50 protein-coding genes and 1 pseudogene (1 of these 51 running past the window's edge) are annotated in these 57,671 nt (G+C 63.4%); 24 read left to right on the top strand and 27 right to left on the bottom strand.

Annotation, left to right across the window (positions count from 1 at the left end; translation table 11 throughout):
• The 8 genes from NKJ11_RS23745 to NKJ11_RS23780 all read left to right on the top strand — a co-directional run.
• On the top strand, positions 1–888 hold an 888-nt coding region (locus NKJ11_RS23745; protein WP_352794373.1), incomplete at its 5' end, for an ROK family protein.
• Between the two features lie 135 nt (positions 889–1,023).
• Entirely contained in the window at positions 1,024–1,716 is a 693-nt protein-coding gene (locus tag NKJ11_RS23750; protein WP_023809406.1) for a helix-turn-helix domain-containing protein, read from the top strand.
• Between the two features lie 3 nt (positions 1,717–1,719).
• On the top strand, positions 1,720–2,799 hold the full coding sequence (locus NKJ11_RS23755; RefSeq protein ID WP_023809407.1) for an extracellular solute-binding protein: 1,080 nt from the start codon (positions 1,720–1,722) through the stop codon (positions 2,797–2,799).
• Positions 2,800–2,823: 24 nt separating this feature from the next.
• Entirely contained in the window at positions 2,824–3,732 is a 909-nt protein-coding gene (locus NKJ11_RS23760) for an ABC transporter permease (RefSeq protein ID WP_023809408.1), read from the top strand.
• On the top strand, positions 3,729–4,517 hold the full coding sequence (locus NKJ11_RS23765) for an ABC transporter permease (protein WP_023809409.1): 789 nt from the start codon (positions 3,729–3,731) through the stop codon (positions 4,515–4,517). The genes NKJ11_RS23760 and NKJ11_RS23765 overlap by 4 nt, the downstream gene beginning before the upstream one ends.
• A 1-nt stretch (position 4,518) precedes the next feature.
• On the top strand, positions 4,519–5,628 hold the full coding sequence (locus NKJ11_RS23770; protein ID WP_352794375.1) for an ABC transporter ATP-binding protein: 1,110 nt from the start codon (positions 4,519–4,521) through the stop codon (positions 5,626–5,628).
• A gap of 29 nt (positions 5,629–5,657) precedes the next feature.
• On the top strand, positions 5,658–7,040 hold the full coding sequence (locus NKJ11_RS23775) for an NAD(P)/FAD-dependent oxidoreductase (RefSeq protein WP_023809411.1): 1,383 nt from the start codon (positions 5,658–5,660) through the stop codon (positions 7,038–7,040).
• A gap of 9 nt (positions 7,041–7,049) precedes the next feature.
• A complete protein-coding gene (locus tag NKJ11_RS23780) occupies positions 7,050–7,406 on the top strand; it encodes a cupin domain-containing protein (RefSeq protein WP_023809412.1) in 357 nt (118 codons plus the stop codon).
• Between the two features lie 17 nt (positions 7,407–7,423).
• Here NKJ11_RS23780 and NKJ11_RS23785 read toward each other — a convergent pair whose 3' ends face one another.
• From NKJ11_RS23785 to NKJ11_RS23830, 10 genes are all read right to left on the bottom strand, one after another.
• Positions 7,424–7,690 carry a BrnA antitoxin family protein gene (locus NKJ11_RS23785; protein ID WP_023809413.1) on the bottom strand — a complete coding sequence of 89 codons (267 nt, stop codon included), beginning with the start codon at positions 7,688–7,690 and terminating at the stop codon, positions 7,424–7,426.
• A gap of 99 nt (positions 7,691–7,789) precedes the next feature.
• Complete coding sequence (locus tag NKJ11_RS23790; RefSeq protein ID WP_023809414.1) at positions 7,790–10,666, bottom strand: nitrate reductase; 2,877 nt, start codon at positions 10,664–10,666, stop codon at positions 7,790–7,792.
• A 4-nt stretch (positions 10,667–10,670) separates the two neighbouring features.
• Positions 10,671–11,000, bottom strand: a complete 330-nt coding sequence (gene nirD, locus NKJ11_RS23795; RefSeq protein WP_352551520.1) for a nitrite reductase small subunit NirD — start codon at positions 10,998–11,000, stop codon at positions 10,671–10,673.
• Positions 11,001–11,005: 5 nt separating this feature from the next.
• Positions 11,006–13,456, bottom strand: coding sequence for a nitrite reductase large subunit NirB (nirB, locus tag NKJ11_RS23800; RefSeq protein ID WP_352610874.1), 2,451 nt, complete (start codon positions 13,454–13,456; stop codon positions 11,006–11,008).
• Between the two features lie 4 nt (positions 13,457–13,460).
• On the bottom strand, positions 13,461–14,258 hold the full coding sequence (locus NKJ11_RS23805) for an ABC transporter ATP-binding protein (RefSeq protein ID WP_023809417.1): 798 nt from the start codon (positions 14,256–14,258) through the stop codon (positions 13,461–13,463).
• Between the two features lie 10 nt (positions 14,259–14,268).
• Positions 14,269–15,159 carry a nitrate ABC transporter permease gene (ntrB, locus tag NKJ11_RS23810; RefSeq protein WP_352794376.1) on the bottom strand — a complete coding sequence of 297 codons (891 nt, stop codon included), beginning with the start codon at positions 15,157–15,159 and terminating at the stop codon, positions 14,269–14,271.
• A 67-nt stretch (positions 15,160–15,226) separates the two neighbouring features.
• Positions 15,227–16,543, bottom strand: coding sequence for a CmpA/NrtA family ABC transporter substrate-binding protein (locus tag NKJ11_RS23815; protein ID WP_352794377.1), 1,317 nt, complete (start codon positions 16,541–16,543; stop codon positions 15,227–15,229).
• 356 nt (positions 16,544–16,899) lie between these two features.
• Positions 16,900–18,138 (bottom strand): CmpA/NrtA family ABC transporter substrate-binding protein, encoded by a 1,239-nt coding sequence (locus tag NKJ11_RS23820; RefSeq protein ID WP_352551663.1) that lies wholly within the window; start codon positions 18,136–18,138, stop codon positions 16,900–16,902.
• 2 nt (positions 18,139–18,140) lie between these two features.
• Positions 18,141–18,743: an ANTAR domain-containing response regulator gene (locus NKJ11_RS23825; RefSeq protein WP_013530455.1), complete on the bottom strand. Its 603-nt coding sequence runs from the start codon at positions 18,741–18,743 to the stop codon at positions 18,141–18,143.
• Between the two features lie 82 nt (positions 18,744–18,825).
• Positions 18,826–20,895, bottom strand: a complete 2,070-nt coding sequence (locus NKJ11_RS23830; RefSeq protein WP_352794378.1) for an oxidoreductase — start codon at positions 20,893–20,895, stop codon at positions 18,826–18,828.
• A gap of 273 nt (positions 20,896–21,168) precedes the next feature.
• On the opposite strand from NKJ11_RS23830, the gene argE reads away from it, so the two are divergent.
• Positions 21,169–22,329, top strand: coding sequence for an acetylornithine deacetylase (gene argE / locus NKJ11_RS23835; protein WP_023809422.1), 1,161 nt, complete (start codon positions 21,169–21,171; stop codon positions 22,327–22,329).
• A gap of 6 nt (positions 22,330–22,335) precedes the next feature.
• Here argE and NKJ11_RS23840 read toward each other — a convergent pair whose 3' ends face one another.
• The 9 genes from NKJ11_RS23840 to NKJ11_RS23880 form a co-directional block, all read right to left on the bottom strand.
• Positions 22,336–23,292: a LysR family transcriptional regulator gene (locus NKJ11_RS23840; RefSeq protein ID WP_023809423.1), complete on the bottom strand. Its 957-nt coding sequence runs from the start codon at positions 23,290–23,292 to the stop codon at positions 22,336–22,338.
• A 151-nt stretch (positions 23,293–23,443) separates the two neighbouring features.
• Entirely contained in the window at positions 23,444–24,934 is a 1,491-nt protein-coding gene (locus tag NKJ11_RS23845) for an aldehyde dehydrogenase (protein ID WP_352441988.1), read from the bottom strand.
• A 21-nt stretch (positions 24,935–24,955) separates the two neighbouring features.
• Positions 24,956–25,630 (bottom strand): DUF1028 domain-containing protein, encoded by a 675-nt coding sequence (locus NKJ11_RS23850; RefSeq protein WP_352794379.1) that lies wholly within the window; start codon positions 25,628–25,630, stop codon positions 24,956–24,958.
• Between the two features lie 5 nt (positions 25,631–25,635).
• Positions 25,636–26,052, bottom strand: a complete 417-nt coding sequence (locus NKJ11_RS23855) for a RidA family protein (RefSeq protein WP_352794381.1) — start codon at positions 26,050–26,052, stop codon at positions 25,636–25,638.
• 49 nt (positions 26,053–26,101) lie between these two features.
• Positions 26,102–27,376 carry a flavin-containing monooxygenase gene (locus NKJ11_RS23860; RefSeq protein ID WP_352794383.1) on the bottom strand — a complete coding sequence of 425 codons (1,275 nt, stop codon included), beginning with the start codon at positions 27,374–27,376 and terminating at the stop codon, positions 26,102–26,104.
• 202 nt (positions 27,377–27,578) lie between these two features.
• Positions 27,579–28,280, bottom strand: coding sequence for an ABC transporter ATP-binding protein (locus tag NKJ11_RS23865; protein ID WP_352794384.1), 702 nt, complete (start codon positions 28,278–28,280; stop codon positions 27,579–27,581).
• Positions 28,273–29,058 carry an ABC transporter ATP-binding protein gene (locus NKJ11_RS23870; RefSeq protein WP_236382713.1) on the bottom strand — a complete coding sequence of 262 codons (786 nt, stop codon included), beginning with the start codon at positions 29,056–29,058 and terminating at the stop codon, positions 28,273–28,275. The genes NKJ11_RS23865 and NKJ11_RS23870 overlap by 8 nt, the downstream gene beginning before the upstream one ends.
• Positions 29,055–30,230, bottom strand: a complete 1,176-nt coding sequence (locus tag NKJ11_RS23875; protein WP_023809430.1) for a branched-chain amino acid ABC transporter permease — start codon at positions 30,228–30,230, stop codon at positions 29,055–29,057. The genes NKJ11_RS23870 and NKJ11_RS23875 overlap by 4 nt, the downstream gene beginning before the upstream one ends.
• Before the next feature lies 1 nt (position 30,231).
• Positions 30,232–31,149, bottom strand: a complete 918-nt coding sequence (locus NKJ11_RS23880; protein ID WP_023809431.1) for a branched-chain amino acid ABC transporter permease — start codon at positions 31,147–31,149, stop codon at positions 30,232–30,234.
• A gap of 193 nt (positions 31,150–31,342) precedes the next feature.
• Here NKJ11_RS23880 and NKJ11_RS23885 point away from each other — a divergent pair, with 193 nt between their 5' ends.
• The 6 genes from NKJ11_RS23885 to NKJ11_RS23910 all read left to right on the top strand — a co-directional run bounded on the left by NKJ11_RS23885 (position 31,343) and on the right by NKJ11_RS23910 (position 38,145).
• Positions 31,343–32,473 (top strand): branched-chain amino acid ABC transporter substrate-binding protein, encoded by a 1,131-nt coding sequence (locus NKJ11_RS23885; protein ID WP_352794385.1) that lies wholly within the window; start codon positions 31,343–31,345, stop codon positions 32,471–32,473.
• Between the two features lie 93 nt (positions 32,474–32,566).
• On the top strand, positions 32,567–33,661 hold the full coding sequence (locus NKJ11_RS23890) for an ABC transporter ATP-binding protein (protein WP_352794386.1): 1,095 nt from the start codon (positions 32,567–32,569) through the stop codon (positions 33,659–33,661).
• Positions 33,658–34,557: an ABC transporter permease gene (locus tag NKJ11_RS23895; RefSeq protein ID WP_352773635.1), complete on the top strand. Its 900-nt coding sequence runs from the start codon at positions 33,658–33,660 to the stop codon at positions 34,555–34,557. Before NKJ11_RS23890 ends, NKJ11_RS23895 begins: the two co-directional genes overlap by 4 nt.
• On the top strand, positions 34,554–35,342 hold the full coding sequence (locus NKJ11_RS23900; protein ID WP_128303911.1) for an ABC transporter permease: 789 nt from the start codon (positions 34,554–34,556) through the stop codon (positions 35,340–35,342). The genes NKJ11_RS23895 and NKJ11_RS23900 overlap by 4 nt, the downstream gene beginning before the upstream one ends.
• A gap of 104 nt (positions 35,343–35,446) precedes the next feature.
• Positions 35,447–36,478: an extracellular solute-binding protein gene (locus NKJ11_RS23905; RefSeq protein ID WP_023809436.1), complete on the top strand. Its 1,032-nt coding sequence runs from the start codon at positions 35,447–35,449 to the stop codon at positions 36,476–36,478.
• A gap of 56 nt (positions 36,479–36,534) precedes the next feature.
• Complete coding sequence (locus NKJ11_RS23910; RefSeq protein WP_352794388.1) at positions 36,535–38,145, top strand: GMC family oxidoreductase; 1,611 nt, start codon at positions 36,535–36,537, stop codon at positions 38,143–38,145.
• 144 nt (positions 38,146–38,289) lie between these two features.
• On the opposite strand, the gene NKJ11_RS23915 is transcribed toward NKJ11_RS23910, so the two are convergent.
• Complete coding sequence (locus tag NKJ11_RS23915) at positions 38,290–38,688, bottom strand: hypothetical protein (protein WP_352794389.1); 399 nt, start codon at positions 38,686–38,688, stop codon at positions 38,290–38,292.
• Between the two features lie 104 nt (positions 38,689–38,792).
• Between NKJ11_RS23915 and NKJ11_RS23920 the strand changes: the two genes are divergently transcribed.
• A complete protein-coding gene (locus NKJ11_RS23920; RefSeq protein WP_128303908.1) occupies positions 38,793–39,920 on the top strand; it encodes an NAD(P)/FAD-dependent oxidoreductase in 1,128 nt (375 codons plus the stop codon).
• On the opposite strand, the pseudogene NKJ11_RS23925 reads toward NKJ11_RS23920, so the two are convergent.
• The 6 genes and pseudogenes from NKJ11_RS23925 to NKJ11_RS23950 all read right to left on the bottom strand — a co-directional run bounded on the left by NKJ11_RS23925 (position 39,910) and on the right by NKJ11_RS23950 (position 46,310).
• Positions 39,910–40,727 (bottom strand): annotated as a pseudogene (locus tag NKJ11_RS23925) (carbohydrate ABC transporter permease). The gene NKJ11_RS23920 and the pseudogene NKJ11_RS23925 sit on opposite strands and share 11 nt — an antisense overlap.
• 2 nt (positions 40,728–40,729) lie before the next feature.
• On the bottom strand, positions 40,730–41,596 hold the full coding sequence (locus NKJ11_RS23930) for a carbohydrate ABC transporter permease (protein WP_352721143.1): 867 nt from the start codon (positions 41,594–41,596) through the stop codon (positions 40,730–40,732).
• 56 nt (positions 41,597–41,652) lie between these two features.
• A complete protein-coding gene (locus NKJ11_RS23935) occupies positions 41,653–42,948 on the bottom strand; it encodes an extracellular solute-binding protein (protein ID WP_352794391.1) in 1,296 nt (431 codons plus the stop codon).
• Between the two features lie 82 nt (positions 42,949–43,030).
• Positions 43,031–44,599 (bottom strand): putative N-acetylmannosamine-6-phosphate 2-epimerase, encoded by a 1,569-nt coding sequence (locus NKJ11_RS23940; RefSeq protein ID WP_031212571.1) that lies wholly within the window; start codon positions 44,597–44,599, stop codon positions 43,031–43,033.
• Positions 44,600–44,645: 46 nt separating this feature from the next.
• Entirely contained in the window at positions 44,646–45,395 is a 750-nt protein-coding gene (locus NKJ11_RS23945) for a GntR family transcriptional regulator (protein WP_023809444.1), read from the bottom strand.
• A gap of 129 nt (positions 45,396–45,524) precedes the next feature.
• Positions 45,525–46,310, bottom strand: a complete 786-nt coding sequence (locus tag NKJ11_RS23950; RefSeq protein ID WP_023809445.1) for an IclR family transcriptional regulator — start codon at positions 46,308–46,310, stop codon at positions 45,525–45,527.
• Between the two features lie 129 nt (positions 46,311–46,439).
• Here NKJ11_RS23950 and NKJ11_RS23955 point away from each other — a divergent pair, with 129 nt between their 5' ends.
• The 8 genes from NKJ11_RS23955 (at position 46,440) to NKJ11_RS23990 (ending at position 56,622) form a co-directional block, all read left to right on the top strand.
• Positions 46,440–47,507, top strand: a complete 1,068-nt coding sequence (locus tag NKJ11_RS23955; RefSeq protein ID WP_352794392.1) for a succinylglutamate desuccinylase/aspartoacylase family protein — start codon at positions 46,440–46,442, stop codon at positions 47,505–47,507.
• Positions 47,497–48,435, top strand: a complete 939-nt coding sequence (locus tag NKJ11_RS23960; protein ID WP_352794394.1) for a threonine ammonia-lyase — start codon at positions 47,497–47,499, stop codon at positions 48,433–48,435. The genes NKJ11_RS23955 and NKJ11_RS23960 overlap by 11 nt, the downstream gene beginning before the upstream one ends.
• A gap of 159 nt (positions 48,436–48,594) precedes the next feature.
• Positions 48,595–49,614 carry a sugar ABC transporter substrate-binding protein gene (locus NKJ11_RS23965; protein ID WP_023809448.1) on the top strand — a complete coding sequence of 340 codons (1,020 nt, stop codon included), beginning with the start codon at positions 48,595–48,597 and terminating at the stop codon, positions 49,612–49,614.
• A gap of 116 nt (positions 49,615–49,730) precedes the next feature.
• A complete protein-coding gene (locus NKJ11_RS23970) occupies positions 49,731–52,274 on the top strand; it encodes an ATP-binding cassette domain-containing protein (RefSeq protein WP_352551557.1) in 2,544 nt (847 codons plus the stop codon).
• Positions 52,275–52,285: 11 nt separating this feature from the next.
• Entirely contained in the window at positions 52,286–53,308 is a 1,023-nt protein-coding gene (locus NKJ11_RS23975) for a Gfo/Idh/MocA family protein (RefSeq protein WP_352551558.1), read from the top strand.
• Positions 53,309–53,318: 10 nt separating this feature from the next.
• Positions 53,319–54,293 carry an ABC transporter permease gene (locus NKJ11_RS23980; RefSeq protein WP_352551560.1) on the top strand — a complete coding sequence of 325 codons (975 nt, stop codon included), beginning with the start codon at positions 53,319–53,321 and terminating at the stop codon, positions 54,291–54,293.
• Complete coding sequence (locus NKJ11_RS23985) at positions 54,290–55,096, top strand: creatininase family protein (protein WP_352551562.1); 807 nt, start codon at positions 54,290–54,292, stop codon at positions 55,094–55,096. The genes NKJ11_RS23980 and NKJ11_RS23985 overlap by 4 nt, the downstream gene beginning before the upstream one ends.
• A complete protein-coding gene (locus tag NKJ11_RS23990; RefSeq protein WP_128303900.1) occupies positions 55,096–56,622 on the top strand; it encodes an aldehyde dehydrogenase family protein in 1,527 nt (508 codons plus the stop codon). Before NKJ11_RS23985 ends, NKJ11_RS23990 begins: the two co-directional genes overlap by 1 nt.
• Before the next feature lie 67 nt (positions 56,623–56,689).
• On the opposite strand, the gene NKJ11_RS23995 is transcribed toward NKJ11_RS23990, so the two are convergent.
• Positions 56,690–57,671 carry the 3' portion of a GMC family oxidoreductase gene (locus NKJ11_RS23995; RefSeq protein ID WP_128303899.1) on the bottom strand. 581 nt of this gene lie beyond the right edge of the window, so the window shows 982 of its 1,563 coding nt (coding positions 582–1,563); its start codon lies beyond the right edge, outside the window — the gene reads right to left on this strand; it ends in the stop codon at positions 56,690–56,692.

Raw genomic sequence — 57,671 nt, forward strand, 5'->3', positions numbered from 1 at the left:
TGCCGCCAGGGCGGGGCGCCGGGGGGCCGGGGCGGCCCGCCCCCAACCCGCCTTCCGCCCCCCCCGGGGGGCGCTTTGGGGGTGGGGGGGGGTTTCCCCCTACGCCGGATCGACATCGCACTCATCGATTTCATCGGCACCGTGCGCTTCCACACGCAATTGCCGGCGGATGAAGCCAATCCCTTTCCGCAAAGCGGCGATCTGTTCGGCGCGATCAGGCAAGCCATGACCAGCCTGCCGGTCGAGGCGCGCAGCCGGGTTGCCGGCATCGGCCTGGCCGTTCCCGACGATGTCGACACGATGGCTGCAACCCGCAACGGATCGAGCACCTCGCTGAAAGCCTTGCAGGGGGAGATCGAGGAACAGATCAAGCTGCCGGTTTTCGTGCAGAACGACATCACCGCGGCAGCTGGCGGCGAGAGCATGTTCGGCGTCGCAAAGCCGCTCAACGACTATCTGTTCTTCTATCTGGGAGCACGGCTGCAGAGCAGGCTCATCCTCAACCACCAGATCTACAAGGGAAACTCCAGCGCCAGCTTCGATCATGGCCTGATGCGCCTGGAGAGCGAACTGGCCATGCGCGGGCGCCCGTCCGAAATCATCTGGAGCAGCAGCCCTGAGTGGCCTGACCTGGGCGAGGCCTACAGCGCATGGCTGGGCGAGTGTTCCGACCGCCTGAAAGCGTCGATCTCCGCGCTGACCCAGTTTGTCGAGTTCAGTTCGGTCGTCCTGTCCAGCTATGCGCCGCAAAAGATCGCCGAGGCCTTGTGCGACGACATCGGCCGGGAATTCCCCGGCATCGAAGCGCTGCCCGCGCGGGTCAGCATCAGCCCGAAGGCCGTCGGCGCGGCAAGCCTGCCGTTCAGTTCGCGCTTCATGATCCAGTGATCGAGCCGAACCGGCGTTGCCGGTCTGCCGATCATGCACCCTCTGCAGGTCCATCGATGATTTTCAGGTGACCAAGCGAATCTACTTGCCAGGACGCCTCACTTAATAGCATGTTAAGTGAACCCTGAGATCGCCATGAAAATCGCTGCGGATCACGCACTCAATGACAATGCCGCAACCAGCGCCGAAGCGCGCCGCTCGACGGTATTGGGCGATCGCATCAAGGCCTATCGCACCACGCGGCGCCTGACGCTGCGCCAGCTCGGCGGCATGATCGGCACCACCGCCAGCTTCCTGAGCCAGCTCGAGCGCGGCCTTTCCGGCGCCAACACCAGCACATTGATGCTGATCGCCAATGCGCTCGGCATCAGCCTCGCCGATCTTTTCGACGACTGCGAAGTGTCGCCGCACGCGGTGCTGACACGCGCCGAGCGGCCGGCGCTGCCGACCAGCGAAGGCTACCGCAAGACGCTGCTGTCGCGCCGGCCGATCCGCGAGATGGAAGTCTATTGCGGCGAGTTCGCCGTCGGCGGCTCCACCGGCGACGTGCCCTATACGCATGGCAACGCGAGCGAGATGTTCCTCGTGCTGCGCGGACGCGTGCAACTGACGCTCGGCGACGAGAGCTTCACCCTCGAAGAGGGCGACAGCATCGAATATTCGACCTCGACGCCGCACCGGACGATCAATGTCGGCGATGCGGTGGCCGAGGTGCTGTGGATCATCGCGCCGCCGACAAGCGGCGCTGTCGACCTCGATCAATATGTAGCCCGGAAAACGCTCGCGCCCGGCCTGCCAAAATCAAACAGCGAGCCATCGGAGGGTTAGAAAATGGGAAGCAGATCAAGATTGGCCGGATTTGTCGGCGCCGCCGCACTGGCCTTGCTCGCAGCCGCCGCTCACGCGCAGAACGCGCCGCCGGCCGGAACCGTGGTCGACGGCTCGTTGAAGGGCAAGACGCTGACCTTCGTCTCCTATGGCGGCATCTACCAGGACGGCCAGGTTGCCGCGCTCAAGGAATTCGTCGACAAGAGCGGCGTCAAGCTTTTGAACGACGGACCGACCGAAATCGCCAAGCTTCAGGCGCAGGTCGAATCAGGCAATGTGACCTGGGATGTCGTCGACACAGACGATTTTCCGCCCTTCGTGCATTGCGGAAAACTGTTCCAGAAACTCGATCTGACCAAGCTCGACATCTCGCACATCCCGCCCGGACAGGTCGGCGAATGCAGCGTGCCGGCGATGAACTACGGCATGGTCCTGATGTACAAGAACGACACGTACAAGGACAATCCGCCAAAGGACTGGAAGGATTTCTTCGACACCGCGAAATTCCCCGGCACCCGTGCCATCGACGGCAGTGGCAGCCCGCTCGGCGGCCTGATCGAACAGGCCATCCTGGCCGACGGCGGCAAGGTCGACGCCATGACGCCTGCCGATATCGACAAGGGCATCGCCAAGATCAAGGCGATCGGCCCCGACACCATCTTCTGGAAGACCGGCGCAGAATCCCAGCAGCTTGCCGAATCCGGCGAGGCCGACATGATCATCATGTGGACTGGCCGCGCCATGACGGCGGTCAAGAATGGCGCTGCCTATACGCCGGTGTGGAAGGACTGGCTGGTCGTCATGGATCAGCTGACCATCCCGGTCGGCGCCAAGGACACCGATGCCTCCTACGCGCTGATCAACGCCTATCTCGGCAAGAAGTCGCAGGAGATCCTGACCGAGCAGACGTCCTACTCGCCGATCAACAACGAGGCGCAGCCCAAGGTCGACGCATCCGTCGCCGCCTTCCTGACCAACACGCCGGACCACGCGAAGCTCGGCTACCAGCAGAACATCAAGTTCTGGGTCGCCAATTTCGCCGCCGCGTCCGACAAGTGGACGGCGCTGATGGCCGGCAACTGAGCCGGCTATCACTGAGGTGACGGCGTGAGCCAGACATCGCATACGCCGACGGCCGGGGGTGATCATTCCCGGCCGTCAGGTGCCGTGCAGGGGCCGCAGCGGCGCCTGCGCCTTGCCGCCTATCCGTCCCTGCTGGCGATGCCGGCCCTGCTCCTGCTTATCGCGGCTATGGGCTATCCCTTGCTGACCGTCACGCTGCGCAGTTTTTCGGACCCGGCCTGGGGCCTGCAGAACTACGTCTGGTTCTTCTCCACGCCGGTGAACGTCACCGTCCTGTGGCGCACCTTTTCCATCGCCGCCTGGGTCACCATCGTCTGCGTCATCGCGGCCTACCCCTACGCCTATCTCATGACGGCCGTCGAGCCGCGCCTGCGACTCGTCCTCATCTTGTGCGTTTTGGTGCCGTTCTGGGTCAGCGGCGTGGTGCGCACCTTGGCCTGGGTCATCCTGCTGCAAGATTCCGGCATCATCAATTCGGTGATCAGGCTGCTCGGCTTTGACGGCGTGAAGCTGATCCGCACGCAGACCGGAGTCGTCATCGGCATGGCGCAGGTGTTGCTGCCGTTCATGATCCTGCCGCTCTATTCGGTCATGCGCGGCATCGATTTGCGCCTCGTGCAGGCGGCGCGCAGCCTTGGTGCGCGCCCGGCACGCGCCTTCCTGGAAATCTATCTGCCGTTGTCGCTGCCCGGCGTCTTCGCCGGCGCCATCATCGTCTTCATCCTGTCGCTCGGCTTCTACATCACGCCGGCCCTGCTCGGCGGCCCGCGCAGCACCATGCTGTCGACGCTGGTGCAGAGCCAGGTGCTCAGCCTGCTCAACTGGGGCCGAGGCGGCGCCATGGGCGTCGTCCTGCTGGTCGCGACCTTCGTGCTGCTGGCGCTCGCCGCACCGCTGATGCGCCAGCGCCACAAGCAGGCGTCCAGATCATGAGACAAACGCCGTTCCGCATTCTGCTCGGCCTGTTCTGCCTGCTGGTCGCCGTCTGGCTGGTGATGCCGACGCTGGTCATCATCCCGATGTCGTTCAACGAGAAGAAGTCGCTCGCTTTCCCGCCGTCCGGCTTCTCCTGGCAGTGGTACGCGAATTTCTTCACCAATCCCGATTGGCTGTCGAGCTTCTTCAATTCGCTCAGGGTCGCGGGCCTCGTCGCCGTTGCCGCCACGCTGATCGGCACGCTGGCGTCGCTTGGCCTCAGCCGCATGAAACATTCCGGCGCCGGCCTGCTGCGCGCCATCCTGATCACGCCGATGATCGTGCCCGGCGTGGTGCTGGCGATCGGCATCTATGCCGTTTACCTCGACTACCAGCTTGTCGGCACCACCACCGGCTTCGTCATCGCGCACACGATGCTGGCGATCCCCTTCGTCATCATCGCCGTATCGGCAAGCCTCGAAGTCTTCGACGTGCGGCTGGAAACGGCGGCGGCCAGCCTCGGCGCCAACCGCTTCACCACATTCCGCACCGTGACCTTGCCGCTGATCGCGCCCGGTATCCTGTCCGGGCTTTTGTTTGCCTTCGTCACCTCCTTCGATGAAATCATCGTCGCGCTGTTCATCACCAGTCCCTACCTCAAGACCTTGCCGGTGCAGATCTTCACCAGCATCACCCGCGACGCCGACCCGACGGTGACGGCCGTCGGAACCATCATCTTCATTGCCACGACGCTGATCATCAGCGCCGGGCTGATCATCAGCTCGAAATCGACGAGGAGTTGAGATGACTGCGAGGGAACGTGGCGCGGCCATCGACATCAAGGGCGCAACCAAGCGCTACGGCAATTTCACCGCGCTCGACGATGTCAGCCTGCATATCGAGCCCGGCGAGTTCATGACGCTGCTGGGGCCTAGCGGCTCGGGCAAGACGACCACGCTCAACGTCGTTGCGGGCTTCACCGACCTCACCGCAGGCGATCTTGCCGTCGGCGGCAACAGCATCGTCGCCCTGCCGGCGCACAAGCGCAACATCGGCGTCGTGTTCCAGCACTACGCGCTGTTTCCGCACATGACCGTCGGCAAGAACGTCGCCTATCCCCTCACCTTGCGCGGCATGGACAAGCAGGCGCGCGACCGTCTCGTCGTGCGAGCGCTGGACATGGTCAAGATGGCCGATTTCGCGCATCGCTATCCCTCAGAGCTTTCCGGCGGCCAGCAGCAGCGCGTGGCGCTGGCGCGCGCCATCGTCTTCGATCCGCCGCTGCTGTTGATGGACGAACCGCTCGGCGCGCTCGACAAGAAACTGCGCGAATGGCTGCAGCTGGAGATCAAGCGCATCCACCGCGAACTCGGCACCACCTTCGTCTATGTGACGCACGACCAGGAAGAAGCGCTGGTTCTGTCCGACCGCATCGCCGTGTTCAACCAGGGGCGCATCGAACAGGTCGGAACCGGCCGCCAGCTCTATGACGAGCCGACGACCTTGTTCGTGGCCAAGTTCATCGGCGAATCGACCAGTTTGCGTGGCACCGCCCAGACGTCAGGAAACGAGACCAGCCTGACGATCGCCGGCCAGAAGATCGTGGCCAACGGCAAGCTTGCCGGCGGAGGCAAACCGGTGGTCCTGCTGCGGCCGGAAAAGCTCTCGCTTGCCGGCACCAACACGCCTCCCGCCGCCGGGCAGAACAGCCTCACCGGTGAGGTCAGCGAGGCGATCTATCTGGGGTCGGGTTCGAAATACCAGGTGACGCTTCGCGATGGCTCGGTCGCCATCGTGCGCTCGTCGCTGGAAGCCACACCGTTCTCGATTGGTGACACGGTCGATCTGCGCTGGTCGGTAGTCGATGCAAAACTTCTTGCCGACGACGATCGCGCCGACACGACGATGACCTGATCGCTCTTTTCCCCGCAGGATTTTTAGACATGGACGCCAAAGTCAACGGCAACGTCTCGTTCTGGTATGCCGACATCGGGCTGCCGGCCTATCGCGCGCCGCTCCCGGGTGACCTCGAAGCCGATGTCTGCATCGTCGGCGCCGGCTACACCGGCTTGTGGACAGCTTACTATCTGAAGAAGGCCGATCCTTCGATCCGCATCGCCATCGTCGAAAGGGAGTTCGCCGGCTTCGGCGCGTCGGGCCGCAATGGCGGCTGGCTGTCCGGCGGCTTCAGCTGGTCGCGCGAGAAATATCTGCGGACCTCGACGCGCGGCGCCGTCATCGACATGGAAACCGCCATGCATGGCACGGTCGACGAAGTGATCGCGGTGACCGAGGCCGAAGGCATCGATGCCGACATCCGCCGCGTCGACAATCTGACGGTCGCCACCAACCCGCCGCAGCTCGAACGGATCAAGGCCGCCTATGCCGATGCGATCGGCTGGAGCGTGCCGCAGGACCGCGTCAGCCTGATTGGCCAGGCAGAGGCCAAGGCCCGCATCAACATCAAAAATGTGCTTGGCGGCTATGTCCACCACGGCACCGCGCGCGTGCAGCCGGCCAAGCTGGTGCGTGGGCTCTCCGAAGCCGTCGAGCGGCTTGGCGTGCCGATCTACGAGCAGACCACCGTGACCGGCATCGAGAAGGGCAAGGTCACGACGAACCGCGGCACCGTGCGCGCGCCGATCATCATCCGCGCCACGGAAGGGTTCACGGCCGGCATATCAGGCAATGAGCGGCTCTGGCTGCCGCTCAACAGCGCGCAGATCATCACCGAGCCGCTGCCGCAATCGCTATGGGACGAGATCGGCTGGGAGGGCCATGAGCTTCTCGGTGACGCCGCGCACGCCTATTGCTATGCGCAGCGCACCCGGGAAGGCCGCATCACCATGGGCGGGCGCGGCGTGCCCTATCGTTACGGCTCGCAAACGGATGTGCGCGGCCAGACGCAGCAGGCCACGATCGAAAGCCTGCACGCGATCCTCACCCGGCTTCTGCCGCAGACAGCCGGGCTTCGCATCGACCACGCCTGGTGCGGCGTTCTGGGCGTGCCGCGCGACTGGTGCACGACATCAGGCCTCGACCCTGAAACCGGCATCGGCTGGGCCGGCGGCTATGTCGGGCTCGGCGTCTCAAGTTCCAACCTTTCGGGCCGCACGCTGCGCGACCTTATCCTGCGCCGCGACACCGAACTGACCCGCCTGCCCTGGGTCAACCGCCAGGTGAGCAAATGGGAGCCCGAGCCGATGCGCTGGCTCGGCGTCCACTCGATGTATCAGCTCTATCGCGTCGCCGACGAGCGCGAGGAAGCCGGCCTCCAGCATACGTCGAAACTGGCCGCAATCGCCGACCGCATCACAGGACATTGAGAGACCGCCATGACCGACTTCCAGACCTTCGCCCATCTCGCTTCCATCGACCTCGGCGAGCCTGAGCCCAAGCCGACCTCGATCAGCGGCGATCAGCTCGAAGCAGCGAAGACGCTGTGGACCTCGCCTGACGGCACACTGGAAGTCGGCGTCTGGGAGTGCACGCCCGGCCGCTTCACCGCATCGCGCGAGAGCAATTCCGAAACCTGCCACATCGTGTCAGGTCGGGTCTCGCTGCATGGTCCCGATGGCCGCAGCGAGGACGTCGGTCCGGGCGAAATGCTGGTGCTGCCGAAAGGCTGGAAAGGCGAATGGACGATCCACGAGAAGACGCGCAAGCTCTATATCCTGCACTTCGAGGCGTGAGCTGACTGGAACAGCCGCTACTCGTCGTCTGAACGATCATCCTCGGCAACAACAGGCTTGCCTTCTATCGCCTGCCGCAAGGCGTCGTTGATGCGGTCCTGCCAGCCCGGCCCATCCTCCTGGAAGTGGTCCAGCACGGCGCGATCGATCCGGATCGAAACAAGCTCCCTGACGCCTGGAGCGGCGGAGGGCTCACGAACCGGCGCGGCCGGCTTCTTCACCGGCTTGAAAGCCGCCTCGGCGGCCGTCATCGGATTTGTCGGTCGACGCGGGGGATTTGCCATCGGATGACCCTGACTGAAGACGATTCGTGCACGACGTGGCACGCTTGCGCCACCATAGCCCAACCAGCGCCGTCGCGCAGGCCCCTTTGGTCGGGACAATCACTCGGCTGCTTGAAGACTCTGCGCGTCGATGATGACCCTGATCTCGGCGCGGCAGGAGCCGCAATTCGTGCCGGCATGCAGGGCCGTGCCGATCGCCGCAACGCTGCCGCAGCCGCCGCGCACCGCTTCCGCGATCTGGTTGGCGCCGACGCCGAAACAGGAGCAGACGATGGCGCCGCGGTCGACGTCGATCCCGCCCGGTCGTCCGGCTACGATCGCCAACCTGCCGCGCCGGTCGACATGATCGGCACTCAACTGTTCCGCCGCCCAGCCGCGCGACACGGCGACCGGGCCGGGTGCGACGAACAAGGCGGCTGACAGTTGATCGCCGTCGAAGGCGGCGATGCGATGCTGGCCGGCGTCGCGGTCATGATAGGCGAGCATTTCCGCACCCGGTGACACGCCGAACAGTGACCCGGCAAAGCCAGCCCAATCGATGTCGTCTTCGGCAAAGGCAAGCTCGACCCGCCAGCCGCCCTTGCATTTGGCCACGGCCCAGTAGGCCGCGGTATCAGGCTCAGGCCTGCGCCGCGTCACCGCAAAGCCAAAGGCCTTTGCGGCGAATTTCTCGATGCGGGCGGCGACATGTTTCAGCGCCGGCTGGCCGGAAATGGGATCGGTCAGCGGCGCGGTCAGCGTGTCGAGCCGGCCCCTTGCCGCAAACTGATCGGTCCAGTGCATCGGCGCAAACAGGCTGCCCTGGCGCTGGCGCGCCGTCACCAGCGCGCGCACCAGCACGTCGCCGCGCGGGCTGGAAACCCGCGCGATGTCGGCGTCGCCGATGCCGAAGCGCTGCGCATCCGCCGGGTGGATTTCTACGAAGGGCTCGGCGATGTGCTGCGACAAACGCGGGCTTTTGCCGGTTCGCGTCATGGTGTGCCAATGGTCGCGGATACGGCCGGTATTGAGGATCAGCGGATAGTCCGGGCTGGTGCGGACTTCCGTGGTGGGGCGGATGGCGATGAAGCGCGCTTTGCGGTCGGGCGTGTAGAAATTGCCGTCGGCGAAGAAGCGGGTGGTGTTACCTTCCAGCCTCTGCCCGGCCCGAAGATGCTCGTCCGACTGATGTCGAGCTTGAGCACCCCCCTCTGTCCTGCCGGACATCTCCCCCGCAAGGAGGGAGATTGGCAGCTTTGATGCTCGCATATCTCCTGCATTGTTTGTAATTGGCGAAGGCCGTGGTGGCAGCCGATCTCCCCCCTTGCGGGGGAGATGGCCGGCAGGCCAGAGGGGGGTGGCTGGGCTCGGCGCCGGCCATTGGAACGGCTCCAGCGCCTCATACTCCTCCGCATCAACCCCGGCATAAGCACCAATATCGAAATCCCGCGCGCCATCATTCTCGAATCCTGACAGCGCGGCATGCTCGGCAAACACCTCCCCTGGCGTCGCATAGGAAAACGCCTCGCCAAACCCCATCCGCTTGCCGACCTCAGCGACAATCCGCCAGTCGGGCCTTGCCTCGCCGGGCACGGGCAAAAACGCGCGCTGGCGCGACACACGGCGCTCTGAATTGGTGACGGTGCCATCCTTCTCGCCCCAGGCGGCGGCGGGCAGCCGGACATGGGCGTGGCGGACGGTGTCGGTCTGGGCCAGCACGTCCGACACCACCACGAACGGGCACGCCTTGATCGCCGCCTCGACGGCATCGGCGTCCGGCATCGAATCGACCGGGTTGGTGGCCATGATCCACAGCGCCTTGATCCGCCCGTCGGCCAGCGCCTGGAACATCTCGACTGCCTTCAGGCCGGGCTTTCCGGCAATGGCCGGCGCGTTCCAGAAGCGCTGCACGCGGTCGCGATGGTCGGGGTTTTCGATTTCCATATGCGCGGCGAGCATGTTGGCCATGCCGCCGACCTCGCGGCCGCCCATGGCGTTGGGCTGGCCGGTCACCGAAAACGGCCCTGCTCCGGGTTTGCCGATGCGGCCGGTGGCGAGATGGCAGTTGATGATGGCGTTGACCTTGTCGGTGCCGGATGACGACTGGTTCACACCCTGGCTGTAAACCGTCACCGTTTTCGCCGTTGCCGCAAACAGGCTGTAGAAACGGCCAAGCTCGTCCTCGCTCAGGCCCGTGCCGGCAGCGACGCCGGCCAGGTCGAGCGCGGAGGCCGCGAAAAGCGCTTGCCCGAAGCCGGTCGTGTGCGTCGTGATGTAGGCGCGGTCGAGCGCATTGTGCTGGCCGAGATAAGCGAGCAGCCCGGTGAACAAAGCGACGTCGCCATCCGGCGCGATCGCCAGATGCATGTCGGCGATGTCAGCGGTCATGGTGCGCCGCGGATCGACCAGGACGATCTTCATCTCCGGCCGCTTTTCCCGGGCAGCCGCGATGCGCTGGTAGAGCACCGGATGGCACCAGGCGAGATTGGAGCCGACCAGCACGATCAGGTCGGCCAATTCCAGATCCTCATAGGTTCCCGGCACGGTGTCGGAGCCGAAAGCGCGGCGGTGGCCGGCGACCGAGGAGGCCATGCACAGGCGCGAATTGGTGTCGATGTTGGCCGAGCCGACAAAACCCTTCATCAGCTTGTTGGCGACGTAATAGTCCTCGGTCAGCAACTGGCCCGAAACATAGAAGGCGACCGCATCCGGGCCATGCTCGGCGATGGTTTGCGAGAAGGTCGAGGCGACAAGGTCGAGCGCCTCGTCCCAGCCGGCGCGGCGGCCGTGGACCTCCGGATGCAGCAGCCTGCCATCGAGGTCGATGGTCTCGGCGAGTGCCGAGCCCTTGGAGCAGAGCCGGCCGAAATTGGCCGGGTGGTCGGGGTCGCCGCGGACGGACACCTGCCCGTCCGCGGTGGCCTTCGCCAGCACGCCGCAGCCCACCCCGCAATAGGGGCAGGTGGTCCTCACCTCGCGCGCTTCGTCGATCTCCATGGGTTCAGGCCGCGCGGCTGGCCAGCGCTTCCAGCGCAATGAACAGATGCTCGCCTTCGACCCGCACCGGAATGGTGCGCACCGCGCCCTCGTCGGCGCCGAGCGCCTTGCCCGTCTCCAACGAAATCACCCAATTGTGCAAGGGACAGGTCACCGCCGCACCGTGCACGATGCCCTGGCTGAGCGGTCCGCCTCTGTGCGGGCAATGGTCGTCGATGGCATAGACCTGATCGTCGGCGGTGCGGAAGACGGCGATCTTGCCTTCCGGGGTGGCGACGCAGCGCGCGCCGCGGCGGGGGATGTCCGAGATAGAGCCGATTGATACCCAGTTCATGATTGTCACTCCGCCGCCTGCGCAAACCCGACAGAGGCCATCGGCCGGAATTCATGCTTGTCCTTGCCGGAAACGCGTTCCGACCACGGATCGACCTGGGCGAATTTCTGGCTGAAGACGAAGCGGTCGTAATAAGCCTTGCGCTTCTCGCCATCGTCCATGATCTGACGCTTGATCTCGGGGATGCCGATGCGCTTGGCCCATTTGTAGATGCGCTCGAGATAGCGGCCCTGCTCGCGATACATCTGCGTCAGCGCCACGATATGCTCCAGCGCCTCGTCCTCGGTCTTGACCAGGCCCAGCACCTCGGTGCCCTTGATGTCGAGGCCGGCCGCCCCGGCGAAATGGATTTCGTAGCCGGAGTCGACGCAGATCACGCCAACATCCTTGCAGGTCGCCTCGGCGCAGTTCCTTGGACAGCCCGACACCGCCATCTTGACCTTGGCCGGCGTCCACGAGCCCCACATGAATTTTTCGATGCGGACGCCGAAGCCCGTAGAATCCTGCGTGCCGAACCGGCACCAGTCTGAGCCGACGCAGGTCTTCACCGTGCGCAACCCCTTGGCATAGGCGTGGCCGGAGACGAAGCCGGCCTGACCGAGATCGGCCCACACTGCCGGCAGGTCCTCCTTGCGGATGCCGAGCATGTCGATGCGCTGGCCGCCGGTGACCTTGACCATCGGAATTTCGAACTTGTCGACGACGTCGGCGATGGCGCGCAGTTCGGCGGCATTGGTCACCCCACCCCACATGCGCGGCACCACCGAATAGGTCCCATCCTTCTGGATGTTGGCGTGGACGCGCTCGTTGATGAAGCGCGACTGGTAATCGTCGGCGTAGTCATCCGGCCAGTCGCAGACGAGGTAGTAGTTGAGCGCCGGCCGGCATTTGGCGCAGCCGCAGGAGGTCGTCCATTCCAGTTCCTGCATGACGGCGGGAATGGTCTTCAGGCTCTTGGCCTTGATCAGCCGGCGCACCTCGTCATGGCCGAGGGTGGTGCAGGAGCACATCGGCTGCACGGCGGCGGGGTTGTACGTGTCGCCGAGGGTCAGCACCATCAGCTTTTCAACCAGCCCGGTGCAGGAGCCGCAGGAGGCCGACGCCTTGGTGTGGGCGCGCACGTCGTCAAGCGAGGTCAGGCCCTTGGCCGTGATCGCGCCGGTGATCTTTCCCTTGCAAACGCCGTTGCAGCCGCAGATTTCCGCATCATCCGGCAAGGCTGCAACGGCCGCCATAGGGTCCAGCGGGGCACCCCCCTGGTAGGACTGGCCGAAGATGAGCGTGTCGCGCATTTCGGAAATGTCGGTCTGCTTCTTCTTGAGGTCGTTGAACCAGGCGCCGTCAGCCGTCTCGCCATAGAGCACGGTGCCGATGATGCGGTCATCCTTCAGCACCAGGCGCTTGTAGACGCCTGCGGCGGCGTCGCGCAGCACGATCTCCTGGCGATCCTCGCCCTCGGCGAAGTCGCCGAGCGAGAACAGCTCGATGCCGGTGACCTTGAGCTTGGTCGGCGTGTCCATATGGACGAAGGCCGCCGCCGCGTCGCCGGCAAGCTGGCTGGCGGTCACGCGCGCCATCTCGTAGAGCGGTGCGACGAGGCCGTAGACTTGGCCGTTGACCTCGGCACATTCGCCGAGCGCGTAGATGTCGGGATCGTTGCTGCGCATGCCGGCGTCGACGACGATGCCCCTGTTGACGGCGATGCCGGCCTGTTTCGCCAGCGCCGAATTCGGCCTGATGCCGACGGCCATCACCACAAGCGTTGCTGGGATAATGGTGCCGTCAGCGAGCTCCACCTGCCCGACCTTGCCGTTGCCTGTGATCGCCTGTGTGTTGGCCTTGGTGATGACCTTGATGCCGCGCTGTTCCACCGCACGCTGCAAGAGATAGCCGGCCGCGGGATCGAGCTGGCGCTCCATCAGCGTCGGCATGACATGCAGCACGGTGACGTCCATGCCTTGCGCGTTCAGCCCTGCTGCCGCCTCCAGCCCGAGCAGGCCGCCGCCGATGACCACCGCCTTGGCCCGCGACTGGGCGGCAAGCATCATCGCCTGCACGTCGTCGAGATCGCGATAGGTCAGCACGCCCGGCAGGTCATGGCCGGGCACCGGAATGATGAACGGCACCGAGCCGGTGGCGATGACGAGCTTGTCATAGGGTTCGGTGACGCCATGATCGGAGGTGACGGTCTTCGCCGCTCGGTCGATGGCGACGATCTTGTGGCCCTTGTAGAGGGTGATGTTGTTGGCGATGTACCAGCCGTCGCCGTGGATGATGATCTCCTCATAGGCTTTCTCGCCCGACAGCACCGGCGACAGCATGATGCGGTCGTAATTAACGCGCGGCTCGGCGTTGAAAATGGTGACGGTGTAGCGGCCCGGAGCCTGTTCCAGCAGGTGCTCCAGCATGCGCCCCGGGGCCATGCCATTGCCGATGATGACAAGTCTTTCGCTCATGGTGCTACTCCGCGGCTTCGACGAAGCGGTGGCGTTCGTAGAGGAACTTCAGCACCGCCTCGCGGCAGCGCAGGAAGGTCCGGTCGGAAGAGAGTTCGACGCGCCGGCGCGGCCGCGCCAGCGGCACGGCAAGCACTTCGCCGATGGTTGCCGCCGGGCCATTGGTCATCATGACGATGCGGTCGGACAGCAGCACCGCCTCGTCGACATCATGGGTGATCATGATCGTCGTCGAGCCGAGCCTGGAATGGATGTCCATCACCGCGTCCTGCAGATGCGCGCGCGTCAGCGCGTCGAGCGCGCCGAACGGCTCGTCGAGCAGCAGGATCTTCGGCTCCATGGCCAGCGCCCGGGCGATGCCGACGCGCTGCTTCATGCCGCCCGATATCTCGGCCGGGCGCTTGTCCTTGGCATGCGCCATCTGCACGAGGTCGAGATTGCGCATGATCCAGTCATGCCGCTCGGCCTTGCTTTTCGAGCGACCGAAAACCTTCGACACCGCCAGGTTGATGTTTTCATAGACGGTCAGCCACGGCAGCAGCGAGTGGTTCTGGAACACCACGGCGCGTTCGGGACCGGGGCTGTCGACCTCCTTGTCCTCGAGCAGCACGGCGCCGGCGGACACCTTGGTCAGCCCGGCGATCAGATTGAGCAGGGTCGACTTGCCGCAGCCGGAATGGCCGATGATGGAGACGAATTCGCCCTTGTCGATGGTCAGCCTGATGTCCTTCAACACCTCGCTGACCTGGGCACCACGCGAGAAGGATTTGTCGATATGGTCGAGCTTCAGATAGGCCGTCATCGCCCTCTCCTCACTTTGCCGTTGTGCCGCGGGTGACGAAGGCGCCGACCGCCGCGACCAGACGGTCGAGGCAGAAGCCGGTGACGCCGATATAGGCGAGCGCCACGATGATGTCGGGCAGCCGCGACGAGTTCCACGCGTCCCAGATGAAGAAGCCGATGCCGACGCCGCCGGTCAGCATTTCGGCGGCGACGATGGCGAGCCAGGACAGGCCGATGCCGATCCTCAGGCCGGTGAAGATGTAGGGCGCGGCGGCCGGTACCATGATCTTGACGAAGAATTCGAACTGGTTGAGCCGCAGGATGCGCGAGACGTTGCGGTAATCCTCGGGGATGTTGCGCACGCCGACGGCGGTGTTGATGATGATTGGCCAGATCGACGTGATGAAGATGACGAAGATCGCCGACGGGCTGGAATCGCGGAACGCCGCCAGCGACAGCGGCAGCCAGGCCAGCGGCGGCACCGTGCGCAGGATCTGGAACACCGGGTCGAGGCCGCGCATCGCCCAGATCGACTGGCCGACCAGCGCGCCGAGCGCGACGCCGACCACCGCCGCCAGGCCGAAACCGATGGCGACACGCTGCAGCGAGATCAGCACGCGCCATGCCAGGCCGATATCCTGCGGGCCATTGTCGAAGAACGGATGCGCGATCAAATCGTAGGCCTCGTTCCACACCTGGGTCGGCGGCGGCAGGCTTGATGTGGGCGACGAACAGGCGATCTGCCAGACGACCAGCATCAGCGCGATGACGATGATGGGCGGCACCAGCGCGCTCGCCAGTTTGCCGGCAATCGCCAGCGGATCGAAGCGGCGTCGTGCCTTGGCGGTGAAGGCGATGACCTCCGCCTGCTTCGGGGGGAACGCCTTCACCTTTGTGTCCTCGATAGTCTGGATCGACATGTCTGAGAAAAACTCCTTGGGGGCAGGTAGTGATCGCAAGCGGCGCAGGGCGCCGCTTGCGGTTGTGCTACGCCGATGCCTTGATCTTCAGGCTGTCGAGATAGGCCGACGGATTGGCCGGATCGAAGATCTTGCCGTCGAAGAAGGTCTCGACGCCGCGCGACGACGACGCCGGAACGTCGGCCGCCGCGACGCCGAGATCCTTGGCCGCCTCGCGCCACAGATCCTCGCGGTTGACCTGATCGACCAGCGCCTTGATGTCGGTGGTCGGCGCGAACTTGCCCCAGCGGATGTTCTCGGCGAGGAACCACGCATCGTGGCTCTTGAACGGATAGGAGACGCCGCCTTTCCAGAACTTCATGTAGAGATCGGTGCCGTTGGCGACACGGCCATTGCCGTAGTTGATGTCGCCCTTGAGGCGGCCGATGATGTCGGCGACAGGCACGTTCATCCATTGCCGCTTGCCGATGATGGCGGCCATCTCGTCCTTGTTGTCGCTGGCCTCGCACCATTGCTGGGCTTCCATGACGGCCATCAGGATCGCCTTGGTGGCGTTCGGGTATTTCTCGATGAATTCGGCACGCAGGCCGAGCGCCTTTTCCGGATGGCCCTTCCACAATTCGCCCGTCGTGGCGGCGGTGAAGCCGACGCCCTGATGGACGAGCTGCTCGTTCCACGGCTCGCCGACGCAGAACACGTCCATGTTGCCGACCTTCATGTTGGCCACCATCTGCGGCGGCGGCACGACGATGGTCGAAACGTCCTTGTCGGGGTCGATGCCACCGGCGGCCAGCCAGTAGCGCAGCCACAAATCATGCGTACCGCCCGGGAAGGTCATGGCGGCCTTGATTTCCTTGCCGGCCGCCTTCTTGGCGGCAAAGGCGTCTTTCAGCTTCGAGGCATCGAGGCCGACGCCGGTGCCGGCATATTCCTGGGCGACCGAAATGCCTTGGCAGTCGTAGTTGAGCCGCGCCACGATCGCCATCGGCATCGGCTGGTTGTTCTGCGTCACCTTGCCGGCGTGCATAAGGTAAGGCAGCGGCGTCAGGATATGGGCGCCGTCGATGCCGTTGGCCGCGCCGCCGAGCATCAGATTGTCGCGTGTCGCACCCCAGGAGGCCTGCTTGAGCACCTCGACATCGGGCATGCCGAACTTGGCGAACAGCCCCTTCTCCTTGGCGATCATCAGCGGTGCCGCATCGGTGAGGGCAATGAAGCCGAGCTTGGCGCCGGTGACCTCCGGAGTGGCGGTGGCGGCATAGGCACCGGAAGGGAAGAGCTTGCGGGCCGCCATGAACAGGCCCGCCGTCATCGCGCTGCTGACCAGAAAATCGCGGCGCGTCATGTCCTTGAGGGTCGTTCCAGTCCTGATCCGTTTCGTCATCGTCGTCTCCGGTTGGGCGCGGCTTGGGATCCGCGTCGTCGATTGCGTGTTGATCAAAACAAAAAAGCCGCCAGCCAGGTCATCGCGTCCCGGTGACCGGGAGCGCGCATTAACCTGAGCGGCAGCTTTGCCTGTGGCGCCCGCCATTGGACGCCTGTTCCGTGACCCGCGAAGGGCCTGCCTATTTCAAAGCAGGAACCGTGCCAGTTTCGAGAGAGGCGAAAAAGATCAATTAAATCAGTAACCCGCGCCGATCGCGGACGCGCCGGGTCCTATGGCCGGAAGGTCAAAGATTGCTCATTCGGGCAATCGCGCGCACAATTTTTGTGCAATGCACAAGAATGACGCGGAAATGATCAGGCTTCCGCGCGAGCCGATTTCTGGCCGGCAATGTACGCGTCGACCTCGTCCGGATCGAAGATCTGGCCGTCGAAGAAACCGTCCGGACCGAGCACAAGGCCGGCGCCTGTCGCGCCGACCGCGGTGGCAACTTGGAGCGCACCCTCGACTTTCGAATTGGCGCCGGGAAGCGCCACGCCAAGCGGCTTCAGAGCCGAACGGTAGAGGTCGGGCCGGTAGCAGTTGCGGGCGATGGCAAGGTTTTCCGGCGTGTGCGCCACGTGCCCCCAGCGCACCATCTGCGTGTAGAACCACAGCGCATGGCTCTTCCACGGAAAGTTCGCCGCCTTGTCGAAGGGGAGGAAGAAGTCGTCGATGCTCCGCTCCGCGCCGCCGCCCAGTCGGAGATGGCCGGTCAGGATCGGCATCTGCACGGCCGGCGGCAGGCCGAGAAAGCCGGCCTGCGCCATGACGGCAGCCAATTCGCCATGGTTGGCCGGATCCTGGCACCAGCGTGCCGAGTGATGCAGCGCGCGCAGCAGCGCCGCCAAGGCCTCGGGGTTTTCGTCTGCCCAGGCCTTGCGCACGCCGATCACCTTCTCCGGGCTGTTACGCCATATCCGCGCCTTGACGGTGACGATATGCCCGGTGCCGGCGGCAACCGCAGCACTGTTCCAGGGTTCGCCTACGCAGTAGCCGTCGATGCGGCCGGCGGCCAGTGCATCGGCCATGAAGGGCGGCGGCACGATGACGATCTCGATTTCGCGCGTCGGATCGATGCCGCAGGCGGCGAGCCAATAGCGCAATTCGTAATTGTGCCCGGAATGCGGATGCACCACGGCGAAGCGCAGCGGGTCGCCACCGGCCGCAGCGCGCTCGCGAATGAGCGCGCGCAGCGCCGCACCGGCGCGCGCGGGGTCGAGATCGGCTTCGGCGCTGTGCGCCACCATTCCGGCCCACACAGTGTTGGAGACGGTGACGCAATTGCCTCCGAGTCCGAGCGAGAACGGCACGATGGTTTCCGAAGCGAGCGGCGTCAGCCCGAGATTGCAGGCGAGCGGCATCGGTCCCAGCATATGCGCCAGATGGAAGTGACCGATGGCGATGCGGTCGCGGATGTTAGCCCAGGACGTCTCGCGGTGCAGGGTGAGGTCGATGCCTTCTCGTGCGGCAAAGCCAAGCTCACCGGCCGCGACCAGCACGGCGCTGTCGAAAAGCGGCATGAAGCCAGCGGTGATCTGGTGCGCGGCGTCCATGCTCATTCGTCCTCCGCCGGCCCCAGCAACCCGGCGGCAGTCACCAGGCTCTGGGCGATGTCGCCGATCTTGCGGTTCTGGTTCATCGCCGTCTTGCGCAGCAGCGTGTAGGCGGCCTCTTCGGAGAGGCCGCGCGACTTCATCAATATGCCCTTGGCACGATCGATCACCTTACGGCTCTCGAGCTCGCCGCGAACCTCTTCCAGTTCGCGCGCCATGCGCGAAAAAGCGTTGAAGCGGCTGACCGCCATGTCGAGAATGGGTTTGACGCGCTCTTGCCGCAGACCGTCGACGACATAGGCCGAAACGCCGGCATCGACCGCCGCCTCGATCGAGGCCTGGTCCGAGCGGTCGACGAACATGGCGATCGGCCGTTTTACGGCACGCGAAAGCTGGAACATGTTTTCCAGCATGTCGCGATTAGGGTTTTCGAGATCGATGACGATGACATCGGGCTCGATCTCGGCGATCCGCCGCGCAATGCCGGTCACATCATGGATGACGGTGACCCGCTCATGGCCGGCCTCGCGCAACCCCGCCTCGATGATCGCGGCGCGGATGCGGTTTTCGTCGATCACCAGGACGGCGAGTGCGGTTCGAACCATGCCTGCATTGTGACCAAGCGGAGGAATTGTGCAATGCGGTATGGTTGAACAACCCGAGATTCGCTAACCGCGCCGCAGGCGCCTAATCCGCCGCCAGCGCCGTGACCTCGCGGCGGAAGGGCAGTGCGTCGCCAATATCGGCTTCGTCCAGCTCGCGGGCGAAGCGGTGGCCGGCGTAGGTTGCCCAGGCGATCGGACCCGGCGCCTCGGCATCGCCGATGATTTTGATCGAGCGGATGCCGCTATCGGCCCATTCATCCCTCCGCGCCTTCAGCTCGCACCAGACGCGATCGTCCTGTTGGCGCGACGTCACGAGCACGACGGCGTCCGCGGCGATGTCGCGTTGGCTTCCCGTATAGGCACACGCAGTGGCAACCCCACCCGCCACGATGCGGGTCACAATCCGATTCAGCACGATATCGACGCCGAGTTCGGCCAGCCGGCGGTGGATGGCGCCCTGCTCCAGCGTGTTGCGGGTCCAGTCGGACACATAGGCCGACGGTGTCACCAGCGTCACCTTCGCGCCCTGGCGCGCCATCAGCTCGGCCAGAACGCCGCCCATGTAATAGTGATCGTCATCGAACAGCACGACAGTGCCGGTGGGCACATTGCCGCCCATCAGATCGTCCGGCGTATAGACCGGCATGGCCGGGTCCGCCGGCATCGGCACGACATGCGCGCGCGCCACGCCGTCACGGCGCCATGTCGATCCGGTGGCAAGCGCAATGTTCTGAAAGCCGAAGTCCAGTATCTCCTGCGCCGACAATCGGCTTTCGAAATAGACGTCGACATTGGACATCTGGCTGATCTGGTACTGGCGGTAGTCGCGCACGCGTCCCCATGCCGAGAGACCGGGCAAGCGGCATTCGCGCGCCACGCGGCCGCCGAGTTCGGTGCCGGCTTCGGCGATGGCCACCTGATAGCCGCGCAGGCCGAGCGCACGCGCCGCCTCCAGCCCGGTCGGGCCGGCGCCGACGATCAGCACGCTGTCGCTGTCGCCCTTGGCCTGCATGCGTTCGGGATGCCAGCCCTTGCGCCACTCTTCCATGAAGGTCGGGTTCTGCGTGCAGCGCGAGATCGACATGGTCATGTCGCCGGTGATGCAGATGTTGCAGCCGATGCATTCGCGAATGTCCTCGATCCGACCCTCCTCCACCTTCTTCGGCAGGAAGGGATCGGCGATCGACGGGCGCGCGCAACCGATGAAATCGAGCGTACCGGACTTGATCATCTTCACCATCACATCCGGCGAGGTGAAGCGGCCGACACCGACGACCGGCTTGGAGGTCAGCGTCTTGATGCCGGACACCAGGCTCTCCTGCGCGCCCTCCTCCTTGAACCGCGACGGCCCCGAACAATCCTCCCACGCGCCATGCGCCAGGTCCCAGAGGTCTGGCAGGTCGGCGTGCATCTCGATCATGTCGCGCACTTCGGAGTTGGCGAAGCCAAGCTCGCCGATCATCTCGTCCAGCGACAGCCGCAGCGTCAGGCCGCACGTGTCGCCGATGGCATCCCTGCCCTCTTCGATCAACTCACGCATCAACCGCGAGCGGTTTTCCAGCGAGCCGCCATATTCGTCGCTGCGCTGGTTGGTGGCGGTGGACAGGAAGTGCTGGATGATGCCGAAGCCATGCGCGCCGTAGAGGCAGACCAGGTCGAATCCCGCAAGCCTGGCACGCTTGAATGCATTGCGGTGCCAGCGGCGCAGGTCGCGTATATCCTGCTTGTCCATGGCGCGCGCCTGAACCGGATCGTTGGTGAAGGTCCGGATCGGCAAGGCCGATGGCCCGCGCGGCACTTCCTTGGTGTAGAGGTTCGGCCCGTTGATGCCTGAATAGGCCAGCTGGATACCGGCCAGCGCGCCATGCTGGTGCATGGCCTTGGCCATCTTCGCCAGTGCCGGGATATCGGCATCGTCCCACAGCCTGAGCTCGATGAAGGGCGTGATCTCCGAAGTATGGTGCATCTCGGTCTGCTCGGTGAAGATGACGCCCCAGCCGCCTTCCGACTTGATGCGGCGCATCTCGGCTGCGGCCGAAGGGTCGCGGTAGCCGCCGCCATTGCAATGCGGAACCTGGTAGAAGCGGTTCTTGGCGGTCACCGGACCGATCTTCACGGGCTCGAACAAAATGTCGTAGCGCGGATCGCGCATGGAACGTGCCTTCCTGCCAGCGTCGCCTTGCACATGCCCGATCATGGTTTCGAGCCAAGGTGCAAGCCGGCCAGCCCAGTGGGTTGATGCCTTGAGACCATTCATAAATTGCGACAAGCGCCGGGAAACAACAGATTTCTTCTGTGCCGGTTAGGACGCGCCTAATCGCCCGCCGGGATTAGCATCCGCTGAATCCCGGCTGAGCCAAATGCGACTTCAAGGCCGCGGCCGCCCGATGCTAGAAGTGCCGACGGCCAATGAGACACAAGACGCATGGACAGCATCCAGATCCTTGAAAAACTGATCGCGTTCCCGACGGTGAGCCGCGATTCGAACCTCGCCCTCGTCGGCTACGTGGCGGAGCTGCTGGACGCGCATGGCATTGCCAGCCAGATCATCCACAGCGAGGACGGCCACAAGGCCAACCTCTTTGCCACCATCGGACCGGCCGACGCTTCCGGCATCATGCTGTCCGGTCACACCGACGTCGTCCCCGTCGACGGCCAAGCCTGGACGCTGCCGCCCTTCGAGATGACGAGCCGAGACGGCAAGCTTTACGGACGTGGCACAGCCGACATGAAGGGTTTTGTGGCCTGCGCGCTCGCGGCGTGCCTGAAAGCCTCGAAAATGACGCTGCGCACGCCGCTGCATTTGGCACTCTCCTACGACGAGGAGATCGGCTGCATTGGTGTGCGCAGCCTGATCGACATGCTGCAAGCAGCCCCGCAGCGGCCCTTGCTGTGCATCGTCGGCGAGCCCACCGACATGCAGGTGGCGACGGGCCACAAGGGCAAGCTTGCCGCACGCGCGCTCTGCAAAGGCCGCGAAGGCCATTCGGCGCTGGCCCCGTTGGCGCTCAATGCCATCCATCTCGGCTGCGACTTCGTCGCCGCCTTGCGCCGCGAGCAGGATCGGCTGGTGCGCGATGGCGCCCGCGACGGCGACTACGACATTGCCTACACGACCGTCCATGTCGGCAAGATCAACGCCGGCGTGGCGCTGAACATCGTGCCGAACCTCTGCCAGGTCGACTTCGAGATCCGCAATGTCGCGGCCGACGATCCGCACGAGATTCTCGACCGTCTGCGCAAGGAGGCTGCTCATATTGCATCCGAAGCCTCGGCCACCGCCCCCGAGGCGGCGATCGACATAGACATCACCAACACCTATCCCGGCCTGGACACGCCGGCCAGTTCGCAAGCCGTCGCTTTCATCAAATCGCTGACCGGCGCCAACAACACCATCAAGGTTGCCTACGGTACGGAGGGCGGCCTGTTCAGCCGCGATCTCGGCACGCCGACGGTCGTGTGCGGACCGGGATCGATGGCGCAGGGACACAAGCCGGATGAGTTCGTCAGCGTCGAGCAGATGCGCCGCTGCGACGGCATGCTGGAAAAATTGCTGCAGCGGCTTGCCGACCAGCAGTTGGCTTAACCGGGGCTACTTCTGTGGAAGTGCTGCCTGGCCGACAGCCCGCTCGGCGCCGAACACGCCTTGCTCGACGACGAAATGCCGGCAGTGGTCGATGAACGCCTGGACGGTTTGCGTGCGGTGTTCGGAACTGGGCAAGGCGACGCCCATGGTCAGCGGCCGCAGATCGCCGTCCAACGGCACGAAGACCAGCGGCTTGCCGTCCGGCGCCAGCGTGTTGAGCGGCCGCATATTGGCGATGCCGTAGCCGAAGCCGTTGGCCACCATGGAACGCATGACGGCGATGTCGCCGGTGCGCTCGGCAATGTTGGGGCGGATCCCGCGCTGGTGGAATGCAGAAAGGAAATATTCGCGGCTGAACGGCAGGTCGAGCAGCACCATCGGCTCATCGGCCAATTCCTCCGTCGTGATCGACGCCTTTGCCGCGAAGCGATGCCCCGCCGGCAGCATGACATAGGCCGGCACCAGCATCAGCGGCTCGAAGGTCATGTCCTGCGACAGTTCGAGATCGTAGGTCAGTGCAAGATCGATTTCACCGCGCTGCAGCATCTCGAGCAATTGCCCCTGATTGCGCTCGAACTGGCGCACGCGCACATCGGGATAGGCGCGCTCGAACCGCATGCGCAGCGCCGGCAGCACGATCTGCGCAAACGTCAGCAGGCATCCTACCGCCAGCGGACCACGCACCTTTTCGGCAAAGTCGCCGGCGACGTCGTGCAAGGCGTCGGCATCGTTGAGCAGCCGGGCGGCTTCCTTGAGGAAGACGCGGCCGCCGGCCGTGAGCGAGAGACCGTGCGAATGCTTGCGGACAAAAAGCTGGACGCCGAACTCGGTTTCCAGTTGGGCGATGGAAGCCGAAATCGACGGCGGCGAGACATTGACCTGTTCGGCCGCCTTGGCGATGGAGCCGGCTTCGCCCACGGCGACGAAATATTCCAGCTGTCTGAGCGTGAAGCGTAGCGGCATGGCTGGCTATGTTGCCGGTTTGAGGGCTTCGATCAAGCCTAATGCATGTCGCGCAAAAGTGGCCCCGGTTTTGCGCAAACGACATGCATAGAGCAAAGGCCTAAAGCGCATCGCGTGAATCCGTTCAATCGCGATGCGCTTTAGGCGCCCATCAGTACTTGATCCATGTCGTTTTGAGCGCGGTGTATTTGTCGAGCGCATGCAGCGACAGGTCGCGGCCGAAGCCGGATTGCTTGAAACCGCCGAACGGCGTCATCGGGCTCAGCGCGTCGACCGTGTTGACGGAAACCGTGCCGGCATGCAGCCGGCCCGCGATACGATGCGCGCGCGACAGGCTGTCGGTCCACAGCGATGCGGCCAGCCCATAAGGGCTGTCATTGGCGATGCGGATCGCGTCGGCCTCGTCGTCGAAGGCGATGACCGAAAGCACCGGCCCGAAGATCTCGTCGCGGGCAATCGGATCGGCAGGCGCGACATCGTCGAAGATGGTCGGCTGGACAAAGCTGCCGCGCCCGTTGACCGTGACCAGGTCGCCGCCCGCGACCAGGCGCGCGGTTTTCTTGCCGGCCTCGACGAAGCGCATGACGTTGGCGGCGTGGCGACTATCGACCATCGCGCCCATTTTCGAAGCCGGATCGAGCGGATCGCCGGGCTGCGTGACCGCCGCACGTTGCACCAGTTTCTCCACCAGAGCATCCTTGATGCCGCGCTGGACGAGCAGGCGTGAATTGGCGGAACAGACCTCGCCCTGGTTGAAGAAGATGCCGAAGGCCGCCATGTCGGCTGCCGCGTCGAGATCGCCGCAATCGGCAAAGATGAGGTTCGGGCTCTTGCCACCGGTCTCCAGCCAGACCTGCTTCATGTTCGACTGGCCGGAATACTGCAGGAACATCTTGCCCACGGCGGTCGAACCGGTGAAGGCGAGGCAATCCACATCCATATGGCGGCCAAGCGCCTGGCCGGCGGTTTCGCCAAGGCCGGGCACGACATTGAGCACGCCTGCAGGCAGGCCCGCTTCCATTGCCAGTTCCGCCAGAAGCAGGGCCGACAAAGGCGACTGCTCGGCGGGTTTGAGCACCACCGAATTGCCTGCCGCCAGTGCCGGCGCGCACTTCCACGTCGCCATATCGAGCGGGAAATTCCAAGGCACCACCGCGCCGACCACGCCAAGCGGTTCGCGCCGCACCAGCACCAGATCACCTTCGCCGGTCGGCGCCACTTCGCCATAGATCTTGTCGATGGCCTCGCCATACCATTGAAAGATCGCTGCCGAGCCGGGGACGTCGACCGCGGCCGCATCCCTGACCAGTTTGCCCATGTCGAGCGATTCCAGCAGAGCCAGTTCATGCAGGTTTTCGCGCAGCAATTGCGCCAGCCGCAGCAGAACCTCCTTACGGTGCGCCGAGCTGGTCCGCGACCAGACGCCGGTGTTGAAGCTGCGCCGCGCTGCGGCAACCGCCAGATCGATGTCTTCCTCGCCGCAGGACGCCACTTCGGCCAGCACCTCGCCGGTCGCCGGATTGACGCTGGCGAAGGTCCGGCCCGAACGCGCCGCGACCGTCTTGCCGTCGATGAACGCCTTGTCGCGAAAACGGATCGCGGACGCCTTGCCGATCCAGTCCTTGTGGCTGAGCTCGCTCATCGCAGGTGGCCCCTGTCTTGACTATTCGTCGCCCGGCACGCCGTAGCTCGGCGCATCGGATGGGTTTATCGCGCGGGTCACATAGGCATCGAGCTGCGGCTTGTAGAGTTCCCACAGTGTCGCCAGCTGCTCGATCGGGCAATCGTCGGTCCAGTCGCAGCGCAAGTCGGCGACCGGCCACGCAACCTCGCGCACCAGCTTCATGCCGGCGGAATGGACAGGACCAGCCTCGCCGCCGGCTTTCAGCGCGGCGCGCATGGTCGCGATGAGGCGGCCGCCCAAATGCCCTTCCGACGCCAGGAAGGCCTCGACCATGGCTTGCGGAACGCCGTCATGGGCCAGCATGTTGCCGCCGCAGGCGACATTGTCCGCACGCGCCTCCGCCCAGATGCCAAGCGCCTTGGGACCCGAATGGATCGCGGTCGTCCCGGCGACATCGACAGCCAGCACCTGCCGGTATTCGGGATAGGCGCCGGTGCGCTTCAATATGGCAATCGCCTCGGCGGCCGAAGCGCCGCGCGCCAGCAATTCGAGGCCTCGCAGCCCCAGCATTGGATCGGTGACGTTCTGGCTGGCAATGGCGCCGACGCCTGCCTGCGCATAGGCGCAGCGCGCGGCGACAGCAGGCGACGAGGAGGATACTGCGACTCCGAACATGCCGGTGTGGCTGCACCGCGCGACAATGGAAAAGGTCATCGCCGTCAGTCCGGGATAACTGCGGTGCCGTCGATCTCGACCAGCCAGTCCGGCCGCGCCAAGGCCTGTACGACAAGGCCGGTCGAAACCGGATGCACGCCTTTGATGTACTCGCCCATGGTGCGGTAGACGGCCTCGCGATGGCGCAGATCGGTGATGTAGACCACCACCTTGACCAGGTGCTCCATGGTGCCGCCGCACTCCTCGATCAGCTGGCGGATGTTCTGCATGACCTTGTGCGTCTGCTCGACCGGATCGTGGCTTTCGATATTCTTGGCCGTGTCGAGATCCTGCGGGCATTGGCCGCGCAGATAGACGGTCCTGCCGCCCCGCGTAACGACCGCCTGGCACAGATCATTGTCGAGCTTCTGCTCGGGATAGGTGTCCTTGGTGTTGAACTTGCGAATTCTTGTATGCGCCATCTTGGTCTCCGTCAGATCAGGCTCGAGGACATCCGGCTCAGTTGCCGTTCTATGCCACCTTGGTCTCGCGCTTCGCGGACGCATGGTAGGCGAGATACTTGCGCTGCGTGGAAATATGGTCGGCCACATGCTGGGCGTCGTGCCAGACGCCCCAGATGAAGCTCGACCCCCTGCGCGATTGCCACGGCAGTCCGAGGAAATAGATACCGGGCTCGGTCGACACGCCGCGCTGGTGCCTGGGCTTGCCCTTTTCGTCGAACACATCGACCTTCAGCCAGTTGTAGTCGACGGTGAATCCCGTTGCCCAGATGATCGAACCTATCCCGGCTTCCGCCAGGTTCAGCTCGAGCGTGGGATCGGTCATGCATTGCGGGTCCGGTCCGATCTCGCGGGCCGCGGGCTCCTCGGGAAGGTCGAGGCCGTTGCGGGCGACATAGGCGTCGGCCTCGTCCAGCACCGACATGTAGTTCGCATCACCGCGCGCGATATTTTTAGCCAAATCCGGAGCGAAGGTCATGACCCCTTCCTTGTAGGATTCCGTCCGGCCAACCAGCGTCATCCCTTGCGCGGCAAGACGCCGGAAGTCGACCGTCTGGCCGCCGCGCGCGCCGCTGACCGCGATGGTGACATGTTCCGTGCCGGGCGCCGGCGCCTGGGCGTCCCACTTGCCCAGAACCCCCAGCCACCAGCAGAAGTCACGCTCGCGATAGGCCCGCGGAGGCCGATCATGGGGACCGACAGAGAGATAGACGCGCCTTCCCGCGCGATGGAGTTCGTCGGCGATCTGCACTCCTGAAGATCCTGAGCCGACCACCAGAACCGCCCCTTCGGGCATCTGATCCGGATTGCGATAGGCGCTGGAATGTATCTGCATCGCTCCGGCATCCCCGGGGACAACCGCCGGAATGACCGGATGCTGGAAAGCCCCGGTAGCGGCAACCACGCTCCTGGCCTCGATCACGCCATCCGAGGTTTCGACCCGGAAGCCGGGACGGCCGACGAGTCTTTGTACTTTCCTGACCTCCACGCCGCAGCGGATGGGGGCAGCAATCATGTCGGCGTAAGCGACAAAATAATCCGCGACCTTCTCCTTGCCGACAAAGGCGTCGGGACCGGCATCCGGAAATTCCATGCCGGGAAAACGATCATGCCAGGCGGGACCATTGGCAACCAGCGAGTCCCATCTTTCGGTACGCCAGCGTTCGGCGATGCGGCTCCGCTCGAGCACGAGATGCGGCACCCCGCACTTGCTCAGATGCTCGCTCATGGCCAGCCCCGCCTGGCCGCCGCCAACAACAAGCGTGTCTACCGTTTCGACTGGCATTTCAGCGGCCCTTTCTGGCTCTCCCCGGGAGTGTCTGCGGATGCGGCGGAGATCTGATCGTTGGTTTACTGGAGGCACCGGGCAGCGAAAATTATGATTTCATGTGGCAGTGGTTAGCTTGTCCCTAAATGCCGGGAAGCATGGCCGAAGATGTGGAGCGCGGGGCGTGGATCATCACTGTTGAGTCAAAGAAACGGACGGCTCAGAGATAAAGGCTTCTGGCCGCTTTGGACGAGAGCAACTCCTTTGCCGGTCCCTCCTGGGCGACCTTACCCTTGACCAGCACATAGCCGCGATCGGCGATGCCCAGCCCCATTTCGGCATTCTGTTCGATCAACAGGATGGTCGTGCCTTGGCGATGGATCTCCCTTGTGATCTCGAAATACTCGCCGATGAGTTTTGGCGCGAGACCGAGCGACGGCTCGTCCATGATCACCAGTCTGGGTTCGCCGATCAGGGCGCGCGCCAGCGCCACCATCGCCTGTTCGCCGCCGGACAGCGTGCCGGCGACTTGGCGCAAACGCTCATGGATGCGCGGAAACAGCTTGCACATCTTGTCCAGTTGCACCCCGAAATTGGGTCCCCTGCCCGACACCGCATCATAGCCCAGGCGCAAATTCTCCATCACGGTCAGGCCGGGGAACAGCCGGCGCCCTTCGGGAACGAGCCCGACGCCAAGCGACGCGAGGTTTTCCGTGCCGAGCGTCGCCATGTCCCTGCCCATCACCTCGACCTTGCCACGCTGCGCTCGCACGACGCCGCAGACTGTCATGAAGGTTGTCGTCTTGCCGGCGCCGTTCGGCCCCAGCAGGCAGACCAGTTCGCCGGGGCGCACGCTCATCGCCACGCCGCGCAGCATCGGCACCGCGCCATAGGAAGTATCGACATCCCTGAGTTCAAGCATGGGCGACCGCCTTCCCGAGATAGGCTTCCTGGACGCGCGGGTCGGCGCGCACCGCCGCGAAGTCGCCCTCGGCGATCTTGCTGCCATAGTCGATGCAAGTGACATGCTGCGGGAACGCTTCGACCACCCGCATGTCGTGCTCGATCAGGACCACCGACAGAGCAGGGTTTTGTACGCGCAGCCGCGTGATGTCGGCCACCAGTGCGTCGGTTTCCGTGTCGTCCATGCCGACCGAAGGTTCGTCGAGCAGCAAGAGCTTGGGCTGCGATGCGAGCGCGCGGGCAATTTCCAGCCGCCGCCTGTCGGCTTGGGCCAGCGTGCCCGCTGGCCGGTAGCGTTGTTCGAACAAGTCGCCGGAGCCGAGCTTGAGCAGGGTTTCGGCCTTTTCCACGCAGGCCGCCATCTCGCGGCGCGATGCGCCAGGCCTAAACAGCGCGGTCAGCACGCCGGTCCTGGTGCGGGTGTGCATGCCGATGATCACATTGTCGAGGACGCTGAGGTCGGAGAACAGTCGCGACGACTGGAATGTGCGGGCGATGCCGCGGTCGACAACTTCGTAGGACGGGCGGCCGGTGATCTCGGCGCCGTCGAAGGTCACGCGACCGGAGGTTGGCCGGTAGACGCCGGTCACGACATTGAACAGCGTCGACTTGCCGGCGCCGTTCGGGCCGATGACGGCGAGCACCGCGCCCTTGTCGATCGACAGGCTGACATCGTTGAGCGCGACCAGACCGCCGAAGCGCATCGTCAAATTCTCGACCTTGAGAAGCGCGCTCACGGCTCGCCTCCGTAGCGCCGCATGCGTTGCGGGAACAGACCTTGCGGCCGGATCATCAGGAAGCCGATGATGACGACGCCGAAGAACAGCAGGCGGTAGTCGGCGAACGCGCGCAATTTCTCCGGCAGGATGGTCAGCAGGAACGCACCGACGATGACACCGAAAATATTGTCCATGCCGCCGACGATGACCATGGTCATGATGGTGACGGAGACCAGGAAGGTGAAATTGTCGGGAGAAATGTAGGACACGTAGAAGGCGTAGATCGTGCCGGCAAAAGCGGCGAGAAAGGCATCGACCGCGAAGGCCAGCACCTTGAACCACGCCACGTTGATGCCTTGCGCCTTGGCGGCGATCTCGTCGGCGCGCAGCGCGTTCCAGGCCAACCCGATGCGCGAGCCGTGCAGCCGGTGCGCGGTGACGATGGCGACGACGACCAATGCAGCCGACAGATAATAGAAGTTCGCCTGGCTCGGCAGCTTCCAGCCGAAGATCACCAGCGGATCGGCAAAGGAATGGCCGAACAGGCTGGGCGCCGGAATGCCGACCAGTCCGTTCGGTCCGCCGGTCCAACTGAAATTGTTTAGCAATTGCTGGACCACGACACCGAAGGCGATGGTGACAAGCGCCAGATAAGTGTCGCGCGTGCGCATCGACGGGATGCCGATGATGAAACCGAACAAGGTCGCGGCCAGCGCCGCGACCGGCAGCGTCAGCCAGAAGCTGACGCCGAAATTGATCGCCAGCAGCGCCGACACGTAGGCGCCGATGCCGTAGGAAGCGCCGGTGGCGAAGTTCGGGATGTTGGCGCTGCCGAGCTGGAAATTGAGCGCCAGCGCCAGCACGGCATAGAGCTCGGCGACGATCAGCAGATGAAGGATATAGGTGTTCGAACCGACGAAGAACGGAAAGGCCAGGACGATGACCGCCGCAGTGATCATCGCCACGAGCGGAACCCGGGCAAAGCTCGCCAACGCATAGTCGGCGATCCACGGCAGCCTCTCCAGCAGATAGAAACCGAGGCCGAGCAAGGCCAGCAGGCCGACCACCTGCCAGCCGCCGTCGACTCTGAGGATGAGGTACAGGAACGCTGCCCCGATGATTTGCGAGGCGATGGCGAAGACCGTGGCCGCGGCTATGCCCGGCACGTCGGGTGAAGCACGACCCTGCATGCTAGACTTTCTCCATGACGGTGCGCCCAAGCAGGCCGGCGGGGCGGAAGATGAGCACGGCGATGACCAGCAGGAAGACGAAGACCAGCCGGTAGGAAGCGCCGTCCGGCACGAATGTCTGCGCCAGCACTTCGATGCCGGCAATGATCAGTCCGCCCAATATGGCGCCCGGCATCGAGCCGAGGCCGCCGATCACCGCGGCGGAAAAGCCGAGCAGGCCGGCCATGACGCCGAAGTCGAACCGTGTCACGCCGGCATAGCTTGCGAACAGAAGTCCGGCGATGGCGCCGATAGCCGAGGCAATGAAGAATGTCGCACGGAAGACGCGTGCATCGCGGATGCCCATCATGCGCGCTACGACCCGGTCCTCCGAGGCCGCCCGGATGCGCAGTCCGAGCGGGGTCATGCGCAGGAAGACAAACAGCATGGCAACCAGCGCGACGGTCAGCACCACCACCAGCAGCGCGAACCAACTGATGGCAACGCCGGAGATTTCGAAAGCCATGCCCGACACCAGGCGCGGGAAGGCATGCGGGTTCGATCCCTGCGGATAGAGATGGCGGATCAGCTCGCGGATGACGATGCCGAGCGCCACCGTCGCCACCAGCGCCATCATGGCGGGCGCATCGCGGAAGCGCCTGATGACCACCTTGTCGAGCAGGACGCCGATCAAACCGACGGCGAGCACGGCGACCGGAACCGCAAGCACCAGCCAGGCGGGCCCCGAGGCGCCAAGAGCGGTCGCCAGCGCCTGGGCAAGCGCCAGCGTGATGAACGGCGCCGTCATCGCGACATCGCCATGCGAGAAATGAATGACGTTCAAGACACCGAAGATCAGGCTGAATCCGATCGCCAGCAAGGCATAGATGCAGCCAAGGGTTATCCAGTTCACCAGTTGCTGGACAAGCAGTTCCGCCATGCGGTCCGTCTCTCGATTGAAGCCGACAGGTATCAACCGCCATCCCGGGCGGACAGAACGAATCTCCGAACTCACGAGTCACAATTTCCGAATTTCGTCACTGAATACGCGCCCGTACACTGATGATCAGCCGACGATCACGATCGGCCGGGTCGCTACGACGGCGGCAGATAATTCTGTTTGAGGTGGAACCATGCAAAACAGGCGCAGTGCGCTTATCCGCGTATCGTCAATTCTGGCCGGCTCTCTGTTTGCCATCGCCCTGGGCGCCGCCCAGGCGCAGGCCGACCAGATCAAGCTCGGCTTCATCGGGCCGCTCTCCGGCGGCAACGCCCAGCAGGGCCTCGGCGCCCGCAACGGCTTCCTGCTCGCCATCGAGCAGGCCAATGCCAGCGGCTATCCACATCAGGTGGAAGGCGTCGTGCTCGATGACGCCTCCGATCCGGCCGTCGGCGTTTCGGCGGCGCAGAAGCTGGTCAACGATCCCGCGGTGGTCGCGGCAACGGGGCATTGGAACAGCTCGGTCGCGCTGGCGACGATCCCGGTCTTCAACCGCTCGCAGATGCCGTTCATCGTCTGGGGCGCGGTCAGCCCGAAGATCACCGAACAGAACTTCCCGAACGTGACCCGCGTGACGCCGACGCTGGTCAACGAGAACAAGCCGCTGGCCGAAGCCATCGCCAAGCAAGGCAAGATCAAGAAGATCGCCATCATCTCCGACACGACCGACTACGGTGCGGCCAACACTAAATGGTTCGGCGATTTCTTCAAGGCGGCCGGCGGCGAGGTCGTTTCTTCGGATGCCGCGGCTGTCGGCTCGACCGATTTCCGCGCTATGCTGACTACCGCGAAGGCAGCGTCGCCCGACGCGGTCTATTTCGGCGGCGTCGTCACCGAAGCAGCGCTGGTGCGCAGCCAGATGGCCGATCTCGGCATGGGCAATCTGCCGATGTACGGAATTTCAGGCATCTACGACCCGAAATTCATCGAGATCGCGGGAGCTGCCGCCGAGGGCACTATCGCCGGAACTCCGGCCGTCCAGTCGAACCCCAAGCTCGAGGAATTCAACAAGGCCTATGAAACCAAGGCTTATCCCGATCCTGCCGGCTCCTATGCGAAATATGCCTACGAGGCGACGCAGATCCTGCTTCAGGTCATCAAGGAAAAAGGCCTCGACGACAAGGAGGCGCTGAGCAAGGCTATTCGTGATATCCACCACGACGGCATTCTGGGAGACGTCTCGTTCGATGCCAACGGACAGACCAACATGGCCATCGACATCGACATGTTCGTCGTCCGCAGCGGCAAATGGGAGAAGATGTAACTATCTGATCGACGCCGCGCCCGTTCTCAGTGGCGCGGCGTCGATCACCTTCATCGCCGAGCTCGCAAAAAGTCCTGACCGGAGCGCCTGACCATGAATGACGAGGCCGGCCACGGCGCATCTCGAAAGGCCGTCGAGATCAAGGGCGTCTCCAAGGTGTTTGGCACCTATCAGGCGCTGAAGCCTGTTTCCTTCGACATCTACGACAACGAGTTCTTCACGCTGCTCGGCCCGAGCGGCTGCGGCAAGACCACCCTGCTGCGCATGATGGCCGGTTTCGAGCAGCCGACGGCGGGGCAGATTTTCCTGCACGGCTCGGACATACAGGGACTCCCCCCGCATAAGCGGCGGGTCAACACCGTCTTCCAGAGCTACGCCCTGTTTCCGCATATGAGCGTCGAACAGAACATCGGCTTCGGGCTCGAAAACCTCGGCTGGTCAAAGGACCGCCGCGATACGCGCGTCGCCGATATGCTTCGTCTCGTCCATATGGAGGCCTTTGCCGGGCGCAAGCCGCAGCAATTGTCGGGCGGCCAGCGCCAGCGCGTCGCGCTCGCCCGCGCCCTGGCGCCGGAACCGGAAGTGCTGCTGCTCGATGAGCCGCTCTCGGCACTCGACCTGAAGCTGCGCCAGGCCATGCGCGACGAACTGCGCATCCTGCAGCGCAAGACCGGCATCACCTTCGTCTTCGTCACCCACGACCAGGAAGAAGCGCTCGACATGTCGGATCGCATCTGCGTTCTCGGCGATGGCGAGATCCAGCAGCTTGGCACACCCGCGGCGATCTACGAGGAGCCGTCGAACCGCTTCGTCGCCGATTTCATCGGCGAGACCAACTTCCTCGATGCTGACGTGATTGCCGTGGACGGCGAGCAGGCAACCGTGAAAACGCAGCTCGGCATGACCTTGACGGCCTCTCACAAGAAAGCGGTCGCCGGGCAGAAGGCCTTCATCTCGATACGTCCGGAGAAAATCAGCCTGCCCGCCCAGGACAACCCGATCGCTATCGACGGCACGATCATGAGCACCAACTATCTCGGCGGCTACACATACTATCTGATTGAAGCGGGCGGCACCAAGCTGCGCATCTCCAAGCGCAACAGCGTCAGCCGCGGCCAGATGTTCGAAATCGGGCAATCGGTAAAAGTTGGCTTTGCCGCCGAATCCGTGCGGATCCTCGGCGCATGAAGGCACCCACAAAAACTCCTGACTGGAATGTCCTCGGCCTGCTGCCGGCCCATCTCATCATGCTGCTGACGCTGATCATCCCGATCGGTATCATCATCGTGGTGTCGTTCTCGACGCGCGGACCTTACGGCGGGTTCGAATATGTGTTCACCACCGCGCCCTACAAGCAGCTGCTGTTCAACGAAGGCTGGACCGGCGAGCTGGAGTTCAATCCGCAATATCTCATCGTCGTTGCCAGGACGCTGGTCCTGTCGGCCGTGACAACATCGATCTGCCTGCTTCTGAGCTTCCCGGTCGCCTATTTCATCGCGCTGCAGCGGCCGGCGATCAAAGTGCTGCTGATCTATCTCGTCACGCTGCCATTCTGGGTTTCAATGATCGTGCGCGTCTATTCCTGGATCATCATCCTTGGCAAGGATGGTGTCGTCGAAAAGACCCTTCGCGGTCTCGGCCTCGTCGACAACATGGACTCGCTGCTGTTCGGCAACACCGCCATGCTGCTCGGTCTCGTCTACAGCTACATTCCGCTGATGATCCTGCCGATCTTCGCCTCGATCGAAAAGCTCGACCCTGCGCTCTTCGAGGCGTCGCATGATCTCTATGGCAACCGCCTCACCACATTGCGCCGCGTTATCCTACCCCTCACCCGGCCCGGCATGATCGCCGGCGCGATCCTGGTGTTCGTTCCAAGCCTCGGCGCGGTCCTGGAGCCGACCCTGCTCGGCGGCGGCAAGACCATGATGATGGGCAATCTCATCCAGCTGCAGTTCGGTGGCGCCCGCAACTGGCCGCTCGGCGCCGCCATCGCCATCGTGCTGATGGCCGCGGTCATGGTCTTCCTGATTTTCCAGGGTCTGCGCTCGATGCGCACCGAAGGCCTGGAGCGTGCGGCATGAACGCGGACGATGATGTCAGGCGCTATCCGGGCTTCGGTCTCTTCAGCGCGATCTTCTTCGCCTATCTCTATTTGCCCATCGCCGTCGTGGTGTTCTACTCTTTCAATGCGAACCGGATCGTCTCCAATTGGGGCGGCTTCTCATTGCACTGGTACGCCACCGCTTTGTCCAACGCGAACCTGATGACGGCGGTGAAGACCTCCCTGCTCGTTGCCGCGGTCGCTACAGTCGCCTCGACGCTTGTCGCGTTGATGGCGGCATTGGTACTGGTGCGCGGCCGCGATGTCCGGTTCCGCCGGATCTCCGAAGCGGTGGTGAACCTGCCGCTGCTCCTGCCCGAAATCGTCGTTGCTGTCGCCGTCCTGATCCTCTTCTCCGAGATCGGGCTCGCCAACGGAATGGTGAAGCTGATGATCGCCCACACCACTTTCTGCATCCCGTTCGCCTTCCTGCCGATACGCGCGCGCCTACAAGGGATGGACCTCGATCTGGAGGAAGCGGCCCGCGATCTCTATGCCACCGGCTGGGTCGCCTTTCGTCGCGTCACGCTGCCGCTCATCCTGCCCGGTGTGTTCGCCGGCGCCATGCTCGCCTTCGTCATCTCGATGGATGATTTCATCACCAGCAACCTGTTGAATTCCGGCGGCGCCACCACGCTGCCGGTCTACATTTTCTCGCTGATCAAGCAGGGCGTGTCGCCGCAGCTCAACGCAATCTCGACCTTGATCATGATTGTTTCGGTGGTGCTGGCGACCGTGGCCTTCCTGCTTCAGCGACGGCAGTAGCAGCGGCGTAGTTTTTCCTAATCAAGGCATCGGGCAAATCGAATTTATCGAACCCGACGGTTTGTTATCGTCGCCCCTGGGAGAACAACAAACAGGGGAATGACATGACGACCAAAATTGCAGCGCTCGCCATGGCCGGTGCCATGAGCCTCGCCTTTAGCGTGCCCGCTCTCGCCGAGGGCAGCCTGGCCATCTACGCATGGGCGGATTCCATCTCGCCCGAGATGGTCACGAAATTCGAGAAGGAAACCGGCATAAAGGTCACGGTCGACGCCTTCTCATCCAACGAGGACCTGCTGACCAAGCTGCAGGCCGGCTCGTCGGGCTACGACATCGTCACGCCTTCGCAGCACTTCGTGAAGATCATGATCGATAGCGGGCTGCTCGAGGATTTCGGCGCCAGCTCGATGGCTGCCTACAGCCAAGTCCTGCCGGATTGGCAGAAACCGTGGTGGGATGCGACAGGCAATCATTCGATCCCGCTCGCCTTCGGCAATGCCGGCTACACCGTCAACCGCGACCTCTACAAAGGCCCGGTCGACAGCTGGAAGACCTATTTCGAGCCACCGGCGGAGCTGCGCGGCAAGATCGCCAGCCTGGCGCAGCCCGACGAAGTCATTCCGGCAGCGGAAAACTATCTCGGCATCAAATATTGCAGCGAAGACCCGCAGGAGATGAAGCGCGTGCTCGACCTCTTGCTGGCGCAGAAGCCATTCGTGGCGGCCTATTCCAGCGACAACATCGAAAACCGCATCGGCAGCGGCGAGGTTGCCGCCCATTTCTGGTGGGACGGCAACACCATGAGGCTTCGCCGCAACGACAAGGCCAATGTCGAATACGCGATGCCGAAAGAAGGTCTGGTCGGCTGGCTGGATTCCTATGTCGTGCCGAAGGGCGCGGCCAATATCGAGAACGCCAAGAAGTTCATCGATTTCATGACCCAGATCGACAACGCGACGGCGCAGTACAATTATTACGGCCACTCTTCGCCGGTGAAGATCGACGAGAGCAAGGCGCTCTACAACAAGGAGAACGCTCCGGAGCTGTTCCCGACCGTTCCCGTCAAGATGGGCCAGGCCTGCTCGCCGGCGGCGCAGGAACTCGTCACCAAGGTCTGGACGCAGCTTCTGCAGTGAGCCGCTCAGCCGGGGCGCGCGCCGCCCCGGCATCTCCATTCTCAAAGGGGCTGGCCATGCAGACCGAAAATCTTGACTACGACTACATCGTCATCGGCGCAGGCTCGGCCGGTTGCGTCCTTGCCAATCGCCTGAGCGCCAACCCGTCCCACAAAGTGTGCCTGATCGAAGCCGGCGGCAGCGACAGCGGCCTGCGGGTCAAGGTGCCTGCCGGCATCCTCTCGCTCTACGGCAATCCGAACTATGACTACTGCTATGTCGGCGTGCCTCAGCCCAACCTCAAGGGCCGTAGGATTCCGGTCAATCGCGGCAAGGCATTGGGCGGCTCCAGTTCGATCAACTCGATGGTCTACATCAGGGGCGCCGCGCAGGACTATGACGAGTGGTCGCGACTCGGCTGCGCAGGCTGGGCATTCAGCGACGTGCTTCCCGTCTTCAAGAAGCTCGAGCGCAACCTGCTTGGCCAAGACCCGCACTACCACGGTACAGGCGGGGAACTGCTGGTCGACAAGCCGCGCGATCCGAATGTGCTGTCGTCGATGTTCGTCAAGGCCGGCAACAATGCCGGTCTTCCGGCCAACAGCGACTTCAATGCCGAAAGCCAGTTCGGCCTCGGCATCTACAATGTCACCCAGGATCGCGGCCAGCGCTTCAGCAGTTTCACCGCCTTCATGCGCCCGGTGCTCGATCGCAAGAATCTCACAATCCTCAGCGAATGCGAAGTGATCGACCTCGATATAGCCCAGGGGCGCGCGACAGGGGTACGGGTGCGGCACAAGGGCGAGCAGAAGACGCTGTCGGCCCGCCGCGAAATCGTGCTTTCGGCCGGGGCCATCAATTCACCGAAGATCCTGCTGGCGTCCGGCATCGGCGCAGCCGCCGAGTTGCAGGCGATCGGCATAAAGCCGGTTGTCGATCTGCCGGGCGTGGGCAAGAACCTTCAGGACCATATCGACGGCATGATCACGGTCCGCTCCTCGAGCACGAAGACGCTCGGCCTGTCGCTGCCCAACTTGCCCCGCGTGCTGGCTGCGCCCTTTCAGTATTTTGCCGGCCGCAAGGGCATGCTGACCACGAACTATGTCGAGGCCGGCGGCTTTGCCAGGACGAAGTATGCGGATGGCATTCCCGACATTCAGTTCCACTTCGTGCCCGGCTATCGCAGCCATCGCGGCAGGCTGGTGGAATACGGCCATGGCTACGCAATCCACACCTGCGTGCTCAGGCCCAAAAGCGTCGGCGAACTCAAACTGTCAGGCCAGGCATCGAACCGGGATGTGCTGATCGATCATCGCTTCTTCTCGAACGACGAGGACGCCAGGGTGTTGGTCGAAGGCATCAAGATCGCGCGTCAAATCTTTGCCGCATCCGAGTTCGACCCGATCAGGGGGACGGAGATGCTGCCGGGCAAGGGTGTTCGCAGCGATGACGAGATCCTCGCCTATTTGCGTGCCGAAGCGCTCACCGTCTATCATCCGGTGGGGACGTGCAAGATGGGGACCGACGCGATGGCCGTCGTCGACCCGGCAACGCTCAAGGTGCGCGGCATCGGTGGCTTGCGGGTCGCGGATGCGTCCGTGATGCCGAAGCTGATCGGCGGCAACACCAATGCCCCCAGCATGATGATCGGGCAGCGGGCAGCGGAGATGATCCTGGGCCGGGGATAATTTCTGTAGCGCAACTTCAGGAAAGGCATGCAGCGGCCTTCCGTCAGTAGCTGCGCCAAAACAATGAGTTGGAACGGTTCAGTGAATCAAACATTGAACCGCTACCTTTTGCAGCTGGGCTGCGGCGGGCACGCGCCATCGAATTCAAGCGGCTTGATCGTCCCGCTCATCCGCCTCGCCGTTGATCTCGCGCAGCAGCCTTTCGATGTCGGCCTTCGCGAACCGCTGGCGAAATCGACGGTCGAAGGTCGTGAAGATGCCGACGAAGGAGTTGGCGCAGTGCTCCAGCATCGTGTCCGCCTCCTGCGCGGAGATGCCGAGTTGCCCTTGCAGAAAGACGATGAACTTTCGCCGTGCGTCTGGGTTCTGAAGCACGACCTTGGCAAGGCCGCCGAGATCGCGGTTGGCATCAATGCAACGGGACGCAAACAAATTGCGCTGCGTGCGCCACACAACGCAAGTTTGAATTAAACCCAGCAGCCGATGAACGGCATCGGTCTGGACATCTCGTTCTATTTGCTCGGCGGTGGAGTGACATGTCATGCTTGTGGTGACATCTCATGCTGGCGGTGCCTTCGGTGGGTCCGCAATTCTGGTGAGGCCTGCTTGCACGTCCTGCATTGTTCCCTAGGGTCTGGCGACTGACGATGGAGGTCCCCGACGAGAAAGTCGATTGCATCGTCATCGGCGCCGGCGTCGTCGGCCTGGCGATTGCGCGGCAGCTGGCGCTCGATGGACGCGAAGTTCTTGTCGTGGAGGCCGAGGACAGCCCCGGGCTGGGCACGTCGAGCCGCAACAGCGAGGTCATCCATGCCGGCATCTACTATCCGAAGGGCAGCCTGAAAGCGCAGCTATGCGTCGAAGGAAAGAACGCGCTTTACCGCTATTGCGAAGCGCGCGGGATTCCGCACAAACGCATCGGCAAGCTGATCGTCGCCGCCAGCGACGCGGAATTGCCGATTCTGGAGGGGATCCGGACCAAGGCTGCGGACAATGGTGTTGCGGACCTGGAGATGCTCAGCCGCTCGGATGTGGAACGCCTTGAGCCTGAACTGGACGTTGCCGGCGCGCTTTTGTCCCCAAGCACGGGGATCGTCGACAGCCGCGCGCTGATGCTGGGGCTACAGGGCGATGCCGAGAATGCCGGTGCCACCTTTGCGTTTCGCGCGCCGGTTCTCGGCGGGAGCGTCGACGAAACGGGCTGCGAGCTCCAGTTTGGCGGCGATATGGAAGGCTATAGGATCGCCGCAAATCTGGTCATCAATGCGGCCGGATTGTCAGCCCATCTCGTTGCCCGAAGCCTCGCGGGCGGGCATGGCGGCAAAATCCCAGATGTCACCTACGTCAAAGGCAATTATTTTGCGCTTGGACGCCGCCCGTCCTTCAACCATCTTGTTTATCCGGTTCCGGAACCAGGCGGCCTCGGAGTTCACCTGACGCTGGATATGGGCGGATCGGTTCGTTTCGGGCCGGACGTCGAGCCCGTCGATGAGGTCGGCTACGCGGTCGACCCAACTCGGGCCACGCCATTTTACGCGGCCATCCGACGCTATTGGCCGGGGCTGAGGGACGGGGAACTGGAGCCGAGCTATTGCGGGCTGCGGCCTAAAACGAACGGGTTGCAGTTCGGCGATTTCGACATTCTGGCAGATTCGTCCGGACGGCTGATCAGTCTTTTCGGAATCGAGTCACCTGGCCTGACAAGTGCGCTCGCCCTGTCGGATAGGGTTGTCCAACTAGTCAGAACGACGAACTCGTCTTGCCTTAGCCTTTGACCGCTCCAGCGGTCATGGATCCTGATATCTGCCGATACATCACAAGACCCAGCAAGGCCGGCGGCAAGGCGCCCAGCATCATGACCGCGGAAGCGGTTCCCCATTTTACGCCGCCGCCGCTTGCGGCGAAAAAAAACGATGCGCCGACCGTCATCGGGACGGCACGGCTGGTTGTCAGCATGAGGCCGAAGAGGAACTCGTTCCAGGCAGTGATGAAGCCGAAAATGAAGGTTGTGACGAGCGCCGGTCGGATGACGGGCCGGACGATCATCATCATCACCTGCAAGGAACTTGCGCCATCGACTTTCGCCGCCTCGTCGAGACCGGTACATCTGAAATCGCGTTCACCAGGATGACGAGCGCAAGCGGCGCGTTGACGATGGTCAGGATGAGCCCGAGCCCGATCCGCGTATCGAGCAGGCCCAGCCACTGGTACATCATGTAAAGCGGGATCGCGAAGATGATCAGCGGCACGGCGCGAAGGTTGATGACGATCGGCAGGACCAAGCGCTTTCCCGCCTCGCTACGCGCGATCGCATAGGCAGCCGGGAACGCGAGCGCGATCGCAAGGCCGGTTCCAATCAGCGCCGCCACGGTGCTGTTCAGCAGATAGGCATAGATGTTGAAGCGGCTGGTCTGCGTCAGGACCTCCAGATAGTTGTCGAGCGTCGGCTGGCTGATCCACAAACCGGGGTTCGTCGAAAGCTCGCGCTGGCTTTTGAGCGATGTGATCAGCGTCACGATAATGGGGAAATTCATCGCCAGCACGGCGATGGCAAAAACGATCCAGCGTAGTGCCCTGACCATCGTCAAAGCTTCCTGCGGCCGGCAAGCCGGTTAAGGCCGTGGAGAACGATGAACGAAGCCAGGAACAGCACAACCGAGGCGGCGACCGCCTTGCCGATAGCCCCTTCCTTGAAGAAAGCCTGATAGATGTAGATCGACAAGGACGTCGTTGAACCGCCAGCGCCACTGCCGGTCAGTGCGTAGACATTGTCGAACACCCTGAAACCGTCGATGAAACGGATGAAAAACGCGATGACCAGCGTCGGCTTCATCAACGGCAGGTCGATCCAGCGGACGATCTCAAACTGTGATGCGCCATCGAGCGAGGAGGCTTCGCGCACGTCGAGCGGTATGGCCGAATAGGCCATGTAGAAGAGCAGGAAGGCGAAAGGCGTCCATTGCAGCGTCTCCACGACGACAAGGGTGCGGAAGGCATTGTCGATGTCGAGGAAGGCCGGGCTGTCGCCGAACCATTCGAAGAGATAGTAGGGGACGGGGCCCGCGAATTCATGCAGCACCAGCCGGTACATGAGACCGACCATGGCCGGCGCGACCATCAGCGGCAGCATCAACGGCGCCATCAGGACTGGACGCTTGCTCAGAAGCGGCGCCAGGAAGATGGCAAGGAAAAGGCCGATCAGACATTCCGCCGATGCGGTAAGAATACCGAAGCGCAGAGAGAACCAGGCCGAGCTCCAGAATTCGCGGTCGTTCAACACCGCGACATAGTTACCGAAACCGCTCAACACCGGACTGCGCAACGTCTCGAATGTGACGGTCGAAACGGAATAGATCAGATTGACGATCGCCGGAAAGCCGAGAAACAGAAGCAGGAAGCCGACCAGCGGCGTCAGATACTTCCTGCCTTCGGCACGTGTCACAAGGGCCATGTCGATCCGCCAAACGCGCCGGATACCGGGCCTCGGCCCGGCGTCCGGCCAATAATTTATTTCTTCAGAAGGTCCTGCATGCCCGCCTTGGTGTGGGCGAGCGCATCCTCGAGGCTCTGCTGGCCGGACCAGTAGCCGGTGAACTCCTTTGCCTGCAGCTCATAAACCGGGAGCGCACTCGCGGACGTCGCTCCGGTCATGACATAGCCGTACTTGCTGGCGAATTCGCCGAGCTTGACGAGGTCGGGACGTTCCTTCGCAACCTTGCCGACGACATCGGGAGACAATGCCGGCGAACCGCCGCTGCGCGCATAGAGCAAGGCCGCATCCTCGGTGGCGAGCCACTTCAGGAACTTGACGGCGCCTTCCTTGTTCTTGGCGTTCTTGTTGAGGCCCAAACCAAGGCCGTGGATATGATCGGCGCGTCCGTCGGGACCTGCCGGCGGCGCGATGATCCCGGTCACCTCGGCGACGGCCGGGGATTTTTCGGTGCTGGTCAGATCCGCCGCCGCGGCGTTCCACTGGAGCGCTGTCGCGGCCTGGCCGGATGCGAAGGCCGCGTTGGTTTCCGCATATTCGTAGCTCAGCGAATCCTTGGGCGACGACCCGGCATCATAGAGCTTCTTGTAGAGCTCGAGGCCTGTCCTGTAGGCATCGGAATCCACCGTGACATTGCCGTCCTTGTCCATCCAGTCGCCGCCGTAGGCGCGCGGCAGCGACTGGAAGACCATCATGTTGAACAGCAGGTTCTTCATCTGCAGGACCGTGCCGTAGCGCACCGGGCTGTCGGGGTTCACCCGCTTGGTGAAATAGAGGGCGGTGGCCCCCCAGTCGTCCCAGGTCCAGCTGTCCGGGTCTTTCGGCTGCAGCGGCTTGCCGAGATACTTCTGGGCGATTTCACCATAGGTCTTCCTGGCGGCGTCATCCCTGATCAAGGCGTCGATGAGATCCTTGCGGTAGTACATGAAGTGCAACGAAAGGTCTGTCGGCACGCCGTATTGCTTGCCGTCGAACTGCATCGTCTTGAGAACGGATTCGCCGAAAACCTTGGCCGCGTCCGCGCCAAGATCGATCGGCTCCATATAGGGCGCGTAGCGACCGAGCGAGTAGGTGGCGACGAGGTTCACGTCGAAGGCACTGGATCCGGCCGCCATGTCGGCCTGCAGCTTGTCGTAAAAGCCTTCGCGGTTGAAGAACAGCAACTCCACCTTGTCGGCATCACTGGCCTGCGTGTTGTAGGTTTCCACGGTTGCCCGCAGTGCGGTTTCCTCGGAGCCGCCAGGCCAGCCGAGCACGGTCACGGTTGCGTTGGCAGAGGTCGGCAAAGCCGTCCCCGCAAGGAGGGTGGCCATAAGCGCAAAAGACGTCCTGCTCAATTTCATGATCGTTCCCTTCTTTTTTGATGATTTTTGCATGACATGATCGGGCGCGCCGTTACCTTGCCCATTCGGCAAGATCGGCAACACCGATGACGCCGGCGTGGCCTCCGAGCTTCGCCGCTACGAGATCGGGGGAAAGGCGCGGCGGGACCTCGCTCAGATGTGCGCGCACCCGGTCGAGATAGCCTTCTGCAAGACCGATGCTGCCGCCGATGACGATCAATTTGGGATCGAACATCATCTGAATGTCCCGGCACAGCGTCGCGACCCGCGAGGCGCTCTGCGAGACGATGGCGCCGGCCCAGGCCTCGCCCTTCAGCGCACGCCTGAACACATCGACGGCATCGGCCTTGAAGCCGGCCTTGAGGGCTTGCGAAGCGATCCAGCGGCCGGAGGTGCCGTCCTCGAGCGGAGCCCGGTCTTCAGACAGACTACGGATCAGACCGAAGTGACCGGCAAGACCGGACAGCAATCGGCCGTTGCAAACGATGCCGCCGCCAATTCCGGTCGAGATGGTTAGAAAGACGATGTCGCGACCTTGCCCGGCGCCGAATTTGTATTCGCCCCAGGCAGCTGCCTGGGCATCGTTGACCGCACAGACCGGCTTGCCGAAAACAGAGGACGCCCTTTCGACCAGCGGGTAGCCGTCGGGAATGCCGAGGGTTGCCGGATTCAACGCCGACCAGCGTCCATCCTCTACCAATCCGGTCACCGCAATGCCGATACGACTGAAGCGGCTCGACCAGGCCGACGTGCTTTGCGCCAAGGATGCAAGCCAGGCGTCGGGTCCAGCCTCTCGCGCGGTCGGCACGATCATGTCCTCGATCACCTTGCCGCCGCTGACCAGCGCGGCCATGGTCTTGGTTCCCCCGATGTCGATGCCCAGAACGGTTGGGCCCAGGACACTTGTGCCAAGGGCGGTTTGCGCGCCCCTCGCCACATAGGCGTCGGAAAGCGCCTGATGGAACCATGAGGTGACGTGCTCGGTACGGGTGATCGCCGAGCCGACAACCACGGCACAGGCGCCGGCGCGCGCGGCGGCAGCCGCCTGCTCAGGCGACCGGATACGCCCTTCAGCAATGACGTAGGGGGTCAGGGTTCGCATTTGAGCAATGAGGGCGATGTCCGGATCCTCCGGCTCCGGCCCACCGACATAGCCGGAAAGCGTCGTGCCGACGAAATCGACACCCGCGGCAAGGGCCCGGCGCGCATCGTCAAGGCAAGAGCAATCGGCCATGGTCAGCTTGTTCCTGGCCTTGACGGCTTTCACAAGCGCTTCGACAGGAACGGGACGGACACGGTCCGTCGCATCGAAAGCGATGATATCGGCGCCCGCCTCTGCCAAGGCCTCGATATCGGCCAGATAGGGTGTGATGCGCACCGGGCTGTCGGTGAGATCCCGCTTGACGATACCGATGATCGGCACGCGGACGGCCAGGCGTGCGGCCGCGACATAGAACACGGATTCGATGCGCAGGGCCTTGGCTCCGGCTTCAACAGCGGCCCTGGCAAAGCCTGTCACGAATTGCGCACTATCCATCGGGCCGCCGGGAACCGGCTGGCAGGACACGATGAGACTGTTGGTGATGTCTTCCCGCTGCACGTCGGCACTCCCTGTCGCCATCACGATAAATGGAAAATACCAGATTACAACCAGTTCATAACTGGTATTATCTTTGCAGCTCGAAGACGAAATCGTAGACGTCGCCCTTGTATCGTGTCTCGCAGTATTCCACGATTTGTCCGTCGGCGAGAAAGCAGCGGCGCTCGGTCATCAGCAGCGGTGCGCCCGGCTCGCAATGAAGATGTTTCGCATCCTCCAGCGACGCGCCGCGCGAGCGCATGCGCTGGACTGCCCTCTGAGGCAGGAAGCCGCGTGCATCAAGCGCTTCATAAAGGGAATCCTGAACCATCTCGGGCGAAGGAAGGAAGCGAACCGGCACGGCCGAGACCTCGACGGCGATCGGCGCGCCATCGGCCGTCCTCACACGACGCATGCGAACTACATTGGTATTGCCTGCAATACCCAAGGCCATCATTTCGGCTGGGGATGGGCGGCTTATCTGCTTGGAAAGCCATAGACATCCAGGCTTCAGGCCGCGCGCCAGAATGTCCTCCGAAAAGCTCGTCAGCGTCGAAAGCGATTTCTCGACCCGCGACCCGATCTCGGTTTTGGAACCGTGCCGGCGATTGAGCTGCCCTTCCTCTTCGAGCAGCGCCAGGGCCTTTCTCACAGTGACTCGCGAGATCGACAGGGCTTCCGCCAGAACCCGCTCGCCTGGCAGAACCGCGCCGGCCTTCAATGCATTGGAGCGGATCGCTGCCTCGATCGCCGATTTCAACCGCCTGTAAAGCGGCACATCGGACGCTGTCGCTTCCATTTCCCGACTGACAAGCCCGATCAGGTTCACGGTTGTCATTGCCTTTCCTCCGCGCGAGAAGCACCCTGGATCGGAACATTCCTGACTGGACCTATACTGGTATTACCAATCCGGTGCAAACGGCCAGCGGACGGTGCTTCGTCCGCGCCCCCGGCCCACCACGATCCCTCAGCGAACCCGCGGTGACAACTTCATGGAGATGCGATCGCAGGCCGCGCGCAGGACCTCCAGAGTAAAGGCATGGCGGCTTTCACGCGTATGGCGATTGATATAGGCGACGATAATGGAGGCGACGGCGCTGCCGTCCGGTCCGATGACCGGACAGCAGATATCGGTGATGCCGACGAAGTCGCGGCTTTCGCGCATCCAGTAGCCGTCCGCGCGGATGATCCGAAGCTGCTTTTCCAGCGCGTCACGATCCAGCGGCGCCGGGGAGTGCGCCTCACTTTCATCGATCATCCGCGCCGCGACCTTTGACGGCTGGAAGGCAAGTATCACATGGCCGGAGGTCGCGTCGGTGGCCAGGCGGCCGTATCCAAGACGTAGCGTGAACGCCATGTCCTCGCCCCCGGGAACGGCCGCGGTTACGACGGTCAAGCCGTGATTGAAGACGACCAGGTGCGGCGACTGATTTGAGTCCCCCGCAATCCGCGTCAGTTCGGGCATGGCGGCGGACATGAGATCCTGAGCGCTCGGCGTGTGCAGCCCCAGCTTGAAAAGCTTGTCGGTCAACGAATAGGCGTCGGTCTCGGCGTTGCGCTCGATGTATTGACGTTCCTGCAGCGCGATCAGCATTCGGAATATCTCATTCTTCGAACGGCCGAGGCCTTCCGCGATCTCCTTCATCGTCAAGGGTGCCCGCGCTTCCGCCAGCAGTTCCAGAACATCCAGGCCCTTGCTCAGCGCCGGGGCCGAATAGGTCGGTTTGCCACTCTCTTTTGCGTCATCTGACATTCGAAGAATCCCCGGTGGTCCGCGCACGATAGAGATAAGAAATCGGAATTGCCATTGGTTTTATATCCAAACTTGACACCATATATAAAACTGACATGATGGCCGGACAATGAATTCGAGGCCGACCCGATGACCGTACCGAGACCTGCAAACACTGTGCGCGCAACCATCGCTCCCCGGAACAACAGTGTTTACACGTCGGTCGATTTCGATCGCGAGGGCAAGCAGATCGGCTTCTTCCATGTGCCCCAATCGCCGCACGACGATGCCTGGGGCACGGTCCGCGTTCCGCTCGCCGTCATCAAGAACGGAGACGGTCCGACGGTCCTGATCGAGGGCGGCAACCACGGCGATGAATATGAGGGGCCGATCGCGCTCGGCGAGCTTCTGCGCGAGATCGATTCACGGGATATTGCCGGTCGCATCATTGCGATTCCGGCCATCAACATTCGGGCTGTCGAGGCCGGCACCCGCACCTCCCCGGTCGACGGGTTGAATTTCAACCGCAGTTTCCCGGGCGATTTCAACGGCACGCTGACAAGCCAGATCGCGGCCTATGTGCATGACATCCTGTTTCCGAAGGCCGACTACTTCCTGGATCTCCATTCCGGCGGTTCGTCCCTGATGATCTTGCCGAGCGCGATCATTGAGCCATCCCCGACCGCGCAAGGGCATCGCAAGAACATCAGGGCGACGCTCGCCTTCGGGGCGCCGACCGTTGTCATGGTCGACAATCTCGGTGAAACCCGGACTTCGACCGCGTCCGCCAACCACCAGGGGCTGATCGTTATCGGCAGTGAGATGGCCGGCGGCGGCCTTGTCAGTCCGGATGCGCTGGCCATCTGCCGCAGGGGCATCCGCAATGTGCTGAAACATGCAGGCGTCCTGAAAGGCGCGCCTGACATCGCCCCTGGCGCCAACGCGCGCGTGCTCAAGGTGCCCGGAAGCGAAGGCTATCTGCTTTCCGAGGAGGACGGTGTCTTCGAGCCCTTGAGCCCGCTCGGCAGTGCCGTCAGCAAAGGCGACCTTGCCGGACGCATTCACTTCCTCCACACGCCGTCACGCGCGCCCATCGATCTCCTTCACCCCGTCGACGGCATCGTTTTCGCCAAGCGTCAGCCCGGCCGCGTGCGTCCGGGGAATTGCTGCTTCGTGCTTGCCAACGAATATCCGGAGGCACTGACCGATGAGCCATGAGGACATCATTGCGGCTGCCCGGCGCATTGCCCCCTTCATACGGCGCACCCCGGTCGTCAAGCTCGACCATGCCATGGGCGCAAACCTTCAAAATGATGTCTATCTGAAACTGGAATGCCTCCAGGTAAGCGGCTCCTTCAAGATTCGGGGCGCCACGAACCGGGTTAAAACGCTCGAGCCAAGCCGGATCGAAAACGGACTGATCGCCGCATCCGGTGGCAATCACGGCCTGGCCACCGCCTATGTGGCTGCCCAGGCCGGCGTTCCCGCCACCATTTACCTGCCGAACAATGCAAGCCCGCTGAAGGCGGAAAAGCTGCGCAAATGGGGCGCTGACGTTCGCTTCGCAGGCAATGTCTGGGATGAAGCGCATGAGGCGGCATCGGCCGAGGCAAAGGCGCGCGGCGCCTTCTACATGCATCCATTCGCCGATGCGCAGATCGTGTCCGGTCAGGGAACCGTGGCGCTGGAGATGGTCGAACAGATTCCCGATGCCGACATCTATATCGTCGCGATCGGCGGTGGCGGCCTTATCAGTGGCATGTCCGAAGTCCTGAAGCACGTCAAACCTGAAGCCAGGATCATCGGTGTCGAGCCGACCGGTTCACCGACCCTTCACGCCTCCCTGGCTGCCGGCCGTGTCGTTCGCTTGCCCGAGATAACGACGAAGGTGGCGACCATGGCCTGCGGCCGCACGGATGAAAGCATCTACGCGATCGTCGCCAAGCACGTCGACGATATCGTCCTTGTCGAGGATGCGGACATGCAGAAGGCCGCTGAATTGCTCTGGTTCGAATTCGGCATCGCCGCCGACCTCAGCGGCGCGGCATCGCTGGCCGCGTTGACGAGCGGAGCTTTCAAGCCACCGCGCGGCGCCCGCATCGCCGGACTTGTCTGCGGCGCCGGTGTCGAGGGCCTGAATGGCTGAGGTCGAGCAAGGCCGGTCCACGCAGGGCGCGGCCCTGACATGGATACGGCACGAGTGCCGCGGAATACCGCCGGAATGCCTGTCGCTGGGACGGTCGTCGTGCGGGACATGAAAAAGAGGCGAAGAATCGCCCTGTCGCAACAAGAGGAGAACTGAAACATGCGCCTTTCCTTGAAAGCATCCATTGCTCTGCTCGCACTCGCCACCGCGACGCCCTCGCTTGCCGCGGAAAAGGTTCTTGGGCTTGCGGCAATCGACCTGCAGAATTCCTTCTTTGTCCGCATGAAGGAAGCGGGCGACGTGGCTGCCGCCGACTATGGGGTGAAATCCACCTGGCAGAGCGCCGAGGGCAGTCTGGAAAAACAGGTCAGCATCATCGAGAATTTCATCAATCAGGGCGTCAGCGCGATCCTGATCGATCCGATCGACAAGAACGCGGTCATTCCGGTCATCCAGAAAGCCACCGCCGCCGGCATTCCGGTGATCACCATGGGCAACAAGGTCGAGGCCGGCTCGAACTACTCGACGCTCTATCCGGACTACGACAACATGTCGATGGTTGCCCGCGCGCTCGGCAAGTCGCTTGGCGGCAAGGGCGAAGTCGCCCTGCTCGTCGGTTCGCGTGGTAACTTCGTGTCCGACACGCGCGAAAAAGGCTTTGTCGAAACCCTGAAAAAGGAGTTTCCGGATATCAAGGTTGTCGGCATCGAGCCGACCGGCTGGGACGCAGCCAAGGCAACCAATGCCGCCCAGACCTGGCTCACCACCTATCCGGATCTGAAGGCCATCGGCTGCATCTCCGACAGCCTTTGCCTGGCCGCCGATTCCGTTGCCAGCTCGATGGGAACCCAGCTGCTCTACGGCGGCTATGACGGCGACGCCGAGATGAAGCCGCTGATCGACGACGGCAAGATGGTGATGGACGTGCTGACCGGCGCCTATCGTGTCGGCTACTGGAACATCGCCGTTGCCGCTCGCCTGGCCAACGGCGAAAAGCTGCCGCAGGATCTCTACATGCCGACCTATTTCGTGACCTCGGATGCGACGGCGGCAAAGCTCAAGGCGGATGGCCTCACCTTCGAATACATCAACACCGACAAGGAGGCGGTGGAAGCCAAGAACTATACCGAGCAACTCGGTCCCAAGGTTCCGGCGACCGCCATGACCCTGGCAAAGTAACAGCCTAAAGCGGCTCAAGCGCCGGATGACATATCATCCGGCGTCCCCTTTTCCTGACGATCGCCGTCGCCGCTTCCGTGGTGACCGCGCATGATGCTCGATAAGAGGACCGACCCATGTTCCAGTCCTGGACCTCTCCGTTACTGCGGCGCAACGAACCGGTTCTCATCGCGGTGCTGCTGGTCGCCATCGCCGTCTTCGGCTGGATCGATCCGCGTTTTCTGTCGACCGGCAATCTTGTCAGTATCGCGCAGCAGAGTGCGGTCATCGCCCTCATCTCTTTTGCCATGACGGCCGTGATCATAGCGCGCGGCATTGATATTTCCGTCGGCAGCAATCTTGCCTGTTCCGGCATCGCCGCGGGCCTTGCCTACACGGCAACCGGCTCGGCGAGCTTGAGCCTTCTCGCCGCGATCGGTGGCGGTGCCGCAATCGGTCTGCTCAATGGAGCGCTGATCGGCTTTGCCGGCATCTCCCCATTCATCGCAACGCTCGCCACCATGGCGTTTGCGCGCGGCCTGGCGCTCAGTCTCTCCGGCGCATCGAGCATCGCGGTCGCCGATCCGGTCCTGCTTTTCGCGGGACGCGAGACGATCGGCCTCCTGCCGGTCTCCGTCATCATCGCCGCCATCTGCCTGGGCCTCTGGTGGTTCGTGCTCAATCGCACGGTGTACGGGCGCTGGATCTATGCGGTCGGCGGCAATGCGGGAGCAGCGCGGGCCTCACTGGTTCCCGTCGACCTCGTGCGCATCTCCGTCTACCTGATTGCCGGCGCAACGGCCGGGCTCGGCGCGATCCTCACCATCGGCCGCCTTGGTTCGGCACAGCCGCTTGCCGGCACCGGGCTTGAATTTACAGCCATCACAGCCGCCATCATCGGCGGCACGAAACTGTCCGGCGGCCAGGGCTCCATCTGGGGAACGGCGATCGGGGCGCTGCTGCTGGGCGTCATCAACACCGGCCTGTCCTTCCTGCAGGTACCACAGATCCTGATCTACTTCGTGACCGCGAGCCTCATTCTGGTGGCCGTTCTCACCAGCCAGCCGGAGAGTGTCGCCGCCCTGTTCAAAACCAGTGGCCGCAAGTCCACCCCGTCGCCCCGCAACACCGCCGCAACACCGGTCGGCAAACACAGCATCGCCTTGCGCGGGCTTGGCAAGTCTTTTCCGGGCGTCAAGGCACTCGACGGTGTCAGCTTTGCCGTCTCGGCCGGCGAGGTGGTAGGACTTGCCGGCGAGAACGGGGCCGGAAAATCGACGCTGGTGAAGTGCATTTCCGGTCTGCATCGTCCGGACGAGGGTGAGATCGTCATCGACGGCAACGCCGTCCAGTTCCACTCCCCCAGCGACGCCAAGGGCATCAGCGTCATCCATCAGCATTTCAGCCTTTCGCCGGACCTGACGGTGGCGGAGAATCTCTTCATCGGCCGCGAACCGCATACCCGCCTGGGATTTCTCGACCGGGCCCGGATGCGGCGCGATGCGAAATCCATCATGGACGAGCTGTCGCTCGATATCGACATTGGCGCGGAGCTGCGAACGCTTTCCGTCGGGCACCGGCAGATGGTGGAAATTGCCCGTGCCGTTCTGTCCGATGCCTGGTTCTTCATCATGGACGAGCCGACCAGCGCGCTCTCCAACCGCGAGCGCGACCAGCTCTACGACCTGATCGACAGGCTGAGAGCTCGCGGCGCCGGCATCCTCTACATCTCGCACAAGATGGAAGAGATCTTCAGCCAGTGCGACCGCGTCGTCGTTCTGCGTGACGGACGGTTCATCGGCGAGCGCCAGACCCGCCAGACCAACGAGGCCGAGATCGTCTCCATGATGGTCGGGCGCGATGTCGGCGACATCTTCCCCTATCTCGAAGCGCAAGTCGGCGAAACCGCGATCGAGATCAGCAACATCTCCGATGGCAAGCTCTTGAAGTCGGCCACGCTCAGCGTGTGCAGGGGCGAAATCGTCGCGCTCGCCGGCCTGATGGGAAGCGGCCGCTCCGAGGTGCTCAGGCTGATTGCCGGCCTCGAGACCATGCATGGCGGCACGCTCAGAATTTTCGGCGGGCAGCAGACCGGCGGCGACACCAAGGCCGCCAATCGCGCCGGCATCGTCTACATACCCGAAGACCGGCATCTGGAAGGCTTCGTCGGCACGATGTCGATCAGGGACAATCTGTCCCTCGCCTGGATTCGCGATAACAGTCACTTCGGCCTGCTGAGACCTCGCCGCATCCTGGCACTCGCCCGCGATCTCATCGGCTCACTCGGCGTGCGGCCGGCCCAGCCCGACAAGATGACCATCGAGCTTTCGGGCGGCAATCAGCAGAAGGTCGTCATCGGCAAATGGCTTGCCACTAAGCCGAAGATCATCCTGCTCGACGAGCCGACACGCGGCGTCGACGTCGGCGCAAAATCCGAACTCCATCACCTAATCGCAAGATTGAAGGCCGAGGGCGCGGCGATCCTCATGGTGTCGAGCGAGTTGCCCGAGGTTCTCGGCGTTGCCGACCGCATCGTCGTCATGCGCGAAGGCCACTCTGTCGGCACGCTGGCTCGTGGGGCGACGGAAGAAGACGTGATGACGCTGGCCTTCGGTGATCGCACGATCACACCACAAGCTTGCGCACCCCGGCCAGCATCCAACCTTGCACCATGCCTGTAAGGAGAAACCCTTTGAGCAAGCTGAAAATCGCCATCGTCGGTGCCGGCTACATGGGTCTCCTGCATGCGCAGGTGGTTGCCGCGAGTCCTGTCGCCGAACTGTCGGCATTCGTTGATCCGAATGCTGCCACGGGGAGCAAGGCCGCGTCGGATTTCGGTGCCCGGTATTTCCGCGATGCCACCACCGCGCTGACCGCCAATGCCGCCGACGCCTATATCGTGGCGGCACCCGACACGCTGCATGAAGACGTCTGCCGCATTCTGCTCGATGCCGGCAAGCCGGTGCTGCTCGAAAAGCCGATGGCTCATGATCTGTCCCCTGCCAAGGCGATCGCGAAAGCAGCGGAGAGAAGCGGCGCACGCCTGTTGGTCGGCCACATCCTGCGGTTCGACCCTCGCTATTGCGAGGCCGCGGCAGCGGTAAGATCCGGGCGGATCGGCGAGCCGATCCACGGCAGCAGCGGCCGTTTCACCAGTCGCGAAGTCGGTCTTCGCATGAACGGAAATTCGAGCGTCTGCTTCTACCTCGGCGTGCATGACGTGGATGCGCTGCAATGGATCTCGGGTTCGGACATCATCGCCGTCTACTCCCGGCCCGTCGCCAAGCTCATGCCTTCGCTCGGAGTTAGATCCGAAGATGCGATCTTCTCCACCGTCGAGTTGTCGAACGGAATGAGCGGACAGCTCTATTTCGGCTGGACGCTGCCACCGACCGTTCCGACCGGCATCTGGGCACGCACGGAAATCATCGGCACCGAAGGCATGATCGACCTCGACGTGCGCGACCACGGTCTACGCATCCTGTCGCATGGACAGTGGTCGCAACCCGACGCCCTGCACTGGCCGACCGTCAATGGCCGTATCACCGGGGATCTCTTCGAGGAGGTCCACCATTTCATTTCGGCGGTTCGCGACGATACCCCTTTCGTGATGCCGGTTGGCGACGCCCTGCGCGCCGTCGCCGTCAATGATGCAATCCTGCGCAGCGTCAAATCAGGCCTGCGCGAACCGGTCGAAGACTGGCACATCCGATGAGAGAACCCTCATGACCCGCCAACAGAACATCTGGTGCAGGCGCTTTCTCGACCTCTCGCCGTTGATCCTGCTGGTCATCCTGCTGGCGATCTTCGCGCTCATCGACGCCCGCATCGTTTCAACCGCCAGCCTCATCAACATCGTCGCCCAGGCGACCCCGATCGCCATCCTGGCGCTTGGGGCTCTGATCGTTCTGCTGACGGCGGGCATCGACCTGTCCGCCGGCGTCGGCGTCGCCTTCTGCGCCGTCTTCATCGCCAGCCTGATCGACCGCGGCGCCGGCCTGCCGCTTGCCTTGCTCGTCGGCTTTGCCGTGATGGTGGTGATCGGCCTCGCGAACGGCGCCGTTATCGCACTGTTGAAGATACCGCCCTTCGTGACGACACTGGCCACAATGGTCGCGCTGCAGGGCGCAACGCTTGCCGTTGCCTCCAAAGGCGTCCTGATGCTGAAGGATCCGACGCTTCGCGCGGTCGGCATTGAGCGCAGCTTTGGCATTCCCAATGTCATCTTCGCAACGCTCCTGATCGTTGCCGTAGCAGCAATCCTGATGCGGCACAGCCGTTTCGGGCTGCGTACCTATGCGCTCGGGTCGGATGCCGGAGCCGCGGAACTTGCCGGCATCCCGGTGACGAAACACACGATCCTCGTCTATTGCGCCTCCAGCATCTTCGTCTTCCTGACGGCCGTGATCATGATCAGCCGGGTGCCTGTCGTGACGCCCAATATCGGCGGTACCTCGCTGCTTCTGGACGCGATCGCCGCTGCCGTGCTTGGAGGCACCAGTATCTTCGGCGGACGGGGAACGGTGTGGGGGGCGGTCGTCGGCGCCCTGATCGTCAGTCTGCTGACAACTGCGCTTCGGGTGTTCGGCACGGATCCTTCCAGCCTCGAACTCTACAAGGGTGCAATCATCATGGTCGCTCTCCTGGCCGATTCCGGCATGACCTACGCCAAGGCGCGGCTCGTCGAGGCAGCACGATGAGCGAGCCAGTTCCGGCCTTGCCGATCCCGCCCAGGTCCAGCTTTGCGCTGATGACCTCGCCGGATACGGAAAGACACGCGACAGCCGGCGTGCATAAACCCGTCGTCATTCTGCCGCTCGGCGCTGTCGAGCAACATGGCCCGCATCTGCCTCTCGGCGTCGATTGCTGGCTTGCGGAAGCAGTCGCTCTCGCCGCGGCGGAAGGACAGGCTTCCATGCGGGTCGCCGAACCTTTCGCCTATGGCTCGTCCGAGCATCATCGCTCCTTCTCCGGCACGATGAGCCTCAGTCCGCGGACCTTCATCGCCGTGCTCGTCGATCTCTGCACCTGCCTTGCCGAAGACGGCTTCCTGCCGGTCATGCTGAACGGCCATGGCGGAAACCGCGCCGCGATCCAGGTGGCGATCACCACCCTTGGCCAGCGTGGCATCGTCACCGCGGGTTTCTCGTATTTCGATCTCATCGCCGACGTGGCGGCGGAGGCCCTGCCCGATGCCGCCACGGGCACCGGTCACGCTTGCGCGCTTGAAACCTCGTTGATGATGCATGTGCTTGGCGACAGCGTTCGCCGCGATCTCATCCCGCCAGGCGGCACTTCGCCATCCTGGCCGGATCCTCACCTTTACGCCGCGCCGGCCGTCACCGTCTGGCGCCGTTTCGAAGCCATCCGCGACAACGGCGTCATCGGCACGCCATCGGAGGCGAGCGCAGAGGCCGGCAGCAGACTTTTCATCGCAGCCGTGGAGCGCAGCCGTGCCGCCATTTTGAACATCCAATCCGAATTCGGCCAAAGGAACGCATGATGACAGTCCATTTCAAATCTTCTCTCGAAGGCCCCAACCTGCGCGGCATGGCGATCGTCTCGGAGCCGGAAGCAGCCGCCCGCATCGGCATCAACCGCATCGGCGGCGAGTGGATTGCCGGCAGCTCGGGCAAATTCCTGAAAATCGACAGTCCTTCGACGGGCGAGCATCTCGGCTATCTCTCCCTTTCCACCCGCGCCGATGTCGGTCGCGCGGTGAAAGCCGCCGAAGGCGCACGCGAGACCATGCGCAAGATGGGAACCTTCGCGCGCGCTCAACTATGCATGCGCATTGCCGACGCGATCGACAGGCGCGCCGAGGAGCTTGCGCGCCTGCTCTGCCTGGAACAGGGTAAGCCGTTCCACAGCGAAGCAAAGGCCGAAGCGTCGGCGGCGGCTCTCGGCTTCCGCAATGCGGCAGAACAGATGAAGTGGCTGGAGACGGCGGCGTTTCCGCTTGCCGATGCCAACAAGCGCGCCTTCAGCTTCCTGCAGCCGAAGGGCGTCTTTGCCATCATCACACCCTGGAATTTCCCGCTTGCCCTGCCCTGCCTCTACTATCTCGGACCGGCCGTCGCAACGGGCAACACCGTCGTCTGGGTGCCCGCGCCGACGACGTCGCTGATTGCCACTGCACTTGTCGAATGCTTCATCGAGGCGGGCCTGCCGGACGGCGCCATCAATCTCGTTCTGGGTGACGGTGCGGAGGTGGGCGACGAGGCGGTCGTTCATCCGGGCACCCATGCCATCGGCTTCACCGGCAGTTCCGCCACCGGCGCGACGATCGCCCGGCGTGGCGCGGGCAAGCCGCTTCTGCTCGAAATGGGCGGCAACGGTCCGACCATCGTCCTGGCCGACGCCGATATCGACATGGCCGCCGCCCAGGTGGGAGCCGGCTGCTTTGCCAATGCCGGGCAGATCTGCACGGCCACCGAACGCGTTCTGGTGCACAAATCCATCCATGACCGTTTCATCGAAGGTCTCGTGAAAGCGGCCGCGAAGGTGAAAATGGGCGACCCTTTCGATCCCGCGACGACGATGGGGCCGATCAACAATGCGGTGGCCGTCGACAAGGTGCTCAGCCACATCGCGGACGCCCGCGCGCGTGGCGCCGAGATCGTCACCGGCGGCAATGTGGCAGCGGGCTTTGCCACCAATCTCTATTTCGAGCCGTCGATCGTCACAGGACTGACCCGGGAAAGCCTGCTCAATGTCGAGGAATCCTTCGGGCCGATTGCACCGGTGCTGACCTTCGAGACCGACGAAGAGGCGATGGAACTTGCGGCGTCCAGCCCCTACGGCCTGTCGGCCGCGGTCTTCACCAGCACCATAAAGAACGCCTTTGCCTTTGCTGAAAGCCTGAAGGTCGGCATCGTCAACATCAACGAGATGAGCTGTTATTGGGAGCCGCACATCCCTGCCGGCGGCGCCGCCGGGACGCAGAGCGGCCTCGGTCGCACCGGGGGTCGGCACACGCTGATGGAAATGTGCGACCTGAAGACGATTACCGTGGACGTCACTCGCTGACATTCAAGGCCCGCGCCTTTTTGCGCGGGCCTGCCCTCGCGACCATATGCAGTTCGGCAGAGAGCTGTCAGGTGGACCGGCGCAGGCTGTCGGCCATTTTCTCGCCAATCATGATCGAGGTGAGATTGGTGTTTGCCTGGCAATCGAGTGGCATGATCGACGCATCGATAACCCGCAATCCTTCCAAACCGTAGACCCGGCATTCCGGATCGACCACGGCCTCGCCGGGCCGTCCCATGCAACAGCCTCCGATCCCATGCTGCGCATCGGAAGACTGCGCCAGCAGGAAATTGTCGACCTCCTCGTCACTTGCCGTTTCGAGCCATGACAAAGGCAGATCGGAATCCCCCAGCAGGACGCGCTCGGCGATCGCCTGGATCGGCGCCTGCCGGGCAATCTCGCCGAGGTGGCGATAGGCGATACGCATGCGCTGGAGATCCATTGGATCGTCCAGCATGTTCTCTTCCACGATCGGCTGGTCGAAAGGGTTGGCGGAACGCAGTTGCACGGTGCCGCGGCTCTTGGCCTCCATCAGGATCAGATTGACCATGGCCTCGCCGAACTGGGCGCTGTCGGACTCCACGCCGATACCGCCATGGTTCATGCCGACGTAGAGAATGTCGTCGCGCTCGGCACCCGGCACGCCGGAACTCATCCGCACACAGCAGTTGGTATGCCGCGCGTCGACATCGGTCGCCTTGAATTCCGGCTTCAGCTTCAGTTCGATGCGGCAATAAGGATGGTCGAAAAAACCTTCGCCGACCGGCAGGTCGGCAAGCACCTCGATGTCCTTTCGATTCAAGAGAGCCGCCGGACCGATGCCCGAGCGCTGCAGGATGACCGGAGAGTGGATGGCGCCGGCCGAGAGGACGATCAGCGGCGCCTCGAATTTGCGAACCTGACCGGCCACGATGGCCAAAACGCCGATCGCTTTCCTGCCATCGAAAAGCACCTTGTCCACTGTCGCCTGCCCGATGATGGTGAGGTTCGGCCGGTCGCGGGCCGCTTCCAGATAGCCGTCATTGACCGACACGCGCTTGCCGGCTCGA

This window comes from Mesorhizobium sp. M0243 (assembly GCF_040321775.1).
Classification (GTDB): Bacteria; Pseudomonadota; Alphaproteobacteria; order Rhizobiales; family Rhizobiaceae; genus Mesorhizobium.

Excerpts from the sequence above, each read along its gene's own strand:
- NKJ11_RS23750 (WP_023809406.1), top strand. The coding sequence starts at position 1,024 with ATGAAAATCGCTGCGGATCACGCACTCAATGACAATGCCGCAACCAGC.
- NKJ11_RS23755 (WP_023809407.1), top strand. The coding sequence starts at position 1,720 with ATGGGAAGCAGATCAAGATTGGCCGGATTTGTCGGCGCCGCCGCACTG.
- NKJ11_RS23765 (WP_023809409.1), top strand. The coding sequence starts at position 3,729 with ATGAGACAAACGCCGTTCCGCATTCTGCTCGGCCTGTTCTGCCTGCTG.
- NKJ11_RS23770 (WP_352794375.1), top strand. The coding sequence starts at position 4,519 with ATGACTGCGAGGGAACGTGGCGCGGCCATCGACATCAAGGGCGCAACC.
- NKJ11_RS23775 (WP_023809411.1), top strand. The coding sequence starts at position 5,658 with ATGGACGCCAAAGTCAACGGCAACGTCTCGTTCTGGTATGCCGACATC.
- NKJ11_RS23780 (WP_023809412.1), top strand. The coding sequence starts at position 7,050 with ATGACCGACTTCCAGACCTTCGCCCATCTCGCTTCCATCGACCTCGGC.
- NKJ11_RS23785 (WP_023809413.1), bottom strand. The coding sequence starts at position 7,690 with ATGGCAAATCCCCCGCGTCGACCGACAAATCCGATGACGGCCGCCGAG.
- NKJ11_RS23790 (WP_023809414.1), bottom strand. The coding sequence starts at position 10,666 with ATGGAGATCGACGAAGCGCGCGAGGTGAGGACCACCTGCCCCTATTGC.
- nirD (WP_352551520.1), bottom strand. The coding sequence starts at position 11,000 with ATGAACTGGGTATCAATCGGCTCTATCTCGGACATCCCCCGCCGCGGC.
- nirB (WP_352610874.1), bottom strand. The coding sequence starts at position 13,456 with ATGAGCGAAAGACTTGTCATCATCGGCAATGGCATGGCCCCGGGGCGC.
- NKJ11_RS23805 (WP_023809417.1), bottom strand. The coding sequence starts at position 14,258 with ATGACGGCCTATCTGAAGCTCGACCATATCGACAAATCCTTCTCGCGT.
- ntrB (WP_352794376.1), bottom strand. The coding sequence starts at position 15,159 with ATGTCGATCCAGACTATCGAGGACACAAAGGTGAAGGCGTTCCCCCCG.
- NKJ11_RS23815 (WP_352794377.1), bottom strand. The coding sequence starts at position 16,543 with ATGACGAAACGGATCAGGACTGGAACGACCCTCAAGGACATGACGCGC.
- NKJ11_RS23820 (WP_352551663.1), bottom strand. The coding sequence starts at position 18,138 with ATGGACGCCGCGCACCAGATCACCGCTGGCTTCATGCCGCTTTTCGAC.
- NKJ11_RS23825 (WP_013530455.1), bottom strand. The coding sequence starts at position 18,743 with ATGGTTCGAACCGCACTCGCCGTCCTGGTGATCGACGAAAACCGCATC.
- NKJ11_RS23830 (WP_352794378.1), bottom strand. The coding sequence starts at position 20,895 with ATGCGCGATCCGCGCTACGACATTTTGTTCGAGCCCGTGAAGATCGGT.
- argE (WP_023809422.1), top strand. The coding sequence starts at position 21,169 with ATGGACAGCATCCAGATCCTTGAAAAACTGATCGCGTTCCCGACGGTG.
- NKJ11_RS23840 (WP_023809423.1), bottom strand. The coding sequence starts at position 23,292 with ATGCCGCTACGCTTCACGCTCAGACAGCTGGAATATTTCGTCGCCGTG.
- NKJ11_RS23845 (WP_352441988.1), bottom strand. The coding sequence starts at position 24,934 with ATGAGCGAGCTCAGCCACAAGGACTGGATCGGCAAGGCGTCCGCGATC.
- NKJ11_RS23850 (WP_352794379.1), bottom strand. The coding sequence starts at position 25,630 with ATGACCTTTTCCATTGTCGCGCGGTGCAGCCACACCGGCATGTTCGGA.
- NKJ11_RS23855 (WP_352794381.1), bottom strand. The coding sequence starts at position 26,052 with ATGGCGCATACAAGAATTCGCAAGTTCAACACCAAGGACACCTATCCC.
- NKJ11_RS23860 (WP_352794383.1), bottom strand. The coding sequence starts at position 27,376 with ATGCCAGTCGAAACGGTAGACACGCTTGTTGTTGGCGGCGGCCAGGCG.
- NKJ11_RS23865 (WP_352794384.1), bottom strand. The coding sequence starts at position 28,280 with ATGCTTGAACTCAGGGATGTCGATACTTCCTATGGCGCGGTGCCGATG.
- NKJ11_RS23875 (WP_023809430.1), bottom strand. The coding sequence starts at position 30,230 with ATGCAGGGTCGTGCTTCACCCGACGTGCCGGGCATAGCCGCGGCCACG.
- NKJ11_RS23880 (WP_023809431.1), bottom strand. The coding sequence starts at position 31,149 with ATGGCGGAACTGCTTGTCCAGCAACTGGTGAACTGGATAACCCTTGGC.
- NKJ11_RS23885 (WP_352794385.1), top strand. The coding sequence starts at position 31,343 with ATGCAAAACAGGCGCAGTGCGCTTATCCGCGTATCGTCAATTCTGGCC.
- NKJ11_RS23890 (WP_352794386.1), top strand. The coding sequence starts at position 32,567 with ATGAATGACGAGGCCGGCCACGGCGCATCTCGAAAGGCCGTCGAGATC.
- NKJ11_RS23895 (WP_352773635.1), top strand. The coding sequence starts at position 33,658 with ATGAAGGCACCCACAAAAACTCCTGACTGGAATGTCCTCGGCCTGCTG.
- NKJ11_RS23900 (WP_128303911.1), top strand. The coding sequence starts at position 34,554 with ATGAACGCGGACGATGATGTCAGGCGCTATCCGGGCTTCGGTCTCTTC.
- NKJ11_RS23905 (WP_023809436.1), top strand. The coding sequence starts at position 35,447 with ATGACGACCAAAATTGCAGCGCTCGCCATGGCCGGTGCCATGAGCCTC.
- NKJ11_RS23910 (WP_352794388.1), top strand. The coding sequence starts at position 36,535 with ATGCAGACCGAAAATCTTGACTACGACTACATCGTCATCGGCGCAGGC.
- NKJ11_RS23915 (WP_352794389.1), bottom strand. The coding sequence starts at position 38,688 with ATGACATGTCACTCCACCGCCGAGCAAATAGAACGAGATGTCCAGACC.
- NKJ11_RS23920 (WP_128303908.1), top strand. The coding sequence starts at position 38,793 with ATGGAGGTCCCCGACGAGAAAGTCGATTGCATCGTCATCGGCGCCGGC.
- NKJ11_RS23930 (WP_352721143.1), bottom strand. The coding sequence starts at position 41,596 with ATGGCCCTTGTGACACGTGCCGAAGGCAGGAAGTATCTGACGCCGCTG.
- NKJ11_RS23935 (WP_352794391.1), bottom strand. The coding sequence starts at position 42,948 with ATGGCCACCCTCCTTGCGGGGACGGCTTTGCCGACCTCTGCCAACGCA.
- NKJ11_RS23940 (WP_031212571.1), bottom strand. The coding sequence starts at position 44,599 with ATGGCGACAGGGAGTGCCGACGTGCAGCGGGAAGACATCACCAACAGT.
- NKJ11_RS23945 (WP_023809444.1), bottom strand. The coding sequence starts at position 45,395 with ATGACAACCGTGAACCTGATCGGGCTTGTCAGTCGGGAAATGGAAGCG.
- NKJ11_RS23950 (WP_023809445.1), bottom strand. The coding sequence starts at position 46,310 with ATGTCAGATGACGCAAAAGAGAGTGGCAAACCGACCTATTCGGCCCCG.
- NKJ11_RS23955 (WP_352794392.1), top strand. The coding sequence starts at position 46,440 with ATGACCGTACCGAGACCTGCAAACACTGTGCGCGCAACCATCGCTCCC.
- NKJ11_RS23960 (WP_352794394.1), top strand. The coding sequence starts at position 47,497 with ATGAGCCATGAGGACATCATTGCGGCTGCCCGGCGCATTGCCCCCTTC.
- NKJ11_RS23965 (WP_023809448.1), top strand. The coding sequence starts at position 48,595 with ATGCGCCTTTCCTTGAAAGCATCCATTGCTCTGCTCGCACTCGCCACC.
- NKJ11_RS23970 (WP_352551557.1), top strand. The coding sequence starts at position 49,731 with ATGTTCCAGTCCTGGACCTCTCCGTTACTGCGGCGCAACGAACCGGTT.
- NKJ11_RS23980 (WP_352551560.1), top strand. The coding sequence starts at position 53,319 with ATGACCCGCCAACAGAACATCTGGTGCAGGCGCTTTCTCGACCTCTCG.
- NKJ11_RS23985 (WP_352551562.1), top strand. The coding sequence starts at position 54,290 with ATGAGCGAGCCAGTTCCGGCCTTGCCGATCCCGCCCAGGTCCAGCTTT.
- NKJ11_RS23990 (WP_128303900.1), top strand. The coding sequence starts at position 55,096 with ATGACAGTCCATTTCAAATCTTCTCTCGAAGGCCCCAACCTGCGCGGC.